Here is a 55,833-nt window from a genome sequence, read left to right on the forward strand (position 1 = left end):
CACGATTTGATTTTCGCCACGCGCTTACACTTTCCCCCGATTTGCGGCAACGCGCCCCGCCACCGGCGGCGGTAGCGTCTGCACGACGCCATGCCCATCGCGGGCTGGCCATCCGGCGTGGTTCCTCGGTACCCGCCGGATCCCGTAGGCCTGTCCTGCCGCCTCTCTCCTGCGGCCAGGCCCGATCGGGTTCCGTGTCTCCGTGCCGCATGTCATCTGCCGATAACGGACCCCAGGCGCGCGCCCGCTTCCAGCAGGCGAGCCGGCGCTCGGGCATAGATGAGACAGGCTGCGGATCCCATGGATTCACTGATGACGCAACCTTCGTGCGCCGGCACCGGTCCCGCCCGGCGCAAGGCCTTGCGCCGGCGCATGCCGGCCGGGCTCGCGGCCGGGCTGGCGGCGGCACTTTGCTGCATGCCGGCCCCCGCGCAGGCTGACGCCGAATACGAAGTCCTGATCCAGCGCGCCCGCGCCGGCGACTACGGCAGTGCGCTGGCAATGCTGCGCGAGCGCGTGGCCAGCGCTCCCTCGGACCGGCGCGCGGCGTTTGACCGGATCATCATCGCCGGCTGGGCCGGCCGTTCCGACGAGGTGCTGGCCGCCTACGGCGAACTGGAGCAGGCGGGCGCCGCGCGCACCGCGCCGCCGCAGGTGCTGGCCGCGGCGGCGGGCGCGCTGCGCGACCAGAAGCGCTGGGACGAGGCGCTGGCACGCTACCGCGAAGGACGCCAGCGCTACCCCGCCGAGCCGGTGTTCGCGCTGGGCGAGGTCGGCGTGCTGGCCGACAGCGGCCAGGCCGCGGAAGCCGTCAGCGCTGGCCAGGCCCTGGTGCGCAAGCAGCCGGATGATGTCGACAGCCGCCTCGCGCTGGCCTATGCGCAGGCCCGCGCCGGCGAACCGTACGAGGCCTTGTTCGAGGCCGACCAGGCCTATACCCGCGCACCCAAACGCGCCGACGCCGTGCGCGCCTATGTGGGCGCGCTGCAGCGCGCCGGGCTGCCCGATGCCGCGCTGCGCGTCGCCGGCGAGCAGCCGACACTGTTCGACACCGCGGCCCGACAGACGCTGGAACTGGACGCCGCCGCCGAACTGGTGCGGCTGGCCGACATGCCCACACGGATGGAAGCCGAGCGCTTTGCCATCGCCGACCGCGCGCTGGCGCGCTATGACGCGCTGCTGCCCGCACTGCAGGGGCAGGGCAACAAGGAAGGACAAAGCGAGGCCCTGTACCGCCGCGCCCGCATCGACCGCCTCGGCGCGCTGCATGCGCGCTTGCGCATGCAGGACGTGGTCGACAGCTACGAGGCGCTGCGCGCCGAGGGTGTCGCCGTGCCCGTCTACGCGCTGGGCGACGTGGCCTCGGCCTACCTCTACCTGCGCCACCCCGAGCACGCCGCCGAACTGTTCCGCCAGGTGCGCAAAGCCTATCCGCCCGGACTCGACCCCGAAACGCGCCTGAAGGCCCAGACCGGCCTGTACTACGCCAACGCCGAAGCCGAAGCTTTCGACCCGGCGGGCGAAGCCGTGAGCGAGGCCCGCGCCGAGCAGCCGCAATGGCGCCGGGTGCGCGGCCAGCCGGCGCGCCAGCCCAACGAACTGTGGCTGTCCGCCGAGCAGACCGCCACGCTCGCGCCCCTGCAGGCCGGCGACACCCCGCAGGCCCAGCAGCGCACGGAAGAGCTGGTGCGCAACGCGCCCGGCCATTCCGGCCTGCGTGCGGGCCTGGCCAATGTCTACCTGGCGCGCGGCTGGCCGCGCGCTGCCGAGCAGGAACTGAAGGCCGCCGAAACGCTGGCGCCGCGCGCGCTCGCGGTGGAAGTGCAGCAGGGCCACGCGGCGCTCGACCTGCAGGAGTGGCGCCAGGCGGAAATGCTGCGCGACGATACCCTGGCGCGCTTCCCCGAAGACCTGGCCGCCCGCCGCCTGGCGCGCGAATGGGCCGTGCACAACAAGGCCGAGCTGCGCATCGAAGGCTATCGCGGCCTGGCCAACGACAGCCCGGTGGTGGGCGACGGCAATTTCGGCATCGAGTCGGTGCTGTACACGCCGCCGATCCACTATGACTGGCGCGCCTTCGGCGGCGTGGGCTATGCCACCGGCCGCTTCGACGAAGGGCGTGTCGACTACCGCTGGGCCCGCGCCGGCGTGCAGCGGCGCGTGCGCGACCTGACCGTCGAGGCCGAGCTGTCCACGCACGGATATGGCTACGGCGCGCGCCAGGGCGGCCGGGTGGCGGTGGACTATGACCTGGACGACCGCTGGCGCATCGGCGCATCGGCCGCGATGCGCTCGACCGCCACGCCCCTGCGGGCGCTGCTCAACGGCATTTACGCCAACAACGTGCAGGTCTACGGCCGCTGGCGCGCCAGCGAGGCCAGCGAGTGGATGCTGACGGTGGCGCCGTCGCACTTCAGCGACGGCAATGACCGGCTCGAAGGCGGCATCTCCGGCGTGCAGCGGATCTACGCCGCGCCGCACCTGAAGGCCGACCTGCTGGTGGACCTGTGGAGCTCGCGCAACAGCCGCACCGACGTGCCGTACTACAGCCCGCGCGCGGACCTGACGGTGTTGCCGTCGGCCCGGCTCACGCACACGCTGTACCGCCGCTACGAGACCGCCTGGGAGCAGCAGTTCCTGGGCGGCGCCGGCACCTACAGCCAGCAAGGCTTCGGCACCGGCGCGATCCTGCTGCTCGGCTACGGCCAGCGCTACCGCACCAACGACGTGTTCGACGTGGGCGCCACCGTCACCGCCAGCAGCCGGCCCTATGACGGCCAGCGCGAGCGCGAACTGCGCATCGTGTTCGACCTGACCTATCGATTCTGACCCGGACCCCCGCCATGACACGATTCCCGCAGCGCGCCTGGCGCCGCCTGCTCTGGCTGCTGCTGGCCGCATGCCTGCTGGCCGGCTGCGCCAAGGACATCCCGGTGTTCACGCCGCCGGCGCAGCGCCCGCTCGCCGCCGCCGAACAGCCCTGGCCGAACAACCACCTGGTGGTGCTGGCCTACCACGACGTCGAAGACAGGGATCCCGACCAGGCCTACCTGAGCGTGCGTACCGACCACCTGATCGGCCAGCTGGCCTGGCTGCGCGAGAACGGCTACCAGGCGGTCTCGGTCGACCAGGTGCTGGCCGCGCGCCGCGGCGGCAAGCCGTTGCCGGCGCGCGCGGTGCTGCTGACCTTCGACGACGGCTACCGCAGCTTCCATGCGCGCGTGCTGCCGATCCTGAAGGCCTACCGCTGGCCCGCGGTGCTGGCGCCGGTCGGCGCGTGGCTCGACACGCCGGCGGGCCAGCCGGTCGATTTCGGCGGCACGCCGACCGCTCGCGACCGCCTGCTGACGTGGCAGCAACTGCGCGAGATTTCCGCCTCCGGGCTGGTAGAGATCGGCGCGCACACCGACGCCTTGCACTACGGCATCAACGCAAACCCGCAAGGCAATACCGAGCCGGCCGCGGCGGTGCGCGCCTTCGATGCCGGCACCGGCCGCTACGAGACCGACGCAACCTACGCGGCGCGCGTGCGTACCGACATGCAGCGCATCACGAAGAAAGTCCATGCCGTCACCGGCAAGCCGGTGCGCGTCTGGGTATGGCCGTACGGCGCCGAAGGAGGCACCGCGCTGCGCATCATCGGCGAGAACGGCTACGAGATGGCGCTGACGCTGGAAGACGGCCTGGCCAGCGTCGACAAGCTGGTGTCCGGCCCGCGCATGCTAGTCACCGGCGATCCCGGCGTGCCCGGCTTCGCGCAGTCGGTGGCGACGATGGAAGAGCCGAGCGCCATGCGCGTCGCGCACGTCGACCTGGACTACGTCTATGATCCGGACCCGGCCCAGCTCGATCGCAACCTCGACCGGCTGGTGCAGCGCATCTACGACCTGAAGATCAACACGGTCTTCCTGCAGGCGTTCTCCGACGAAGATGGCAGCGGCCTGGTCCGGTCGGTGTACTTCCCGAACCGCTGGCTGCCGATGCGCGCGGACTTGTTCAACCGCGTGGCATGGCAGCTCGGCAACCGCGCCAAAGTCAAGGTCTACGCCTGGATGCCGGTGCTGAGCTTCGACATGGACCCGTCGCTGCCGCGCGTGACCCGCTGGGACCCGGCCACCAATCGCGCCGGGGTCGACGCGAAGCAATACCGCCGCCTGTCGCCGTTCGACCCGGTGGCGCGCCAGCGCATCGCCGAGGTCTATGAAGACCTGGCCCGGCACGCCTTCTTCCAGGGCCTGCTGTTCCACGACGACGCCACCCTCAGCGATTTCGAGGACGCCAGCGCGCCGGCACTGGCGGCGTACCGCAAGGCCGGGCTGCCGGACAACATTGCCGCGCTGCGCGCCGACCCGGAAACGATGCAGCGCTGGACGCGCATGAAGAGCCGTGCGCTGGTCGATTTCACGCAGGAACTGACACAGCGTGTGCGCGCCATCCGCGGCCCGGCGATCAAGACCGCGCGCAATATCTTCGCCATGCCCATCCTGCAGCCGGACAGCGAAGCCTGGTTCGCGCAGAACCTCGACGACTTCCTGGCCGCATACGACTGGACCGCGCCGATGGCGATGCCGTACATGGAGCAGGCGCCGCGCGGCCAGGAGCACCAATGGCTCGACCGCATCGTCGACGCGGTGGCGCAGCGCCCCGGCGCGCTGCGGCGCACGGTGTTCGAGCTGCAGGCGCGCGACTGGCGCAAGCCAGAAGGTGGGGTTGCAGGCGCAGTCGACAGCAAGGTGCTGGCCGGCTGGATGCAGCGCCTTCAGCGGCGCGGCGCGCGCAGCTTCGGCTACTACCCCGACGACTTCCTGAACAACCAGCCCCGGCTCGACTTGATCCGCCCGGCGCTGTCTAACGCCTGGTACCCCGCACCATGATCGAAAGACTGTTTGCCCTGGTTATCCTGTGCCTCGCGCTGGCGCTGCCGTTCGCGCTGGCCGCGCTTGCCACCGGCGACCTGCTGCTGGCCTTCGTGTTCTTCTATCCGCTGTTCATGTCCGGCTTGTGGATGGCCGGCGGCGTGTACTTCTGGCTGCATTGGGAGCGCAAGTGGCAGGGGGGCGAGCAGCGCGAGGCGCCGCAGGTGCCCGGCACACCGTTCATCTCGATCCTGGTGCCCTGCTACAACGAAGAGCAGAACGGCGAAGAGACGCTGCTGGCCGCGCTGGGACAGCGCTATCCCGAGTTCGAGGTGATCGCCATCAATGACGGTTCGCGCGACGGCACCGGCGCCGTGCTGGAAGCGCTGGCGCAGCGCCATGAGCGGCTGCGCGTGGTGCACCTGGCGCAGAACCAGGGCAAGGCCATGGCGTTGCGCATGGGCGCGCTGGCAGCGCGCGGCGAATACCTGGTCTGCATCGACGGCGACGCGGCGCTGGATCCCGACGCTGCCGCCTACCTGGTCGCGCCGATGGTGGCCAACCCGCGCGTGGGCGCGGTCACCGGCAACCCGCGCATCCGCACGCGGTCCACGCTGGTGGGGCGCATCCAGGTCGGCGAGTTCTCGTCGATCATCGGGCTGATCAAGCGCACCCAGCGCGTCTATGGCCAGGTCTTTACCGTGTCCGGCGTGGTCGCCGCGTTCCGCCGCCGCGCGCTGGACCGCGTCGGCTACTGGAGCCTGGACATGATCACAGAGGACATCGACATCAGCTGGAAGCTGCAGCGCGACCACTGGTCGATCTTCTACGAGCCGCGCGCACTGTGCTGGATCCTGATGCCCGAGACCGTGCGCGGCCTGTTCAAGCAGCGGCTGCGCTGGGCCCAGGGCGGCGCCGAAGTGTTCATGAAAAACGTGCGCTCGATCTGGATCTGGCGCCACCGCCGGCTGTGGCCGCTGATGGCGGAGTACTGCCTGTCGGCGGGCTGGGCCTTTGCCTTTGCCATGTCGATCGTGCTGTGGGCGCTGGGGCACTTCGTCGAGCTGCCGGAGCATATCCGCATCCAGAAGCTGATGCCGCCGGGCTTTACCGGCATGGTGCTGGCGGCGGTCTGCATATTGCAGTTCATGATCAGCGTGGCAATCGACCGCCGCTACGAGCCGCGCCTGGGGCGCACGCTGTACTGGATCATCTGGTACCCGCTGGCGTACTGGCTGGTCGGCATGTTCACCACGCTGCTGGCCTTTCCCAAGGTCATGCTCAAGACCCGGCGCAAGCGTGCGCGCTGGGACAGTCCCGATCGCGGCATCCAATCGATGAAATCGTCATGAATCCCGACAACATGATCATCCGTACCCGGCGCGCACCGCTGCGCTGGGCGTTCGACGCGGTGCTGACCGCGCTGGCGTGGACCGGGTTCTTCTACCTCTTCGCCAGCGGCATCCGCGACATCCTGGCGGGAGCGTCGTCCGGCCTCGACGTGCCGTTCTGGTCCGCGATGATGCCCACCATGGGCACGCTGTCGGTGTACGTGCTGGTGGGCGTGTTCAACGGCGTGGTGCTGTTGGTGTGGGCCCTGTACAACCAGATCCGCTTCGCCGGCATGGACCGCCGCAAGCCGCTGCCGCCGCTGGGCGGCGACGAGCTGGCGGCCAGCTTCGGCCTGCCGGAACAGCGTGTGCGGTCCCTGCAGCAGGCCAAGGTGGCGGTCATCGACCACGACCACGAGGGCGGCATTGCTGGCGTGCGGCTGGGTTACGAATGGCAACTCGAGCCGGTCAAGCCTGCAGTGGCAGCTTCGGCAGAAGCTTGTCCAGCGTGATCGGATAGTCGCGCATGCACGCGCGGCGCCTGCGCGACAGCGCGCCGGACAACGGGTAATCCACTAGTCTTGCCGCTATTTAATTGCCTGAGATAATCGCCTATAAATACGTGACATGCTGCGGCTGATGTCACGCATCATGACTCCGCCCGCCGGGACGCCTGCGGGCCTTTTTTTATCCTCGATTATTCATGATCGATATTAATCAGGAATTTCATTTTGCCGCTTTCTGATTCTGGCTGGTGAAAACCCTGATTTTCCCCAAAACATTACAAAATCGCAATGTTTCTGGGTTGGTCAGCATTTGACATGCTTTTGACCTGATCGTCAACACTTCCAGAAAAGCCGCGCCGGTATTGGGTTCCCGGGAATGTGACGTGCTTATTCATGCGCCTTTCGCACTGATGCGTAAATAGCCTGAATCCTGATTTCCAGCGATATTCCTCATTAATCAGCGGGCTAGTGAAAACCCTGCTGCTGGTTCGCCTTGTGCTTACTTGATATATCACATACTGTGTATCCCATCGCATCTCGTAGTTTTGAAAACAGGTGAGTGCGGGAGACGTCGATATGGCGTCGCAATAATAGGCAGTAAATGCCAACGACACAGGAGACAGAAAATGCCAGGAGCCACCTGCAAGTTGACGCGCATGGCGTCCCCACCTTCGTCCATCCCCACGGATTTCCCGAAACACACGGTTCAAGGAGTGCGCTATGAGTAACGCAAACGCAGGGGCCCTGCACCCCAATCACGCTCCGGAGTCCACGCGCTGGATCCAGCTGGTCGTCGGCGTGGTCTGCATGATCGCAACCGCGAACATCCAGTACGCCTGGACGCTGTTCGTGCCTGAAATCCAGGAAACCTACGGCTGGTCACGCGCCAGCATCCAGATCGCCTTCACCGTGTTCGTGCTGGTGCAGACCTGGCTGGCGCCGATCGAGGGCTACTTCATCGACAAGTTCGGGCCGCGCATGATGGTGGCCTTCGGCGCGCTCTTTATCGGCACGGCGTGGGTCATCAACTCGCAGGCGACCACGCTGATGGGCTTCTACGTCGGCGCAGCCGTCGGCGGCCTGGGCGTGGGCTCCATCTATGCGACCTGCATCAACAACGCGCTGAAGTGGTTCCCGGACCGCCGCGGCCTCGCGGTCGGCCTGACCGCCGGCGGCTATGGCGCGGGCTCGGCGGCGACCATCCTGCCGATCGCGGCGATGATCGAGTCGCAGGGCTTCCAGCACACCTTCCTGTTCTTCGGCCTGCTGCAAGGATCGCTCGCCTTCGTCGCGGCATGGTTCCTGCGTTCGCCCAAGACCGGCGAGGTGCGTGGTTCGAAGAAGCTGGCCCAGGCCACGCGCGACTACACCCTCAAGGAAGCGCTGTGCACCAAGCTGTTCTGGCTGATGCTGGTGATGTTCGTGCTGGTCGTCACCGGCGGCATGATGGCCGTGGCCCAGCTCGGCGTCATCGCCAAGGACCTTGGCGTGAAGGAATTCAAGGTTGACCTGCACTTCTTCGTGATGGCCGCATTGCCGCTCGCCCTGATGCTCGACCGCATCATGAACGGCATCTCGCGTCCGCTGTTCGGCTGGATCTCGGACAACATCGGCCGCGAGAAGACGATGGTGATCGCCTTCACGCTGGAAGGGCTGGGCATCATCGCGCTGGGTTACTTCGGCAGCGACCCGTACGCCTTCCTGATCCTGTCCGGCGTGGTGTTCCTGGCCTGGGGCGAAGTCTACTCGCTGTTCTCGGCACTGGCGGGCGATGCCTTCGGCACCAAGCACATCGGCAAGATCTACGGCGTGCTGTACACCGCCAAGGGCATCGGCGCACTGTTCGTGCCGATCGGCAACCTGCTGATGGAAGCCACCGGCACCTGGTCGACGGTGCTCTACACGGTGGCGGCAATGGACCTGACCGCTGCGTTCCTTGCCATCATGGTGCTGCGGCCGGTGCTGGCCTCGCACGTTGCGACCTCCAGGCAGCAGTTCGCGAAGGAATCTGCCGCAGCCGGCGCGCAGGTGGCGGCCTAGTCCACGCGCCGCGCTTCAGATAGACGGATCCACTGTAGTTGGCTGGGCGGGCTTCTTCGGAAGCCCGCTTTTTTTGGGCGTCACCGATTAGAATGCGAAGCTCGATCCACCGGCGATCTCGATGCCTCTCGCACGCGCAATCACCATAGGGCTGCTGCTGTCCACGCTCGCAGGCTGCGATTTCCTGCGCGGCTATGCCGATGGCCAATCCTCGGCCATGCGGGAGTTTGCCGGCAGTGGCACGCCGGCGCAGATCGGCGCGGCGCGCTTTGTGTTCGACGACTTCGGCGGCCTGAGCACCGATACGCTGGAATCCAACGCGCTGCCATGGAAGCTGGCCACGACCGCGCTGGTGCTTGCCAACGCCCCGGATGCGGTGCCTGCGCCGCAGACATTGCGGCGCGCGCTGCGGGAGTTCGGGTTTGTCTATCCCGACGGCATCCTGAACTGGCCGCTTGCGCAGCAGCCGCGCTTCGACAAGCCGCTCGGCATCGTCAGCGGCACCGTCGGCCGCGACCTGCCCAGGATCCGGCTGGAAGTCTCTAACCTGGGGTGCGCGGCGTGCCATGCGGGCGTGACCTACGGCAAGGACGGCCAGCCCAGCGGCAAGGTGTGGCTGGGTTTGCCGAATACCTCGCTCAATCTCGATGGCTTCGTCAACGCGGTCTACCTCGCGGTCAAGCGGGTCAAGTCCGACCCCGACAAGCTGCTGGTCGCCATTCCGAAGCTGTATCCCGATACCTCGGCGGACGAACTGGCGACCATCCGCAAGTTCGTCTGGCCGCGGCTGGTCAGGCGCATCGACGAACTCGCGGCCAGCGGCGATGCGCCGCTGCCGTTCAGCAATGGCGCGGCCGGCAGCACCAATGGCGTGGCGGCGCTGAAGTTCCAGTTCCATCTGCTCTCCGCCGGGACGGGCGCGAGCGGCTCGACCTCGATCCCGGAACTGGGCGACCGGCGCCTGCGCTCGTCGCTGCTCTATGACGGGGTCTATGCCAACAAGGGCGCGGCGCGCTTTGCGCCGGTTGCCGCGGATGCGGCCATGGATCCCGGGCGTCTCGCGCATATCGTGGCCTTCTTTACCGTGCCGACCATGGGCATGCCGCCGGATCGCGCCAGCCGCGCCATCCCGCAGGTGGAGGACGTGATGCGGTTTATGGCGGGCTACACGCCGCCGCCGTTTCCCGGACCGGTCGACCGGGGCCGCGCGGCACGCGGCGCCGGCGTTTACGCGGCGCAGTGCGCGCAGTGCCATGGCAGCTACACCCAGGACGCGGCGCGTCCCCGGCTGGTCAGCTATCCCAACCGGCTGGTGGCGCAGGCGGAACTCGGCACCGATGCCACGCGCTGGCAGGCGATCGATGCGAGCCTGCTGCAGGCCATCGGGCGCTCCGCGCTGGGCAGGCATATCGATGCGGCCAACACCGGCGGCTATGTGGCGCCCGTCTTGTCGGGCCTGTGGGCGACGGCGCCTTACCTGCACAACGGCTCGGTGCCCACGCTGTGGCACCTGATGCATCCGGAGGCGCGGCCGCGCCGGTTCTGGGTGGGTGGGCATGCGCTGGACTACGCCAAAGTGGGCATTGCCGGGCGGCCCGATGCGCAGGGCGCGTGGGCCTATCCTCCGGACTACCGGCCGTGGTCAAGCCCGGTGCTCTATGACACCGCGACCACGGGGCGGGACAACCGGGGCCATGAGCGGGAGTTCAGCGCCTTGCCGGAAAGCGACAAGGATGCGCTGCTGGAATTCCTGAAGCTGCTCTAGCGCGGGCCGTCCGCCTGCAGCAATTCCGCCGCCGGCAGCCTGGCGCTGCGCGGAATCGCCGCGCCAGGCGCCGGGCCGAAACGCATCACGTTGACCAGCCGGTGGCCAGCTGGCAGCGCCTGGCGGTCCGTCAGCAATGCGGCGTGGCGCGGCGAATCGGACAGGGCCGACATCGGCACGCCGGCAAAGCCGCGGGCGGCCATGTCCAGCCAGAAGCGGTACCAGCGGCGCCCGGCCTCGAAGTCTGTCACGTCGTGCGCGGCGTGGATCAGCACGATCCGGGCGGCGCTGTTGACCTTGGCGGCGTCCGCGGCGAGCAGGCCGGTCAGCGACAGCGCCGACAGCACGCGCACTACGGCCGGACGCAGGGCCACCGACGCTGCCATCGCCTCCCAGGGCGACAGCGCCATGCACTCGGCCGACAGTCCGTCGCGGGTCCAGCCAGCGGCGCGCGGGGACAGGCGCATCCAGTGGTAAAGCTCGCGCACAAAGGCCGGGTCGTGGAAGGCGGCCGCGGCGGCAGCCTCATGCCAGCTGGCGATCTGCGCCGTGCTGGCGGGCTCCGCCGCCTTGGCAACCGGGGCATGAGTGGCGATGCACTGGTCCATGGCCGCGAGCTGCGCGGCGTCGGCAGGCGCGAACGTGCCGCGCCAGGTGCGGCGTTGCTCACAGGCGGCAGCCAGCGGATCGGCGCAGGCGCCCGGCCGGAGCTCACCTGTGGCCGCGACGCGCGGGCCGGCAGCCGCGGGCGGGTAGGGCAGTGCCGCGACCTCCGGCGGCGAAAGCGCAAAGCCGATGGCCGACAACGCCAGCGCCATGCCCTCCCACGCCATGCCCAGCGCGATCCGGTTATCCCGGCCGGTCGGGTCGCCCACGGACAGCCAGCGCGCGGGATCCTCCAGCAGCAGGATGCGGTCGCCGGCAAAGTGCCAGCGGGCCGGCTGGATATTGTGGGCACTCGGGGCGCGCGCGGCCTGCGCGACCAGGGCCAGTTGCTGGTCTGGTGTCAGCATCGTAGGTTGCCATTCTCCGGCGCCAGCGCCCGGCGGAACAGGTGCAGGCGGTGCAGTTCGGTGGCGCCCAGCTTTTCCATCTGCCGCAGGCTTGCGCCATTGGTATCGGACACCCAGCTGATGCCCAGGTGCGAATAGCCGGCATCGCGCATCGCCGTCAGCAGGCGATGCAGCAGCACGCCGTTGACGCCCTGGCCGTGGAACGCCTGGCGTACCGAGAAAAAGATCACCGCCGCGCGCTTGCGGCTGGCGCGGAACCGCAGCAAGTGCCACAGCGTCGACCATGTCAGCCGGAACCCGGTGGCACGCAGGAACGGGTTGAGGTCCGGCACGCACAGCAGCACGCCGGCCGGCTCGCCGCGGTAATACGCGGTGTACGACAGGCGCTCGTCGATGATCCACATCATGCCGGCGCAGGGGTAGAGGAATTCCGCTTCCGTCAGCGGCACGAACATCGGGTTGCCGGCAAAGCCGTCGTTCAGCACGGCGCACGCTTCGCGCAGGCGCCCTTCAAAGCCGCGGCGGCGGATCGGCGCGAAACGCCAGTCCGGATCGCTGGCCAGCGCACGCTGCCGGTCGCCTAGCAACTGTTCGGGGTCGTAGCCGCGCACGTCCATCTCGAAGGTGCGCATCGGGAAGAAGCGCTCGAAGCCGCAGGCTTCCAGCAGCCGGGCAATGTGCGGCGGCGTGTATTCCTGGTAGGTGTACGGCGCGTGCCCGAAGCCATCGGTAACGATGCCGATCATCTGCGTGATGGTCAGGTTGAAGCTGCCCGCCAGCTCGTCGCAGCCTTGCCGGCTGGCCCATCCGGCAGCCGCATCGAGCAGCGCACGCGCGACGGCGATGTCGTCGATGCAGTCGAACAGGCCGAAATACCCGCGCTTCTGCCCGTACCGCCGGTTAGAGGCATCGTGCACATGGGCCAGGATGCGTCCCACGATCTGCCCGTCGCGGTGCGCGGTGTACCAGGTGCGGCGCGCAAACTGCCGGAACAAGGGGTTTTTTGCCGCATCCAGCGCGCGCGCGAGGTCGCCCTTCATCGGCGAGACGAAATGGGTCTGGTCGCCATAGCAGGCGAACGGCGCAGCGAAGAACGCATCGAAATCGCCTTCGCGCAATTCCACGGTCATGCGGCCTCCTGTCGGCGCAGGTGCCGCGCCAGCCGCAGGATCACGGCGGCGCGCAGCTCGCCGATGGCGGCGTTGGCGCCCTGCGGCAGGTTCAGCAGCACCACCATGGCCGGTTGCCGTGCGATCAGCAGGGCGTGGGTCATCTCGTGGCGCTCCATCAGGTCGACCAGTTGCTCCGCGGCTTCGATGCCGTTGCCGACGCCGCTTGCCTGGGGCTGCCGGGCCCACGCCCTGGCATCACCGATCGACACCGGCTCGCGCCGCTTGCCGGCCAGCGCGAACAACTCGCCCAGCGCATAGCCAGCCAGCTCGGCGTCGCCCAGTACCACATGGTCGGCCGTCTGCGGCAGGCGCCGCAGCGAATGGAGGAAGCCGTCCGGCGTATCGAGCCGGGCATGGAGCAGCCAGCGCAGGAAGGCGTTGCCGTCGCCAGCGAGCGACACCGCGCGGATGCGGACAAAGATGGCGGTCAGCAACACCCAGGCCAGTGCCACCGGCATGCCGCGCACGCCGGCCTGCCAGAATCCCTGGCCCGGCCCGTGCGACGCCAGCGCCATGGCGCCGGCCAGGACCACGGCAAAGACCAGCGCGGCGGCAATATGCGCCAGCAGCCCGCGCACGACCCGCTGCGAATCCGACAGGTTCAGCAGCACGTAGACAAAGGCCAGCGCCCCGAGCGCGCCCAGCCGGACCGGCACATGCCCAAGTTCCTCGCGGAAATCCGTCGCCATTAGCGGCACGGCCAGCGCCACCACCACGACCACCGCGCGCGCCAGCCGCTCTTCATTGCTGGACAGGTCGGCATCGCGCAGCCAGAGCAGGAACCAGCCATTGCTCGCCGTCACCACCGCATAGCAGGCCAGGAAGGCCAGCAGCAGCGGCACATTGGCGGACAGGTCGGCAACCAGGTTGATGGCGAAAAACACCACCGACACACCGAGCGCCAGCAGTTTCAGCCACAGCGGATGATGGCGCCGCAGCAGCTGTTCGGCGAACAGCGTGGTCGCGATCGGCAGCAGCGTGGCCGCGGCGAACACCAGCCGGCCGAGTAGTGGGCTGAGAAGTGGGCCGAGAAGTGGGCCGAGAAGTGGGCCGAGAAGTGGGCCGAAATGCGGTCCGCCGAGCAGCCAGGCAAAGCCCCGCACCGCCAGCAATGCGGTCAGCACGCCGAACAGGAACAGCCCGGTGCCGGTGCCAGCTTCGCGTCGCGTCCACAGGAAATGCAGGTAGAGGCCGCAGCCCAGCGCGCCCAGCCAGGTCACGGTGACATCGCTGGCGAGCGCGTTAATCACGGAGCAGCCTCGCCATGAAGCGGCGCACCGCGGCGCGCACCAGCCACGCCACCAGCGCATTGCGCGGAGTTTCGACGCGCATGGTCCACGGGTTGAAGAAATAGCCGCGCGCATCCGCCAGCCTCGGCCGCTCCAGCACCAGCTTGGCTGCCTCGAAGGCCATCAGGTTGCCGGTGGTGATTACCATCGGCGCGAACGACATGCGCTTGCGCTTGCCCGAAAGCACGTCCTTCGCAATCGAAAGATCGACATGGCGGACCGAGCTGGAATGGACCATGACGTACTCCAGCTCCTTGCCCAGGCAAGCCTGCCGGATCTCCGGCGTCAGCGCCTGCCAGTCCATGCCGGCGGTCGGATAGCCCAGGCGCGTCTCCGGCCGCGGGTCGTGCGGCCGCACCACGGTGACCGAGGGCAGCGGCGCGGTATAGGCATCGATGACGGTGGCGCCATGCTCGCGCGCCTTGCGGTAGAGCGCGATGCCCGCGGCCATGTCGTCCATGCCGTTGACCACGATCGGGTAGCGCGCCAGCAGGTCGTCGAGCCGCCCCGGCCAGTCCTCGCCCAGCGTCTCGATCTGCAGCGCGGGGTTGACCTGGCGCAGCTGCGCGACGGTGGCCTCGACCTTGCCGACGCCGACGGTGGCCAGGCTGGCAAACACCTGCCGGTTCATGTTGGACACTTCGAACACGTCGAAGTCGGCCAGCGCGAAGCCGCCGACGCCCATGCGCGCCAGGGCCTGCAGGCAGGCGCCGCCCATGCCGCCGACGCCGCAGACCAGGATGCGCGCGTCGCGCAGCCGCTGCTGCTCGGCCTCGGTCACGAAGCCGATATTGCGGGTGGTGAATTCTTCGTAAGAAAAGGCAGGCGATGCGGTCATGCGTGGTTCCTTGCGCGCAGGTCTCCCATCGGCTCGCGCGGGTTCAGCCAATGCACCAGCGGCAGGACGATCCGGCCGAGCGCAAGGAACGCCACCTGCGACAAGATCGCCGGCAGCGAGTCGCGCGGGACTTCGCGCAGCAGGTACTTGCGCGCGCTGGCGAGGTCCAGCCGCGCAACCTGCAGGAAGTCGTCGCCGCGCTGGTAGTCGAGCTCGCGCTGGCACAGCGCATTGACGCGCTCGTCGCGGTGCTTGGGCGCCGCGTCGAAGGTCTTCTTGAGGTTGTCCGAGCCGCCGCGATACGCGTCGGTGATGACAAAGCGGGCCTCGTCGAAACCGGCACCCGCGTCGACGCCGAAGACATGGCGGTGCGATTTCATGATCTCGCGCGCCACGCTCAGGTGCTCGAAGCTGCGCCGCGACGGCGCGAACGGATTGGGATACGCCGTGACGAAGACTTCGGCCACCTTGCCGATGATCGCCGGCACCTGGGTCACGTTGCTGATCCAGATCGGGCGCAAGCCGCGGCGGAAGAACAGCAGGATGCAGGTCAGGCCATACAGCACCCAGGAAAGCCCCTGCGTGCGATAGCCGGGGTCGACCATCACCAGCCCGAGGTGGATGGCCTCTACCGGCCGCCCCCTGACCTCGATCGGCATGATCGACAGCGCGTTGAAGGCGATGGCATGGCCGCTGTCCCGGTCGTAGAGCAGCGTGACCACGGCGCGGCGCAGCCGCTCGGGATCGCCGGACAGCACGCCGTAGTCGAGATCCTTGCCGATGCCCCGCCGCACCACGCCGCGCATCTCGGCCAGCATGGCGTCGAGCCGGGTGCTGTCCATCCACAGACCGGGCCGCTCGACCACCCGGATGCGCACGCTGCGGCTGGCGTTCAGGGTCAGGTCAAGGTAGCGCAGCCGCTGGCGGATTCGACGGATGACTTGGAACATGCAGGTCTGCCCGATGCCGTGTTCTTATGTAAGCGGTCCAGGAACTCCGGGAAACGGAGGTGCAGGGCGCAGCATATAACAAGATCGGGGCCAGTACGCAATTCGACGGCGACCAGCCCCAGCCTGACCGCGCCGACCCGCACCCAGGTGCCGTTGACCAGCTTGAAGTCCACGTGGCCGCGCTGGCGTGGCCGAACGTCGCCGCGTGCCGCGCGCTGCATCCCGAGCTGGCCGGGCTGGAAGCGGAGGCGCTGGTGCGCCACCCGCGAGTCGTCGATGCCATCCGCGAGCGGTTGGGCGCCGGCGCCGGCACAGGCGCCAGCCTCAGCGTAAAGCGCGTGCTGCTGATGGCCGAGCCCCCGTCGGTCGACGCCAATGAGATCGCCGAGAAGGGCTACGTCAACCAGGCCGCGACCCGTGCGCGCCGCGCGGGGCTGGTCGAGGCGCTGTTCCAGGTGCAACCTGCGGCGCACGTCGCTTGTGCTGCATAGGCACGGCCAGGCCGGCAGCCGGCCGGCCTGACGCAACCTCGCATGGGCGGCGGCCCGGCCGTCCGGCGAGACTGTACTCCCCGGCCATCCCGCGCTTTGTACGTCTCCGGCGCCACCCCGCCGGCCTACTCTGGTGTCACCGCAACGATCCGGATGCGACCCCTGGTCCAGCCCCCCGGATGCCCCCGTCGTTACAGGACACCACGCCAATGAGCACCCCGACCCCCGAGAAAGGCCACATCGCCCCCTACACCCATCCCGCCGCCGGCTGGGGTGCGCTGAAGTACGTTGCCATCAACCTGATCAAGGAGAAGGTGGCCGGCGGCAAGTACAAGATGCTGTTCAAGCAGAACCAGGCCGACGGCTTCGACTGTCCCGGCTGCGCCTGGCCGGACCGCCAGCACGCCTCGACCTTCGAGTTCTGCGAGAACGGCGTCAAGGCCGTGGCCGCGGAAGCCACCAGCCTGCGCGTCACGCCGGAATTCTTCGCGCAGCACACCGTGACGTCGCTGATGGCGCAGACCGATTACGAGCTGGAGCAGCACGGGCGCCTCACGCATCCCATGGTCTATGACGCGCAGACCGACAAGTACCGCGCGATCGCCTGGGACGAGGCCTTTTCGATGATCGGCCGCCACCTGAATGCGCTGCCGGACCCGAACCAGGCCGCGTTCTACACGTCGGGCCGCGCCAGCAACGAGGCCGCGTTCCTGTACCAGCTGTTCGTGCGCGCCTATGGCACGAACAACTTCCCCGACTGCTCGAACATGTGCCACGAAGCCACCAGCCGCGGCCTGCCGCTGACGGTGGGCGTGGGCAAGGCCACCGTGGTGCTCGATGACTTCGAGCATGCCGACACCATCCTGCTGTTCGGCCACAACGCGGCCACCAACCATCCGCGCATGCTGGGCGATCTGCGTGAATGCGCCCGGCGCGGCGCGACCATCGTGTCGATCAATCCGCTGCGCGAGCGCGGCGTGGAGCGCTTTACCAGCCCGCAGCACCCGGTGGAGATGCTGACCGGCTCCAGCACCAGGATTGCGTCGATGTTCGTGCAGCCAAAGCTGGGCGGCGACTTCGCGCTCATCAAGGGCATGGCCAAGCGCCTGGTCGAGCTCGACGACGAGGCGATCCGGCATGGCCGCGAGCGGCTGGTCGATGTCGACTTCGTGCGCGAGCACACCATCGGCTTCGGCGCCTTCGTCCAAGACCTGCGTGCGGAAAGCTGGGCCGACATCGTCTCGGAGTCGGGCGTTTCGCTGGAAGACATCGATGCGCTGACGCAGGTCTATGCCCGCGGCAAGCGCGTGATCGCCTGCTGGGGCATGGGCCTGACGCAACACAAGCACTCGGTGCCGACGGTGCAGCTGCTGTCCAACCTGATGATGATGCGCGGCAATATCGGCCGTGAGGGAGCCGGGCTGCTGCCGGTGCGCGGGCATTCGAACGTGCAGGGCGACCGCACCGTGGGCATCGAGGAAAAGCCAGAAGCGGCGTTCCTGGACCGCCTGGGCGCCGCCTTCGGCTTCGAGCCGCCGCGCGAGCACGGCTATGACGTGGTCGAGACCATTGCCGCGATGCTGGAGGGCAAGGTCAAGGTCTTTGTCGGACTGGGCGGCAATTTCTCGACCGCCACGCCGGACACGCCGCGCACGCACGAGGCGCTGCGCCAGTGTGCGCTGACGGTGAATATCGCTACCAAGCTCAACCGCAGCCACCTGGTGCATGGCAAGGAGTCGCTGATCCTGCCGACGCTAGGCCGCACCGAAATCGATATGCAGGAAGGCGTGCCGCAGGGAGTGACGGTGGAGGATTCGGTCTGCATGGTGCATATCTCCTTCGGCATGAACGCGCCGGCATCGCCGCACCTGCTGTCGGAGACCGCGATCGTGGCGCGCATGGCCGCCGCCACGCTGGGTACCGGAAAGATCGACTGGCTCTGGTACGCGCAGGACTATGCGCGTATCCGCGATGCCATCGAGCAGGTGATCGAAGGCTTCGACGACTACAACGAGCGCGTCGCCGTGCCGGGCGGCTTCCACCTGACGCCGCCGGCGCGCAACCGGATCTGGCAGACGCCGTCGGGCAAGGCGCAGTTCCTGGTCCACGGCATCGACAAGGACACCCCGATCCACCGTGCGCGGGACCAGTACGGCGACAAGCTGATGGTGATGATGACCACGCGCTCGCACGACCAGTACAACACCACGATCTACGGCCTGGATGACCGCTATCGCGGCGTGTTCGGCCTGCGCCGGGTGGTCTTCATCAATCCGGCCGACCGTGCAAGGCTTGGCCTGGAGGCGGGGCAGCATGTCGATATCACCAGCGTCTGGGACGACGGCCTGCAGCGCCATGTCGAGGACTTCGTGCTGGTCGACTACGACATCCCGCAGGGCTGCCTGGGCGCCTACTATCCCGAGACCAATCCGCTGGTGCCGCTGGAAAGCACCGGCGACGGCTGCGGCACGCCGACTTCGAAATCGGTGCCGGTGCTGCTGACTCCGTCGCGCAGCCAGCCGGCAGTGGCGGCGTGAGCGTGGCCGGCGCTTGCCGTCGCCCCACGCAAACGCTCCCCTCCCGCGCAGTGGGAGAGGGAGCAGACCGGCAGCATTTCACAGGTTCATGAGGTCCCCATGCATTGCATCGAACAGGCCGGACAGATCGACCAGATCCGGCACACAGGCTATGAATCCCGCCCCATCGTCCGCCACAAGGACATCGCGGCGCGGCCGGCGCTCGACAACGTGGCGGAGGAAGTGCCGGTGGCCCTGGTCTACAACGGCATCTCGCACGCCGTGATGATGGCCTCGCCGCTGGACCTGGAAGCGTTCGCCGTGGGCTTCTCGCTGACGGAGGGCATCGTTGCCCACAACGCGCAGATCCACGACGTCGAAGTCCGCGTGCACCGGCACAGCGCCGAAATCCAGCTGCAGATCAGCGAACAGGCCTTTGCCGCGATGAAGGCGCAGCGCCGTGCGCTGGCGGGCCGCACCGGCTGCGGCGTGTGCGGCATCGAGAGCCTGGAACTGCTGGACCTGCAGCCTGCGCGCATCCGCGAGCCGGCACGGCGGCTGGTGCCTTCGCGCGGGTTGCTCGAGCGCGCCGTGTCGGCGCTGCCTTCGCACCAGCGGCTGATGCGCGCCACCGGTGGCGTGCATGCGGCGGCGTGGTGCAACGCCAGCGGCGAGATCCTGCATGCGTTCGAAGATGTCGGCCGGCACAACGGCCTGGACAAGCTGATCGGCCACCTGGCCATGCAGCGCGTGGCGCTGGACGACGGCTTCGTGCTGCTGTCCAGCCGTGCCAGCTATGAACTGGTGCGCAAGGCCGCGCGCATGAACATCCAGATGCTGGCGACGATCTCGGCGCCGACCTCGCTGGCGATCCGCATAGCCGAGCAGGCCGGCCTGCGCCTGCTCAGCTTCTGCCGCGCCGACGGCTATGTCGATTACACCGCCGCCGCGCCGGGCATGACTGGAGAAGTGGGAGGGGCAGCGTGCTGAGCTTCGACGAGGCACAGGCCGTGTTCGCCATGAGCGCGGAGCCGGTCCGCGAAACGGAGACCGTATGGCTGGGACTGGCGACGGGTCGCGTGCTGGCACGCGACCTTTGCGCCGTGATCGACACGCCCGCGGCCGACCGCAGCGCGATGGACGGCTACGCCGTGCGCAGCGAAGACTGCCGCGAGGCCTGCCTGCCGCTGCAGCAGGTGGTCTACGCCGGCACGCGGCCCGAGCCGCTGTTGCCGGGCCATGCCATCCGCATCTACACCGGCGGCGTGATCCCGCCCGGCGCCGACGCGGTCGTCGCACTGGAGGATGCCGAGGAAAGCTACCGCGGCGTGGTGTGCGCGCGCGCCCCCGGTGCGGGCCAGCATATCCGCCGCAAGGGCGAGGACGCCCGCCGCGGCGACCTGCTGCTGCCCGCCGGCGCGCTGCTGCAGGCTGGCCATATCGCCGCGCTGGCGTCGCAGGGCCTGGCCGAAGTGCCGGTCTGCCGCCTGGTGGAAGTGGCGGTCGTGACCTCGGGCGACGAGGTCGCCGCCAACGACGAGCCGCGCGACGTCTACCAGGTGCATGACGTCAATGGCCCCATGCTCGAATCGCTGGTGCAGTCCATGGGCGCGGTAGTCTGCTGCCATCGCCATGTGCGGGACGACGAGCGGGCGCTGCACGACATCCTGCGCGAACTGGCCGCCGATGCGGACCTGGTGCTGGTGGCGGGCGGCGCCTCGATCGGGCAGCGCGACCTGGTGGCCGCGGCGCTGGCCTCGGCCGGCGGGGAACTGCTTTGCCGCGGCGTCGACATGAAGCCCGGCAAGCCGGTCACGGTGGGGCGCCTGCGCGGCAAGCCAGTGGTTTGCCTGCCCGGCAATCCGGCCGCGGCGTATGCCACCTTCGCGCTGCTGGTGACGCCGCTGCTGCGCCGGCTGCAGGGCCGCGCGGTGCTGTTCCCGCCGGTAGGGCGCGTGCGCGCGGCGCTGCCGGGTGCGCGGGCGCAGCGCGGTGATGCCTTCTGGCGTGTCGGCGAGCCCGGCAGCCCGGCCGGCCGGGACAGCCTCGTGCAGGTCACCGCGCAGCAGGGCGCGGCGTCCGTGTCCGCGCTCGGCCACGCCAGCGGCTTTGTGCGCGTCGGGCCGCACAGCGCCGGATCGCTCCATCATGTGCCGCTGCCGTACTATGATCTCCATCGTTGGCTCAGCTAACAAGATCGGCAACACGGCAGGCGGGGAGCGCAGCGTGACACTATATGAAAAACTGGCTGCGGATATCGAGGCGCTGGTGCAGCAGGGCGTGCTGCTGCCGGGCGAGCGCATTCCGTCGGTGCGGCAGGCCAGCCAGCACCACCGCATGAGCATCACTACGGTGATCCGCGCCTATGTGCTGCTGGAGAGCCGCGGCGTGATCGAAAGCCGGCCGCAGTCCGGCTACTTCGTCCGCGCACGCCCGGGCGAGCCGGCGATCGAGCTGCGTACGTCCCGGCCCAGCGCCAAGCCTTCGGCGGTCGACGTCAGCGCGCTGGTGCTTTCCACGCTGCGCTCGATCCGCTCGGACGAGGCCGTGCCGCTGGGCTCGCCTTATCCGGATCCGTCGCTGTTCCCGTGGCAGCGCATCAACCAGTACGCCAACAACATCGCGCGCCGCTATGCCAAGTGGACGCTGCTCGACGACTTGCCTCCGGGCAGCCCCGAGCTGATCCGGCAGATCTCGCGCCGCTACCTTGAGAACGGCCAGGCCATCGACCCCAATGAAGTGATCGTCACCATCGGCGCCACCGAAGCCATCAACCTGTGCCTGCAGGCGGTGGCAAAGCCGGGCGACACCATCGCGGTCGAGTCACCGACCTACTATGCCATGCTGCACGCGATCGAGCGCCTGGGCATGCGCGCCATCGAGGTCGCGACCGATCCCGTGGAAGGCATCGACCAGGAGGCACTGGCCCGGCTGATCGACGAGAAAGGCGTGAAGGCGTGCATGGTGATGCCGAACTTCCAGAACCCGCTCGGCTTCCACATGCCCGACGACAGGAAGCGCAGCCTGGTGGCGATGCTGACCGAGAAGGACATCCCCGTGATCGAGAACGACGTCTACGGCGAGCTCTATTACGGCGAAGCCCATCCCAGCTCGCTCAAGGCCCACGACAAGGCCGGCATTGTGCTGCATTGCGCCTCGTTCTCCAAGACGCTGACCAATGCCTACCGCATCGGCTGGGCGCTGCCGGGCCGCTACCGCGAAGCGGTGGAGCGGCTCAAGTTCCTCAATACGCTGACCACGCCGGCGATCCCGCAGCTGGCGATCGCCGAGTTCCTGAAGAACGACGGCTACGACTTCCACCTGCGGCGCGTGCGCAAGGCCTATGCGCAGCAGGCCAGCATCATGGCGGCGGCGGTACGCCGCTTCTTTCCCGAAGGGACGACCACGTCGCGGCCCGCGGGCGGCTACGTGCTGTGGGTGCAGCTGCCGGAAGGCATCGACGCCATGGAGATGTACCACGCGGCGCTGGAACACCGCATCACGGTCGCGCCGGGCCATATGTTCGCGCCAGGGGCCACCTACGCCAACTGCATCCGGCTGAACTACAGCGCCGAATGGTCGCCCGGCATCGAGTCCGCGGTGCAGACGCTGGGCAAGATCGCGCAGCACCTGCTGGCGCGCAGCCGGCAGCACGAACAGGAGAAGCCGGGCCATGCCGGACCATGACATCGATCCCGCCATCCTCGCCGCGTTGCAGGTGCTGAACCAGGCCCCGCGCGACGCCGCCACGGCGCCCTGGTCGCTCGCGAAGATCGCCAAGCGGGCGCAACTGCCGATGAGCGTGCTGCGGCGCGTGCTGACGCAGCTGCAGTCCGCGGGGCTGGCCGATTTTGCGATCGACGAGGCGGGACACGGCCACGCCAGCCTGACGCAGGCCGGGGCGGAGCTTGCCGCGCAGGCGTTCCCGCAGAATGACTGAACGGCTCAGCCGCCCACCAGCGACATGCGTACGGTGGGGTATTGGCGCTTGCCGCTGGCAAGCCGTTCCGCGCGCAATTCGCCGCGCAGTTCGGAGTAGCGGTCGCCGCGCGCCTGCCACGCCTGGCTGATGGCATCGGCGAGTGCTGCACCCGGGCGAGTGGCCGACAGGTGCGGACGCAGGTCGACGGAACTGGTGGCGAACAGGCACAGGTGCAGGCGGCCATCGACCGAAACGCGTGCGCGGGTGCAATCGCCGCAGAACGGGTGCGATACGCTGGAGATAAAGCCCAGTTTCAGGCTGCCATCGGCCAGCATGTAGTTGCTGGCCGTTTCCGCATCCCGCCGCGCGACCGGCAGCAGCGCATGCGTGCGCTCGACCATGGCGCGGATCTCGGCGGAAGGCATCACGCGCGACTGCGACCAGCCGCGCGGGCCCTCCACGTCCATATATTCGATAAAGCGCAGCGTGACGCCGCTGCCACGGAAGTGCTCGACCAGGGGCAACACCTGCGCGTCGTTGGTGCCGCGCTCGACCACGCAGTTGACCTTGACCGGAGCCAGCCCGGCGGCGCACGCGGCATCGATGCCTTCCAGCACCCGTGCCACCGGGAAACCGACATCGTTCATGGCGCGGAACACGCCGTCGTCCAGGCTGTCCAGGCTGACCGTGACGCGGCCCAGGCCGGCGTCGCGCAGCGCGCGGGCCTTGCGCGCCAGCAGGCTGCCGTTGGTGGTCATGGCCACCTCGACCGGCTTGCCGCCGGGGGTGCGCAACGACGCAATCGCTTCCACCAGCGCTTCGATCCCCTTGCGCAGCAGCGGCTCGCCGCCGGTCAGCCGCACCTTCTCGACACCGAGCCCGACGAAGGCGCGGACGATGCGCAGCAGCTCGGCATCGCTCAACCGTTGCTGCGCCGTCAGGAACGGATAGTCGGGCCCGAAGCGCTCCTTCGGCATGCAATACGTGCAGCGAAAGTTGCACTGGTCGATCACGGAGAGCCGCAAGTCGCGCAAGGGCCGGCCAAGCAGGTCGCGGCAGGCCTGGTCCGGCGCGATGGTGGCCAGGGTGGCGGGGTTGGCTTGGGTAGCGTGCTGGGTCTGCACAGGCGCGGCTTGCATGGCGGCTCTCCCGGGGGCAATGGGGTGGGGCATGCCGTCCATGGTAAGGACGGCTCGCGGCCCGGCAGGCGCACACTTCGGGCCGGCCCGCAGCAGAACAGTTGGCGCCTATTCGTGCGCGTCGCGGATGCGCACCGTGGCGGTCTGGCCGGCGATCAGGCGTACCCCGGGCGGCACCTTGTCCAGCGCGATGCGCACCGGGATGCGCTGTGCCAGCCGCACCCAGTTGAAGGTCGGGTTGACGCTGGGGAGCATGTTCGGCCCGCTGCTGCGGTCCTGGTCTTCGATGCCGGGGGCAATGCTCTGCACCCGGCCGCGCAGCGGCGCGGGCAGGCCCATGATATGTACCTCCGCGGCACTGCCGACCCGGATCGCGGGCAGCTTGGTTTCCTCGAAATACCCTTCGACGAACTGGGTGCCGCTCGCCACCACCGACAGCGCCGGCCGGCCGCGGCTGGCAAAATCCCCAGCGCGCGGCAGGCGGTCGCTGACATAGCCGTCCACGGGGCTGGTTACGCGGCAGCGGGCAAGGTTCAGGCTGGCCACGTCCAGCGCGGCATCGGCCGTGGCGAGGCGCGCCTGCGCGCTGTCCGCCGCGGCGGGATCGCGGCGCGCCAGGGCCAGTGCCGCGCGTGCCGAGGCGGCCTCGGCCTGCGCCACTCGCAACGCCAGGCTGAAGCGCGCCTCGTCCACCACGAACAGCACCTGGCCGCGCCGCACCCAGGCATTGCCATCGACCATCACGGCCGTGACCAGGCCGGAGACATCGGGCGCGACCTGGATCACGTCCGCGCGCACATGGCCGTCGCGCGTCCATGGTGCTTCGGTGTAGTACTGCCACAGATGCCAGGCGGTCAGTGCCGCCGCGACCACGGCTGCCAGGGTCACCGCGTAGGGGCCGAGCAGCGAAAGCTTGCGATTCATGATGGAGCCTGCCAGGCGAGCGCGACGATCGCGCCCAGCATGAGGATATAAAGCGAGAAATTGAACAGGGACCGGTGCCACACGATGCGGTAGAAGCCGATCCGGCCGAGCACGGCGCGCACGCCGGCGGTGATGGCGAACGCCGCCAGCATCCACACCACGGTGGCCGGCACGAAGACGCCGTACAGGTCGAACTCAGTGGCGTGCATGAGGGCGTCCCTGGTCCGGATACAGCGCCAGCCGCAGGGTGGCGAGCGCCGCCAGCGCGGCGCGGGGGCTGGCGTGGAAATTCGTGGCCAGCGCTGCGGCGGCCGCGTCGATCCGTGCGGCCAGCGCCACAGCGGGCGTGCCGGCATGGCCGATGCGCGCGCACTGCCGGTAATGCCGCGCCACCCCTGCCAGCACGTGTTCCACGGCGCGGCGGCGCTCGGCCGGGCCATCGGCACAGGCGCGCCGCAGCGTCAGTACGGCGGCTTCCACCAGGAAGTCGGCGGCGGCAAGGCCGGCCGGCCTGGTGCTGGCGTTGTTGCGGCGCGTCAGCGGCGGCCACTGGCGCAGCAGCCGGTCCAGCATGCGGCCGCGCAGCCGCGCGCTGTTGACCGCCGCGCGCGGGTGCGCGGCCAGCGCGATCTCGTTCCAGTTGGCCCTGGCCAGCCGGTAGGCCACCAGCTGCTGGCCGAAGGGCTGCATCAGCACGGCCCACAACGCGGCGAACACCAGCGCCGCCAGGCTTGCCAGGCTGCTGTTGAAGATGCCGGCGAAGCTGGCTGCATCGAGGTGCTGCGGCCCGGGGAACGACGCCGCCGTGACCGCCAGCAGCACCCCGAACAGCGCATTGCGCGGCTGCGTCGTCATCGCGCCGATGAACAGGTACGGAACGAACAGCAGCGCCACCAGCGAACCGAAGTCATGCGCCAGCACCAGCACCACGAACTGGTAGTACCAGGACAGCAGCGCGCAGGCGATGCCCCACGCGATCACCCGGCCGGCCACCAGGCGCGGCTCCGCGGTGCTGGCGATAAAGCAGCTGGCAAGCGCGGCCAGCCCGGCCGGGACGGCGCCGTCGATCCAGCCCGAGGCCATCCACAGCAATCCCGCCATTAAAGTGGCCGAGCCGGCGGTGGCGGCGCGGAACAGCAGTTGCGCGTGATCGTGGTGGCGCGCCCGTCCGGCGGGCTCGACCCGATAGCGCAGCGTCGCCGGGTCGCTGCCATGCTGGCGCAGGCTTGCCTGCAGCAGGCGGCAGTCTTGCCACAGCTCGGCCAGCTCATCGAGGTAGGTACTGGTAGCCGCGACCAGGCGCGCATGCCAGTCCGCGGATGGTGCCGGTGCAGTGCCCGGGGGTAGCCAGGAAGGCACCGGGCGGCTCGCGCCCCGCTCGCCGGCGATCCATGCCAGGGTGGCGCGCAGCCGTTGCGCCACCGCGTCGGGCATGCCCGCCGGGTGGCGCCGCAAGGCGCCGGCGGCATCGGCAAGTGCCAGCACCAGCGGCAGCAGGGCCGCCATGCGCTGGTGCAGGGCGCGCGCGTGCCGCAGTGCCGGCGCACCGTCGGTCTCATAGCTGAGCTGCGCGAGCTGCGTCTCCATTGCCAGGATATCGGCGGCCAGCAGGCTGAAGCTGTCGTGGCGCTGGCCCGCGCTGGCACCGGTGGCCCCGGTGGCCATGATGTCGCGGATCCAGCGCGAGGCATGGTCCAGCCAGGCGGACGCGCGCGCGGCCAGCGCCGGGGTGGTGCGCACGGGAAAGACCACCGCGCTGACCACGCTGGCGCAGACGATGCCGATCACGATCTCCTCGATGCGGGCAAGGCCCACGCCGAACACGGCTGCCGGATGCGTGACCGTGGGCAGCGCCACGATCGGCAGCGTGTAGGCGGCCAGCAGGCAGATGTAGTTGCGCGGCGCCGGCTCCAGCAGTGACAGGTAGAGCAGGGCGCCGGTCCAGCACGCGATCGCGGCCGTCAGCAGCACGGGCTCGTCGACCAGCAGCGGCACCAGCACCACTGCGGACACCGCGCCCAGCAGCGTGCCGAGGACGCGGTAGGTGCCCTTGGCGTGGGTGGCGCCGGCCAGCGGGCTGGATACCAGGTACACCGTGGCCATGGCCCAGTACGGCCGCGGCAGGCCGAGCGCCAGCGCCACGCCGAGCGCCAGCATGGCAGCGCCGAACACCTTCAGCGAATGCAGCCACGGCGCGTAATCCGGGCATGCTGCCGCGAGCGCGCGGAGCCAGCGGTGCGCCCTGGTGGCATCGGGGGTATCGGGGGCATCCGGTGCATCGTGGCCCGGCAGCGTGGCCCGGGGAAGCGGGTTGGACGAGGCCATGCTTCAGCCCGACAACCCGGCCGCCCGCATCAGCAGCCGCATCAGGCTGGCGCACACGAAGACCGTGCCGACGCCCGCCAGCCACAGGGCCAGCAGCCAGCCCAGCCGCGACGCGAGCCGCGAATGCATGAGCCTGGCCATCAGTGGTACCCCTCCCCGCGCTTGACCTTGCCGCGGAACACATAGTAGGACCAGGACGTGTAGGCCAGGATGATCGGCACGATGAACAGCGTGCCGACCAGCGCAAAGCCCTGGCTTTGCGGGGCCGACGACGCATCGAAGATCGAGATCGACGGCGGGATGATATTGGGCCAGATGCTGATGGCCAGCCCGGTATAGCCCATGAAGATCATCAGCAGCGCGTACAGGAACGGCGCCACGTTCGGTCGCTGGTGCAGCGAGCGGTAGATGCCGGCGGCCGCGACCAGCACCAGCAGCGGCACCGGCAGGAAGAAGAACAGGTTGGGCAGCGCGAACCAGCGCTCGGCAATGCCCGGGTGCGTCAGCGGCGTCCACACGCTCACCGCCGCGATCATGGCCACCATCACGCCCGTCAGCACGTTGGTCACGCGCAGCATGGTCCATTGCAGCCGGCCCTCGGTCTTCATGATCAGCCAGGTGACGCCCAGGAAGGCGTACGTGATCACCACGCCCACGCCCGCGAAGATCGGGAACGGCGCCAGCCAGTCCAGCGCGCCGCCGGCATAGGTGGTGCCATCCATGGCAATGCCATCGATATAGGCGCCCAGCGTCACGCCCTGGAAGAACGCGGCCACCACCGAGCCCCACGTGAAGGCGGCATCCCAGTACGGGCGGCTGCGGTCGCTGGCCTTGAAGCGGAACTCAAAGGCCACGCCACGGAAGATCAGTCCCAGCAGCATGAACATCAGCGGCAGGTAGAACGCGGTCAGCAGCAAAGAGTAGGCCAGCGGGAAGGCGCACAGCAGCGCCGCGCCGCCCAGCACCAGCCAGGTCTCGTTGCCGTCCCAGACCGGCGCCACGGTGTTCATCATCACGTCGCGGTCATGGCGGTCGCCGACGAAGGGGAAGAGGATGCCGATGCCAAGATCGAAGCCGTCCATGACGACGTACATCATCACGCCGAAGAAGATCAGGGCGGCCCAGATAACGGGAAGGTTGATACCCATGTCGATCACCTGTTCAGGGTTCAGGAATCGCGGCGGCCGTGGCGGGCCATCGCGTGGGGTTCGGAAGCCGCGGCGATGGCGGCGGGAACGACGCTGCCGGGGCCGTAGGACGGTGCCTCATGCGGATGTGCGTCAGGGGCGGGGCCGGCGCTGGCCAGCTTGAGCATGTAGCGGATGCCGACGCCGAAGCAGACGAAATAGACCACCACGAACAGCGCCAGCGACAGCGCCACCGGGCCGGCCGCATGCGCCGACACGGCGTCCCGGGTACGCAGCAACCCGTACACCACCCACGGCTGGCGCCCGATCTCCGTGGTCATCCAGCCGGCCAGCAGCGCGATCAGGCCGGTGGGGCCCATCGCCACGGCCAGGCGCAGGAACGCCCTGGACCGGTACAGCGCGCCGTTGCGGCGCAGTATCCATCCCAGCAGGCCGAAGCCGATCATCGCCACGCCCAGGCCCACCATGGTGCGGAAGGTAAAGAACAGCACGGTGGCGTTGGGGCGGTCTTCCTTGGGGAAGTCCTTCAGGCCGCGGATCTGCCCGTCAAGGGTGTGCGTCAGGATCAGGCTGCCCAGGCGCGGAATCTCGATGGCGTAGCGGGTTTCCTCGCGCTCCATGTCGGGGATGCCGAACACGATCAGCGGGAAGCCGTTCTGGTCATCCTTCGCGGCCGTGTTCCAGTGCCCCTCCAGCGCCGCGATCTTGGCGGGCTGGTGCTCCAGCGTGTTCAGGCCGTGGGCGTCGCCCACCATCGCCTGGATCGGCGCGGTGACCAGCACCATCCACATCGCCAGCGACAGCATCTTGCGCGCGGCGGGCACGGCGCGCCCGTGCAGCAGCTGCCAGGCCGACGACGCCGCCACGAACAGCGCCGTGGACAGCAGCGCGGCGATGACCATATGGGCGAGGCGGTAGGGGAACGACGGGTTGAAGATCACCTCCAGCCAGTCGGTCGGCACCACCTTGCCGGCAACGATGACGTAGCCGGCGGGCGTGTGCATCCAGCTGTTGGACGCCAGGATCCAGGTGGAGGAAATCATGGTGCCGAGCGCTACCATCACCGTCGAGAAGAAATGGAGCCCCGGCCCGACGCGGTTCCAGCCGAACAGCATCACGCCAAGGAAGCCCGCCTCCAGGAAAAAGGCGGTCAGCACCTCGTAGGTCAGCAGCGGGCCGGTGACACCCCCGGCAAACTGCGAGAAGCCCGACCAGTTGGTGCCGAACTCATAGGCCATGACCAGGCCGGAGACGACCCCCATGCCGAAGTTCAGCGAGAAGATCTTGATCCAGAACTGGTACAGGGTCCGGTAGACGGTGTCCCGGGTCTGCAGCCAGCGCGCTTCCAGGAATGCCAGGAAGCAGGCCAGCCCGATAGTGATGGCAGGAAATAATATGTGGAAGGAAACCGTGAACCCGAACTGGATTCGGGCAAGGTCCAGGGCTGTGAGTCCGTGCATTGAGGTGCTCTCCGTGGGGGGGCGCCGCCGGCAGATGGGCCGTGCCGCGACATTACGGACAAGGGTACGGGTGACAGCCTGCCCGCCAGGGATACAGTTCTGGGGGAGCCGTTCAAGCTCAGTTGTTCGGGCCGGGGCGGCGCTGGCCAGGCGCGTGGGCGCCACCAGTACAGATGGCGCCGTTGCGCGGGATCACAGGCTGGGATGGATCCCGCGGCATCGACGGGCCCGGAGCCAGGGGCAATCGCATCGGGCGCCGCCGCAAGCACGGAGCGTGCTGCAGCGGACAGCCTGCGCGGTCGCTCAGCTGAACAGCGTCATGGCCTTGCCGAGGGTCGACCAGATGCCCGCGCCCAGCGGGATCAGCACATAGGTCCAGAACGCGAGCAGCAGCAGTGTCTTGCCGAAAGTGCGGCCGTTTTCCATGCTTTGTCTCCTGTGTTTTCTTAATGGCAGGCGTGGTCAGGCCGCGCTGGCCGCTTCGCGCAGGTGGTGCCGCGCATGCACCGGCCGGATCAGCAGGTTGCAGGCGAAGCCCACCACCAGCAGTCCCGCCATGATGTGCAGGGTGTCGACGTAGACCTCTGACCTGGGCACGCCCAGCGCCAGCTTGTACTCGCGGATGTAGTTCACCAGCGCCGGTCCGGCAATGCCGGCGGCGGCCCATGCGGTCAGCAGGCGGCCATGGATGCCGCCCACGTACGCGGTGCCGAACATGTCGGCCAGGTACGCCGGAATGGTGCTGAAGCCGCCGCCGTACATGGTCAGGATCAGGAAATAGCAGGCCACGAACAGCGCCACGTTGCCGGCCGCGCCGATCGCCGGCACGGCCAGGTAGAGCGCGGCCCCGAAGGCGAAGAAGATGGCGTAGGTCAGCTTGCGGCCGAAGTAGTCGCTGGCGGAGCTCCACAGGAAGCGTCCCGTCATGTTGCCGATGCTGAGCAGGCCGACGAAGCCGGCCGCGGCCGCGGCGGTGATGGTGCCCTTGAAGGTTTCCTGGATCATCACCGCTGCCTGGCCCAGCACGCCGATGCCTGCCGTGATGTTCAGGAACAGGATCAGCCATAGCAGGTAGAACTGCGGCGTCTTCAGCGCCTGGTCGATATGCACGTTGGCGTGCGTGACCATCTTGCTCGCCTTGGCCTTGGGCACAAAACCGGCAGGCGCCCAGCCCGGGGCCGGGATGCGGATCGCCAGCGCGCCAAGCGACATCGAGATGAAATAGATCACGCCCATGACCAGGAAGGTCTCGGCCACGCCCGCGCTGGTGGCGCTTTTGAAGTGGTTCATCAGCGCGACCGACAGCGGCGCGCCGATCATCGCGCCGCCGCCGAAGCCCATGATCGCCATCCCGGTGGCCATGCCTCGGCGGTCCGGGAACCAGCGGATCAGCGTAGACACCGGCGACACGTATCCAAGCCCGAGCCCGATCCCGCCCAGCACGCCGTAGCCCAGGTACAGCATCCAGATCTGGTGCAGCCAGATCCCCGCCGCCGACACCAGGAAGCCGCCGCCAAAGCAGCACGCGGCCGTGAACATGGTGCGGCGCGGTCCGACCTTCTCCAGCCACTTGCCCGCGAACGCGGCCGAGATGCCAAGGAAGAATATCGCCAGCGAGAACACCCAGCCCAGCGTGGTCAGCTGCCAGTCGCCCGGCGCCGCGCTCGTGACGCCGATGATCCGTGTCAGCGGTTCGTTGAAGACCGAGAAGGCGTAGGCCTGGCCGATGCACAGGTGCACCGCCAGCGCGGCGGGCGGCACCATCCAGCGGTTGAAGCCTGGCCGGGCGATGATCGCTTCCTTGGAGAAGGGCGATGGCCGCGATGCTGGCCGCGATGGCGATGGTCCTTGCGATGGCCCGGAACGGTGTTGCTCCTGCTCGGCGGGTGTTTGCGCTTGCGCGGAATAGGACATGAAGTTGTCTCCTACCTGGAAGTGGCAGCCTCTTGTTGCGCGGGTGCGCCGGGCTGAGGCGCGTCGTTCAGCAAGAGCTGTGCCGGTGGCCGATACCGTTTGCCATCAATGGGTTGCGGCAAGCGGCCTTCCGGAAGGGCGGGCCATTGGACAAAATGTCCGGGCACGGGCCCGGCGTGCGGGTCAAAATGTCCATCCAAGGCCGCCGCCGCGCACGGTCGGGTCGGTTTAACCCCAATACAGGCGGATCGGGCACAGTCGCTAGACTCTCCGCCTGCACCGCAACAACCAAAGTGATGAGCGAACGACAAAGCAACGCCGCCGAAGCCGATAACTGGCAGCGCCGCACGATCCTGGTGGTGGACGACGAGGCCGGCATGCGTTCGTTCCTGTCGCGGGCGCTGGAAGGCAAGGTGGGCAGCGTACTCACGGCCGACAGCGCCGAAGCGGGCGCCGCGCTGCTGGAGCAGCGCCATGTGGACCTGATCCTGCTGGACGTGGCGCTGCCCGGCGCCAGCGGCATGGAGTGGCTCCAGGCATTGCGCGCAGCCGGCAATCCCGCCGACGTCATCCTGATGACGGCCTTCGCCGACATGGACACGGCCATTGCCGCGCTGCGCTCCGGCGCGGCGGACTTCATCGTCAAGCCGTTCCGCGTCGACCAGGTGCTCAACGCCATCCGGCGCTGCTTCAACCAGGCCCGGCTCGCGCGCGAGAACTACCTGCTGCGCCGCGAGCTGGACAAGTACACCATCCACAAGGACTTCATCGGCGAGTCCGAAGCCATGAAGAAGCTGATGGCGCTGGTCGCGCGGGTCGCACCGATGCCGTCCACGGTGCTGGTGACGGGCGAGTCCGGCACCGGCAAGGAAGTGGTGGCGCGCGAGCTGCACCGGCTCAGCGGCCGCCAGGGCCAGTTCGTGCCGCTGAACTGCGGCGCGATGGCGCCCGAGATCATCGAAAGCGAGCTGTTCGGCCACGCCAAGGGCGCTTTCACCGGCGCGGCCGGCGCGCGCCACGGGCTGTTCCTCTATGCCGATGGCGGCACGCTGTTCCTGGACGAGATCTCGGAACTGCCGCTGGCGATGCAGGCCAAGCTGCTGCGCGTCATCGAGGACCGGCGCATCCGCCCGCTCGGCACCGAGCGCGAGATCGCGGTGGACGTGCGCATCGTTGCCGCCTGCAACCGCAACCTGGCCAACGAAGTCGCCGCGGGGCGCTTCCGCCAGGACCTGTTCTACCGGCTCGACGTGGTCGCCGTGACCATCCCGCCGCTGCGCACGCGGCCGGAAGACGTGGTGCCGCTGGCCGAGCATTTCTCCGAGCAGCTGTCGGCGCAGCTGGGGCTGCCGCCGGTCCCGCTGTCGCCGTCGCTGGTGTGCCTGCTCAAGGCCTATGACTGGCCGGGCAATGCGCGCGAGCTGCGCAACCTGGTGGAGCGGGCGCTGATCCTGGGCGAGTACCCGGTCGAACTGCTGGCGCACGCCGCCGAGCCCGGTGACGCGGGTACGCCGCCGACGCATGACGCAGCCGCCGACGACGCCACCCTGCTCGAAGCCGTCGAGCGCCGGCACATCCTGCAGGTGCTGGCGGCGGAGGGCGGCAATCGCGTGGAAGCCGCGCGCCGGCTCGGCATCTCGCGCCGCACGCTGGACCGCAAATGCCTGCAGTGGGGCCTGCGCGCTTGAAGCCCTCAACGCCCTCAGCGCCCTCAATGCTGCTGCGCCGCTATCGCGCCTCGCTGCGCGCCAAGCTGGTGTCCATCGTGGTCGCGCCCCTGCTGGTGGCGCTGGTGGCGCTGCTGCTGATGATGGCGCTGTGGGGCAATCGCACGTTCCAGGCCTTGCTGGCCTACAAGGTCAACAGCGACCTGCTGGTCGCCCACGAGTACTTCGAGCACATGGTCGGCGGCATGAAAGACCGCGTCCTGCAGGAGGCCAGATCCTATGCCCTGGTGGACGGTCTTGGCCGCGGCAGCGCCATGCCCGCCATCCTGGCCGACGCGCGGCGTACGCACGGCCTCGACTTCCTGCAATTGCTCGATCCCCAAGGGCGGCTGCTTGCCGCTGCGCCGGCGGGTGCGGCGGGTATGGACTACGCCGGCTGGCGCGTGGTGGAAAGCGCCGCGGCCGGCCGCCCGGATGCCGCCACCGACGCCTGGTCCGCCGCGCAGCTGGCTGCCGTCTCCGGCGACCTTGCCAGGCGCGCCCAGGTAACGCTGCGCGCCACCGCCAATGCGGCGCCGACCGACAGGACCATGGAATCCCGTGGCATGGTGGTGCACGCGGCGGCGCCGGTGTTCGATGCGGCGGGCAAGCTGGTGGCGATCCTGCACGGCGGTACGCTGCTGAACCACAACCTCGGCTTTATCGACGCGATCAACGCACTGGTCTACCAGCCGGAATCCCTGCCCCGTGGCAGCCAGGGGACGGCGACCCTGTTCCTGGACGACACGCGCATTGCCACCAACGTGCGGCTGTTCCATGGCGAGCGGGCCCTGGGCACGCGCGTCTCCCGCGAGGTGCGGGACAAGGTGCTCACGCGTGGCGAAAAATGGCTGGACCTGGCCTTCGTGGTCAACGACCGGTACATGAGCGCCTATGAGCCTATCGTGGACAGCCGCGGGCAGCGCATCGGCATGCTCTACGTGGGCTACCTGGCCAGGCCGATCAGCCAGGCCAAGGACCTCGCGCTGGGCGTGCTGGTGGGCCTGTTCCTCCTGCTGGCCGTGGCGGGAGCGCTATTCTCGCTGCTGTGGGCCAGGCGCGTGTTCACGCCGATGACGCAGATGGTCGGCACCATGCGCGCGCTCGAGGCCGGCAACGACAACGCGCGCGTCGGCCCGGTGCGCAGCGAGGATGAACTGGGCCAGCTCGCCGGCCAGTTCGACCGGTTGCTGTCGGACGTGCAGCAGCGCAATGCCGAGCTCAGGGACTGGGCGGACTCGCTAGACCGCAAGGTCGCCGAGCGGACCCGCGAGCTCGAGGATGCGAACGCGGTGCTGCGCGCGACCCGGCAGCAGCTGATTACCTCGGAAAAGCTTGCGCTCGCGGGGCAGCTTACCGCGGGCGTGGCACATGAGATCAACAATCCGATTGCGGTGATCCAGGGCAACCTGGACGTGGCCCGCGATATTCTCGGCCCGGCCGCGGAGCCGGTCCGGCATGAATTGCGGCTGATCGACGAGCAGGTGCGACGCATCTACCTGCTGACCAACCGGCTGCTGCAGTTTGTCCGGCCGGAGGCCTACGCCGGCAATACCGAGCGCCTGGATGTGGGCGAGGTCGCGGCCGGCTGCATGGACCTGGTCCGGCATATGCTGAAGGACGCGGCCATCCGGGTCGAACTGGCCTGCCAGGCCACACGCCGCGTGCGCATCAGCCGCAGCGAACTGCAGCAGGTCATCGTCAACCTGGTGACCAATGCCATCCACGCCATGCCGGAGGGCGGCATCCTTACGCTGGCCACGCGCGACTGGGAAGGGCACGGCGTGACGCTGCACGTGCGCGACACGGGCCGCGGCATCCGCGAGGAAGACCTGCCCAACCTGTTCAATCCGTTTTTCACCACCAAGAAGCAGATGGGGACCGGCCTCGGCCTGTCCATCAGCTATGCGCTGGTGGAGCGCTATGGTGGCCGCATTACGGTGGAAAGCACGGTGGGGCAGGGTGCCGAGTTCATCGTCTGGCTGCGCGAAGACGGGGCTGCGGCGCAGCCCGAGACGGATGGCCGAGCGGGATGACGACTCACGCCACAGGACACAACTCCTAGGAAAGTAGATGCGGGAGAGTGTCTTCGCTCGCAGTGGGTACGGGCCCTGCCCGTCAGCTCTCGGGGTCATACCCAAACTCGCGGAGTTCCTGCGAGCAGCGGCAGGCTTTGGCGATCTTTGCAGCCCACAGGATGGCGGCTTCGCGCGACGGGAGCTGCAGGACACAGAAGCCACCATCGAACTCCTTCGTCTGGGGATAGGTTTCGTTTGTGACCGTGCCGTCTGAGGCGACCATGAGTGGTGCGACATCCTCGTTGATACCACCACCGAACACGTACACGCCTGCAGCCTTCGCCTCGCGTATGACCTCGTGCGCAGCGACCCATAACACGCTAGGCCTCCCAAACAGCACCAACCTCTAGGGCATGGGGTGGATCGCGATAGCCGGACCACCCTATACCGAGGTGGCGTCCGCGCGGCATCGTTCGCGTCAGATTCCGAGTACCTCTTCTGGCTGGGTTGATCCTTTTGAGCATTTTATTGACAAAAAATAGTCTCGAAAATGCTACTCCATCGGCCTAAAGTTGAGGCTCGGAAGCAGTAAAGAAGCCTTACAGGAAACAAGCATGAGCCACGAAAACACCATGACCAACGCTGTCATCGAATGCATTTTGAGCCGCAGCGCGGCCAAGTATTACGACCCGGCCGCCACCTTAAGCGACGACCAGATCCGAGAGCTGGTGCGAATCGGTACCAGCGCACCGACGTCCTTCCACATGCAGAACTGGCGCTTCATCGCCGTGCGCACACCGGAAGCCAAGGCCAGGCTAAGCCCCATTGCCTGGAACCAACCAGCGATCATTGATGCCGCCGTGACCTTCATCATTTGCGGCCTGTTGGCCGACTCCAGCGTCATTCCGGAACGGCTCGCCCCATTGGTGGAAGCTGGCGTCATGCCGGCGTCAATGGTGCCGGAATGGGAGAACCCCGCCCGTGATCTTTACATGGAGTTTCCGCAGCGTCAGCGCGATGAGGCCGTGCGGACCGGTACCTTTGGCGCGGCCGCGATAGTGTATGCGGCTCGCTCGCTGGGCCTGGGCTCGACACCGATGATCGGTTTCGATGCCGATGCGGTGCACGAGCAGTTCGAACTGGCTCCCAACGAAGTGCCGGTCATGCTGCTGTCCGTGGGTGCGGAGCGTCCCGGAAACTGGAGGCAGAAGCCCCGCCGCCCGCTAGACGACGTGTTGGTTTTGGTTTAGGCGCGTCGGCAGTTGCCGCGCGTTGCACAAGGAATCTTCAAGTCAGGAGGACCGCAAGGTACTTCCTGCATCACCACGCTTCGGTCCACGACATGGGCACGAAGTTAACGGGGACGGTCCCACATGGACCGCACCCAATTGGCAAAGCCAGCCACTCACGGAGATTATGATGGCAAGAACTGTAGCGCTCACGCCGGAACAGGTGCCGGCAGAATCGAAACCCACTCTCGATGCGTTCACCAAGAACATGGGATTCACCCCGAACATGATGGCAAGCTTCGCGCAGAGTCCAATTGCGTTTAATGCCTGGGCCACCTTGCTCGGAGGCTTGAGCAAAGCGCTCGACGTGAAGACGCGTGACGGGATCGGGCTTGCCGTCTCAGAAGTGAATGGCTGCAACTACTGCCTGACCGTGCACAGCTTTACGGCCGAGCATATGGCCAAGTTGCCGGTCGAAGAAATCCTCCTCGCTCGGAAGGGTCACGCCAGCGATCCGAAGCGGGACGCGGCGATCCAGTTTGCGCGCAAGGTCATCCTGTCTCGTGGCCAGGTCAGTGATGCCGATCTGGAAGCGGTACGCGATGCCGGCTACACGGATGCAAACATCATGGAAATCGTTGCGCTGGTGGCCATGTACTCGCTGACGAACTACTTCAACAATGTGTTCGATCCCGAGAAGGACTTTCCTGCTGTCACGCCGGCCGGCTCGATCTAACGTGGTCCGATCGCATCGCCTAATATTGCGGTTCTCAAAGGTGTGGGCTGATGCGACCGTAACGCCAAGGCTTGGAGGCACCCGGGAGAATGCTTTCTGGGTGCGTCCGGCCTGTTTGTAAGATTTGACAAGATTCTGAGGAAGATAGTGACCCTCAATCATCCAATTTTTGCGCGCTGGCCTGCGCGGTATCCCGATCGGTTGCAGCTTTTTTCCTTGCCGACACCCAATGGGGTGAAGGTAGCCATCATGCTGGAAGAGGCGGGGCTAGCTTATGAGCCGCATCGTGTCGACATCATGGTCAATGAGCATCATGATCCGGTCTTTCTCGCACTCAACCCTAATGGCAAGATTCCTGCGATCTACGATCCTGACGGGCCGAGGGGGCAGCCCTTGGCGTTGTTCGAATCGGGAGCGATCCTCATCTATCTCGCCGAGAAGACGGGGCAGTTTCTTTCCAGTGATCCTGGCATTCGCTACGAAACGATTCAATGGGTGATATGGCAGGTGGGCGGCGTCGGACCGATGTTCGGCCAGGTCGGATTTTTCAACAAATTCGCTGGCAAGGACTATGAAGACAAGCGCCCCCGCGACCGCTACGTGAGCGAATCAGCGCGGCTGCTCGGTGTTCTCGACAACCGGCTCGTGGGCCGCGACTGGGTGATGGGCGCGGACTATAGCATCGCCGATATTTCGCTGCTTGGCTGGGTCCGTAACCTGATCGGCTTTTACGAAGCGGGCGAGATCGTCGGCTTCGAGCGTTTTGCTCGTGTGCAGGGGTGGCTCGACCGCTGCCTCGCGCGTCCAGCGGTACAACGTGGGCTTGAAGTGACGACGGCCTAGTCCGCTGCGTCAGTCGATAAGCACCCCCGTTCGACTGACGCAGTGGACTAGTGACGGCAGGCAGTGACGGCCACCTGGGCCGGAACGCACTCATCTATCGCAGGGAGATCCTATGCAATCTGTCGAGATCAGGGCGGTCGATACTCAAGATTTTCATCTTTGGCTGCCCCTCTGGGAGGGCTATCAGCGGTTCTATAGGGTCGATATTCCCGAGTCCGTGACGCTCAATACGTGGAGACGCTTCCTTGATGTAGGTGAACCGATGTATGCGGCACTTGCTATGGTGGGCGAACAGGCATGGGGGTTAGTGCATTCGATCTACCATCGTTCTGCCTGGACAACCGGCGACTATTGCTATCTTCAGGACCTCTTCGTTGCTGATCATGCGCGGGGCGGCGGCATCGGGCGCTTGCTGATCCAGCATGTCTATGCGGAAGCAAGCCGACGTGGGGCGTCCCGTGTGCACTGGCTGACTCACGAATCCAACCATGGTGGCATGCAACTCTACGACCGCATGGCGGAACGCTCAGGCTTCATCCAGTATCGCAAGCTACTAGCCTGACCCGCTGATGCGGATGCCGTTCCCAGGTTGGTCGGTGAAGGACCGGGCGAGTGGGCGAAGTATCAAATCGTGGGCACCTGGTCCATATGGTGCGTTACAACGTGCGCAAGAATAGATTGCTCTAGCGTTTGGAGTTTTCGAGGTCCTATGTCCCAAGTCGATTGGTTGAGCCAACTCTTGCAAATGATCAACGTGACGGGTCGGCTCGAGGTTCGTTGCAACTATGGCGCGCCATGGCGCGTGGCATGGGATCAGTCCGCACCGCACGAAATCCCTTACCACGTCATTCTCAAGGGCCGTGCCATTCTGGAGGATCCGCAGTCGGGCACGTTCAGGGAACTCGTGAGCGGCGACATCCTACTATTGCCTCACGGGTCGGCACACGTGTTACACGATGGCAGCGGACATGTACCCGGTCTGACCCACAATCGCCAAGGCTCCTCAGGATGGATGCTTAGTGAGAACGATAGCAAGGGTGAACGTCTTGACATGCTTTGCGGGCGATTCTCTATCGGGTCGCCCCATGATCGGATCATCCGCGATTACCTGCCAGCATCACTGGTGGTGCGGTCCATGGACGGGGAAGAGGGCGCCATGTCCGCCTCGAAAGACCTCGCGAATCTGGTGGGGTTGATGCGCATGGAGTCAACGGGCGACAAGCCGGGAGGTAACGCCATGCTCAACGCCCTGAGCTTCGCGCTGTTTACACTGGTACTCCGCGCGGCGAGCGAATCGGAGCAGTCTCCGGCGGGCTTATTGGCGCTTGCCGGCCATCCACGACTGGCTCCAGCCATTTCAGCCATGTTTGCCGATCCGGCCCGGCCTTGGAACCTGTCCGAGTTGGCCGACTTGTGCAGCATGTCCCGCGCCACCTTTATGCGGCATTTTCGGTCTAGTCTGGGGCGCTCGGCCAACGACCTGCTGACCGATATCCGGATAAGCCTGGCCGCCAACGAGTTGAAGAAGCTGACGATGACTACCGAGGCCGTGGCCGACTCGGTCGGCTATCGATCCGTTGCGGCGTTCCGGCGCGTATTCACGGACAAGATGAAGATGACACCGGGCGAATGGCGCCGGCAGGCGCGAGAACCCGCGTGAAAGCGAGTAAAGCGCTTCGATTTTCGTGATGCGCCGCCTCGCGCCTCGATTTTGATCCTTGCTGGCATTTTACTGCGCATATAGAGCCTCGAAACCGCTATCACGTAACGCTAAAGTGGAAGCTCCTGGCCACCCGAACAATTCACCTTCTTCTGTAGCACGCCTGGCGTAGCGGAAGCGACGGCGGGCGGGTTTCCGGCGATTTCAGCGATGCCAGGCCAGTTCCTTCTGAAGGATCTTGTTCTGCTGGCAGCGTCGATTTCTCTCCTTCTGGCGTCTCTCCAAGACTCCTGGTCAAATGCTCGGAAGACTGGTGTTTGACGACGGCAAGGAGGTTTAACGTACCGCCCTAGCAGTATCGGTCAATGATCTCTTGCGTTGCTGTGGATAGCACGCTTCAGGCGACCGCACCTGGCGGCGCATGGCGTGCCAGGAATCGGTCCAATTGGCCGGCGAACGCCTTGCTATCCTGTGGGGCGTACGGTGCCGGACCGCCGGTATCGACGCCCGAGCCGCGGAGCTGGTCCATCACCTCGCGCATCGTCAGGCGCTCCTGGATATTCTCTCGGCTAAACCAGATTCCTCGTGGGTCGAGCACGAAAGCGCCCTTGCCGAGGGCAGCGGCGGCAAGGGGTATGTCCGCCGTAATCACGAGGTCACCGTTGCTGACCAATTCGACGATACGGTCATCGGCGGCGTCGAAGCCCGCCGGCACTTGCAGTGCCTTGATAAAGCGGGAAGGCGGCGTGCGCATATACTTGTTCGCCACCAGCGTGACGCACACTCCGACACGCTGCGCGGCCCGATACAACATTTCCTTGACGACAACCGGGCAGGCGTCTGCGTCAACCAGTACTTGCATCGCGGTATTTCCAATTGAAGGGCGGAATGCTCATATTACTGCTAACGGACCCTGCCATTTTCGAAGAGTACAAGCGAGAAGTACCTGCCACTGAGTTCCGCTACGGCGGAAAATATTTGGGCCGTGGTGGTCTGACCAAAGTTCTCGAAGGCGACTGGGAGCCACATCGTCTCGTCATCGTCGAGTTCCCGAGCATTGACTCCTTGATGGCCTGGTATGAGTCACCAGAGTACGCTCGTCTTAAGGCGATCCGTCAAAAATGTGCGACGACAAGGATTGTCGCGCTAGAAGGGATTGCCCCGTAACCTCGTAATTTCAGGATGGCCGGTCAACCCTCATGATCGCGCTGGCCGTGTCGACCACGGCCGCCAGGACAAGCATGGCGATGATCACCGTGCAAGCCTGGGGCATATGGAACAGGGACAGCTCGAAATACAGCATCTGCCCAAGCCCGCCGGCGCCGACAAAGCCAAGGATCGCCGCCGCGCGGATATTGGTTTCCCAGCGGTACAGGGTGTAGGACAGGAACTGGGGCCATACGCAGGGCAGCGTCCCATACATGAAGACCAGTGCGGCGGGGGCGCCTTTATCCGCCAGCGCGCGGGCGGGTGTGCGCGGCGCATTCTCCAGCGCCTCGGCGAAGAGGCGGCCGAGCACGCCCGCCGTGTGCAGTGCCAGGGCGAGGGTGCCGGCAAACGGTCCAAGGCCGACCGCGAGCACGGTCAGCGCAGCCCATACCAGCTCGGGAATCGAGCGCAGCAGGTTCAGCAGCAAGCGTGACAAGGTGCGCAGCGCATCGCCGTAGAGCCCGGAAGCCGGTAGTGCCAGGCCAAAACCCAGCACCGCCGCACACAGCGTGCCCACGGCGGAAATCGCGAGCGTTTCGAGCATGCTGACACCGGTTCTGGCAAGAAACGCCGGCGACAGCTCCGGCGGGAAGAACGTCAGCAGGAAGCGCAGCATCCCGGCTGCAGCGTCCCGGGAAATGAGCTGGCCCAGGTCAAGCGAGAGCCAGGCGAAACTTGCCGCAACCGCTATGGCCACGGCGAGCAGCGTAAGCAGGCACTTCAGGCAGAGTTGGGCGGCCGTGGGCGTGTTCGTCGCCATGGTTTATTCCAGCATCTTGCGCAGCCGGGCGCTGAGCGCGTCGGCCAGCAGGACCAGCAGCAGGAATACAAGCAGGATGGTCGCGGCTTCGCCGCCATTGAGCAGCTTCATGGCCTGGTCCATCAGCTGGCCAAGCCCGCCGGCGCCGACGAAACCCATCACCACCGATGCCCGGATGGCGCATTCCCAGCGATACACCGTGTACGAGACCAGCTCCTGCGCGGCATTCGGCAGCAATCCGTAGGACAGCGCCGCCAGGCGCCCGCTGCCGCCGGTGAGCAGGGCCTGCGCCGCGCGCTGGTCGCTCGATTCGAGGATTTCCGCATAGACCTTCGCCAGCATGCCGCCATAGGTGACGGCCAGCGCCAGCACGCCCGCCGCCGCGCCAAGGCCCAGGGCGCGCACGAAGACCAGCGCCCAGACCAGCTCCGGTACGCCACGCAGCAGCAGCACCAGCGCCCGCACGGCGGTGCGCAACGCTGCCCGCACCCGCTTTCCCGGGCCCGGGCCGATACGCGAGATGGAAAGGCTCCTGGACATTGCCACGGCCAGCGGCGCAGCAATGACAAAGGCCAGCGCGACGCCTGCGGTCGCGATAGCCAGCGTTTCCAGCGTTGCCTTGGCCACGTAGCCAAGAAATTCGACCGAGACCTCGGGGGGCAGGAAGTTGCGCAGGAAGCCGCCCATCACCTTGAGGTTTGCCGCGTCGAACAGCGCCGACGGGCTGAACCGGGACAGCCGCAGCAGGGGCCAGAGCAGCAGCAGCGCCAGCAGCAGGCCGCTGGCCCGCCGCAGCGCCTGCGGGTCGCGTGGATGCGTGGTCATCGGCATGCCGCCCTGCGTGGGTCAACGCTGCCGGCAGTGGCGGCGATGGCCACGGACCGGCTGCCCTGCACGGGTGGCGATTCGCTCTCGGAGGCGTAGAGTTCGCGCAGCAGGGCGTCAGTGACGTGCCCGGCCGGCAGGTCGAAGGCGATCTCGCCCGACTTCAGGCCGATGATGCGGGGAAACCAGCGCAGCGCCAGATCTACCGCGTGCAGGCTGGCGACCAGCGTCACCGCACGCGTATCGGCTTCCTTGCGCAACTCGCCCAGGGTCAGGTTGGCAAGCACGGGATCCATCGCCGAGACCGGCTCGTCGGCCAGGATTAGTTCCGGGCGCTGGTAGAGCACGCGGGCCACCCCGACGCGCTGCAACTGGCCGCCCGACAACTGGTCGCAGCGATCGAACAGGCGGTCGGCCAGCTCCAGTCGCGCCAGCTGTTCGCTGGCACCGGCAATATCCGCCGGATAGACCAGCGAGAGCATGGATTTCCAGCCGGGCCAGATACCGAGGCGGCCGGCAAGGATGGCGGTGATCACGCGCTGGCGCGGAGGCATGGGCGGGGCCTGGTGCACCATGCCGATGCGGCAGCGCAGGCGCCGCAGGCGTGCGGCGCTCAGTGCCCAGGGAATTTGCCCCAGGATCTCGACGCGGCCTTCGCCGGGCCGCAGCGACGTTGCCAGCAGGCGCAGCAGCGAGGTCTTGCCGGCGCCCGAGGGACCGATGACGGCGATGCGCTCGCCGCTGCCCGCCGACAAGGCGATCCGGCTCAGCGCGCGCTGCCCGTTGGGGTAGGTGACGCTGGCTGCGTCGAGACTGAAACTCACTTGACCAGGCCCGCGGCGCGGGCCGCGGCCTCGATGCCGCCGTAGTTCTCCGGCCGGGTGGGGATGTACTTGACGGTCCTTTGCAGTGCCATGATTTCCCTGTGCTCGGGATTGGCCGGGTCAAGGCGCAGGAACGCTTCGGTCAGCTTCTTGACCAAGGCCGGGTCGAGCCCGCCGCGCACGGTCCAGTTGTAGTCGAAGTAGGGCGGCGTGACGGCAAACACCCGGACCTTGCCGGGGTCCACCTTGTGCTGCTCCACCAGCTTGTCCCAGACCGAGGCGTTGAGCACGCCGGCGTCGGCCTTGCCGGCCTGGACGAAGGCGACCGTTGCATCATGGGCGCCCGAGTAGGCGACGGTCTTGAAGTCCCGGTCCGGATCGATGCCGGCCTGCTGCAGGAAACTGCGCGGCATCAGGTGTCCGGAAGTCGAGGACGGCGAGCCGAAGGCGAAGGTCTTGCCCTTGAGGTCGGCCAGGGTCTTGATATTGCTGTCGGCAGTGATGAACTTGCTGGTAAACGCGGCATCTTCCTGTCGCTGGACGATGGGGATGGTGGCGCCCTGCGTCCGGATCTTGCTTTGCACGTAGGTGAAACCGCCCAGCCATGCCATGTCGATCTTGCCCGTCGCCAGGGACTCGACCACGGCGGCGTAATCCGTCACTGGGACGAACTCCACCTTCATGCCGGTTTCCTTCTCCAGGTATTTGCCGAGCGGCGCGAACTTGCGCTGCAGTTCGGTCGGTGCCTCGTCGGGGATGGCCGACACCTTCAGCACGGTCTGTGCCGCCTGGGCACCGGACAGGCCGGCAAGGCCAAACAGGGCAAGCGCGGCAAGGCGTTTCGCGATACGCGGGAATATGGTCGGGATCATGATCGGGCGTGGTCGAAGAACGGCGGTGATGGTGATGGACTATCCAAAGGGGCGCCTATGCTACCGCAATCCGGGCGAGGCCTCTCCTGGTCAATCCGGCTAGGTTAATCCGGCTTCAGGGCTTCGGCGACAAGCCCAATGACTTCGGCGCGTTCGCGCTCCGGTGCGAACAGCGGCGCCCGCTGTGCGCATTGCTGCCGCAGGCGCGCCAGGAAGGCGGCGTCGCGGCTGGCGCGTTCCAGCAGCTCCGCCAGCTGCGCGGCATTGCCCGGCGGGAAATAGCCCTCGTAGTCGCGGCCCAGCATGCCGATGTTGCCGGGGATGCGGCTGGCGAGCACCGGTACGCCACTGGTAACGGCTTCGATGATCACGTTGGCGCCGCCTTCTATCACGCTCGATATGAGCAGCGCCTGCGCCTGGCCGATGCGCAGCCGCGTCTCGGTGTGAGGCAGGTTTGCCAGCCAGACATAGCGCTGGAGCCCTGGCCAGCGCTGCGCTTGCAGCGCCTCGGCTGACTCCCGGTAGCTCTCGTCCAGGGCGGCGCCGATATGGGTCAGGCGCACGCGCGAATCCTCAGCAAGCAGCATCACGGCCAGCATGGGCGTCGCCGGGTCTTTTTCCGCCCGCATATGACCCACCAGGACGACGTCAAACGCATCGTGGCTGGTCGCTGCCGGCACGATTGCCGGGGCGGACTGGTAGATGACCCGGCACTTGGCACGATGCCCGGGGGCCAGTTCGGCGGGCCCTTCGTCCTGCAGCACCACCAGGTGGGTGGCAAGCTCCAGGGAGCGCCGGGCGGATGCGTCGCTGCGGATATCGCGGTACAGGTCCGTCCCGGTCAGCACCACCACCAGTGGACGGCCGGGGCAGGCTTCGGCAAACCTGGCGATGGAATCTGCCGAGCGCCGGGCGTGCAGCGCGATCAGGCACGCCGGGACCGCACCGCCTGAGTGGCCCGGCGGCCACTCCGCGGCCACGGTCACACCGTAATCTGCCTGCAGGAAGTGCGACCAGCGATGTGCGGTCTGCCAGTTGCCGTTATTGGCTTTGCGGAGCGCCGGGCTGATAATCGCGACAGTGGCCTTGGGAGGACGCATGACGATCGGCTCTGAAGGGGGTGCAGCCAGAAGGATAAACAAGTTCGGGCTCGATGCGGCTTTTACCGATGCGCATCGGCGCACCTGGGCCATCCTGCAGGATCTGTCGCCGTCCCAGTGGCAGGTTCGCTACGACCCGGGGATCAATCCACCCTTGTGGGAATACGCGCATGTCGCGTGGTTCACCGAGCACTGGGTGCTGCGGGATCCGCGTCCGGGCGCGGGCGGCCGCCTGGTCGCGAGCCTGCCGTCGATGCTCGATAATGCCGACCGCTTCTTCGATTCCTCGCTCGTTCCTCACACGGATCGCTGGAAGCTCGCCTTGCCCCCGCTGCGGGAAGTACGCGGCTACGTGGCGGCGGTGCTGGAGCGTGTCCGGGCCAGCCTCGCCGTGGCGGATGATACCGACCAGGCGCTCTATTTTTTCCGGCTCGCCTTGTTCCACGAAGACATGCACGCGGAGGCGCTGACCTATATGCGCCAGACGCTCGATTATCCGCTGCATGCCCCGCTTGGCATGCCTTCCATTGCGCCAGGCGCCGGCTCGGCAGCCGCAGGCGGCGGCACGTTCCTGATGGGGGCGCCCGCAGGGGGCGACGGCTTTGTCTTCGACAACGAGAAGTGGGCCCACCCGGTCCACCTCGCCCCTTTCCGCATCGATCGCACTTGTGTCAGCAATGCCGAATTTGCGGACTTCGTGGCCGCCGGCGGCTACCGCGATCCGCAGTGGTGGTCCGGCGACGGACGCGCATGGCTGCAGCAGAGCGGGCTGGCGCATCCGGGTCGCTGGCGCCGGCCAGCCGGCGGCCCCCCCGGGCAATGGGCGTTGCGCTGGTTCGGGCAATGGGTGCCGCTGCCGCCCGAACAGCCCGTGTGTCATATCAATGCCTACGAGGCGGAAGCCTATTGCCGCTGGGCCGGCAAGCGCTTGCCCACGGAAGCGGAATGGGAGTATGCGGCAACGCATGACCTGATCCGCTGGGGGAGGGCCGTGTGGGAATGGACGGCTGATCCGTTCGTACCCTATGCAGGGTTCTCGCCCGACCCGTACCAGGAATATTCCGCTCCCTGGTTTCACACGCATCGCTCGGTTCGCGGCGGATCGTTCGCTACCCATGCACGCATGAAGCATCCCCGCTACCGCAACTTCTACCTGCCGCACCGCAGCGACCTCTTCGTCGGATTCCGCTGCTGCGGTTGAGGAGGTGCCATAGGCCGTGCCGGGTTTGCCTAGGGTTCGCGATAGGTGATGCCATGCACGATTAGCGCACGGTGCATGATGAGTTCCTTGAGACCTTCACGCATGTTGGCCAGCATTGCCTGCGCACTGGCGCTATCGATACCATCCCGGTTCAACTGAGCGATCCGTAGCTCCTGCGCAGCGATACGTTTCTCGGCCCGCAGGATGGCCAGATCCGTGTCGTCCAGGTCTTGCAGATCCTGCTCTATGCACCGCACCTCTAATCCGGGTTGCATGATGATCTCCATGCGGAAGCCTGTGCTCATGCCTTTGTGATAGATCAGCGGTAATCGCGTAGCTATCGGGCGGCGTCCTACACCTGGTGAAGATGGCGTCACACGCCGGATTATCCGCAGCGCAGCGCCGTCAGAAAGCCTTCACTCCTTGTCGCCGCCTGAATCGGCTGCGAGAGCGGTCAGCAGGCGGACGGTTCCATCCTGGCGGTGGATGTGAAGCTCGGCGTTATCATGCTTCGCCCGGTGCCATCCCGCGGTTATCGCAGCTTCAAGAGAGGTATAAAGCAGGGGCTTTTCCGCAAGACCTTCAATTTCAAGGGCCCAGCCTTGAACTGCCGGAACAACGCGAATGATTCGCGTAGGCATCTGGTTGACCCCGCCGTAGTTGTGACAAGAAAAACAAGCGCACCCTGCCCGAGCGGGCTGGCGCACAATCACTGTCTTATATTGTCTTGTATTGTCTTATGTGCCCGCCCGAGGGATATACACCACTTAAGTGGGGCGTGGCGCGAATACATCATGCCTTGATATTTGGTGGCCCGCGCGGTCCCTGATTATTAGCGCTCTTTCCCGGATGTTGCATGTATGAAACGCCATACGCACGCACGCCTTGTGCACGGCGTGCATGGCGTGAGGCAGCGGCAGGCGGCGGCGCTCGCGCGAGCAGCAGCTGCGGCAGAGCCATCGCCTGGTGGCGCAGGAGCTGGCGACGCTGCAGGTGGCACCGCCGGGCGAGGCGCTGATGCAGGCCGGGATACGCAGCCGCCCACGTTAGCCGGCGCCATGTCAAACGCTTCCCATGCTCGCCCGGGCGTCAATGCCGCGTCGCGTCATATCGCATATCGTGGGAAAGACTTCCCTATGCCAGCAAGGGCCAGAGAAAAGGTCATAATGGCCGCAGCGCGGCACCGTAACGAGCCGCTTGCCGCGCAGGGCAATGCCTTGGCACAGATCATGAGCCGCATGGGTCTGTCCCCGGCCAGAGATTTCGTCGCACTCGTCTTCAATGGTGAGTAATGCGGTCGTACGGATGTCTTGTGGTCGCACCGCATGTCCTTGCACCTGCCATGTTCCGCGCGGCAGCCGGAAGTCCTGAAACACTGTGCTGATGGTATCCAGGTAGAACTCTGCCGCCATGTCGAGCACGGCGTTATAGGCGTCCAAGGCTTGCCCATGCCTCTGCGCAAGATCGGCGTCGCCGCGCGCAAGACTGAGGCAGAAGTTCCAATACAGGGTCGTCAATGAAGATGACTCCGCCGCGGCCAGGCCGGCGACTTGCACGAAGCTTGGGCAAACCTGGCGTCCGACGCCCATGTACGGCTCAGGCACCGCGTGAATCAGATTGCGTTGAAACCACTGCAGGGAATGACGAGCGGCGAGATCCCCGATCGCGGTCGGGCTGCGACGCGCATCGATCGGACCGCCAATCAGAGTCAAGGTTTGCGGTGTTGGCTCATCCTCGCTCGCCAGCAGCGCAACGGCGGCCAACGTCGGCACAGTGGCCTGGCAGATGGCGAGGACATGGAGCGATTCCGCTTCGATCTGACGAATAAGGCGTTTGATGAAAAGCACATAGTCGTCCAGATGGAAGGGGCCATCACTCACAGGCACGTTGCGCGCATTGCTCCAATCTGTGACATAGACGATATGTTCGTGCAGCAACGACTCCACGACCTCGCGGAGCATGACGGCATGGTGACCCGCCAACGGTGCGCACAGAAGTATTGATGAAGACGGTTGTCCAGCCTCATGTTTGGCGGAGCCAGTCGTGAAGCGCAGCAGGCGGCAAAACGGGTTTTCTAAAAGGACAGTCTCCTCCACCGGGACAACGCAGCCACGAAGCTGAACCGCTGTAATGCTGAACGAGGGCTCATCGCAGGGCGAGCCGACGCGACTGAGCATTTCCCAGCAAGCGGCAAAGTCGCTTGCGCCAGGCACATAAGAAAACGGACTCATGGGGTGGATAAACGCGCGGCTCGCTTGTATCGCCAAGGCCGCCATTGTTGCCCTCTGATACTCCACAATCTGATAGAGCATACCGATCTCACGTCGAAGTAGGTCTGCCAGATAATCACGCGCCACCAGCACCGAACATGGCACGACCCGCAATGCCGAGCGAGGCAAAGTCGGACCGTACCAATCGCTATGGGCTCGTTCTGCTGCCGCTGCCGATAAAGCGGACTGCCGGCAATGCCTCAGCCCGGAACCACTCCAGCATAGTCCAGGCGGGTTCGGCTGGTGACTCGACTGTAAGCAGGGTACGCGGAGGGGGCTCCATCCTCGCGGAACACGTTATGCCGCGTTTTGGTGTGCCCTATGGGGCACCAATCCGACACAGTGGCATGTAATGCAAAGTCGTTGGCATCCTTTGCATGGCGGGCGGCCCGCTGGCGCCGTTAGGCTATGCCATGTAGGTCATGACCGAAATCAACGCGTGTCCAGCCTGGGCGCGTTGCCGGCATGTCTCGTGTCGCGATGTTCTTGGAAGGATGTAACCAGCATGACTTATTCGCTCTCGCGCGCCGAAGTGGACAGCATTACCGATGGCGACGTGCAGTGCAGCACCATGAAACTGCTGCCGGAGTGGGACGACATCCCGGCGGACTTCCGCAACGGCAATCTGTACACCCGTCTGGCAGAGGCGCGCTTGCTCGACTACCAGCTACCCGGTATCTCGATTGCATTCCTGCCAGAGTTCGATGACGCTGAGGCTTGCCAGGCCATCGACCGTTGCATCACCGCGCACCTGAACGCCTTCGCGCCCCGCCACCAGCACCGGATCGCCGGTGTGGGATACATGATCTCCAAGGTTTGCACCGTGACGCGCGTCGGGGTCGACGAGGCGAATGCCGAGCACGCGTACGGGCACCCGCTTCAAGCACCGACGGACGACGAACAACCGGATTGATTATCTGGCGACAGCCGTTCATGCGGGTGCGACAGCCCATCCACTGAATCCTGCGCCTGTCGGCTTCCGCCGATCACCTGCAAATCCCGGCGTCCCCTTGTTTCATCACGCCACGCGCCGCCCAGGCAGCAGCCCCGCATATTCCTTCCCCAGGAACTCCGCAGTGTGCTCAAGCAGATAGCCCCGGCAGCTCTCGCTGGCCGGAGACAGGCGCTTGCTTGCCATATGCGCCACATGCCAGACGCGCTCGATCGGCGTACCCGTCACATCCAGCAACGCGATTTCTCCCGTACGCAGTTCCAGTGACAGCGTATGCAGCGACAGCAGGCTGATCCCCATGCCCGCCATCACCGCCTGCTTGATGGTTTCATTGCTGCCCAGCGTGATCACCTTGGCCGGTGTGAACAGGTGGTCGCGGAACATGAACTCCGCCACGGTGCGGGTACCGGATCCGGGCTCGCGCAGCAGGATCGTCTCGTGACGCAGTTCCTGCAGGTCGAAGCGCTTCTCGCCGCGCAGCGGATGCCGCGGCGAGGCCACCACCACGTACGGATGCGCGGCGATCGGTTCTGACACCGCGTCCAGCTCGCGTGGCGGACGGCCCATCAGGGCCAGGTCGATGGCATTGTCCTGCAGCAGCTGCAGCAGCGTTTCGCGGTTGCCCTCGGCAATGCGCAGGTCGATGCCGGGATGCTGCGCCGTAAACCCCGCCAGCAGCTTGGGCGCGAAGTACTTGGCCGTACTGATCAGCCCGATCGTGATCGAGCCCTGCTCGACATCCTTGACCGCCTGCAGGCCTTCCTCCGCATCCTTGATCTCGCCAAGGATGCGCGAGGCATGGTGCAGCAGCCGGTCGCCGGGCTCGGTCAGCGTGAGCTGGCCCCGGATCCGCTCGAACAGGGCCAGCCCCACCACGGATTCCAGCTGCTTGACCTGCATCGAGACGGCCGGCTGCGTCAGGTGCAGCTCCTCGGCCGCGCGCACGAAGCTGGCGTGGCGGGCCACCGTGACAAAGATCTGGAGCTGGCGAAGCGTGAGGGCGCGCAGGAAGGAGGACATGGGCAGCGGGGGCGGCTTGGGGTTTGTCCTTTGATCTGAGGCCCGGGTGTGCGGCCCGCGCCTCACTTAAAGGATGGCTTATACAGGGGCTAAGAATATCTGAATTTACCTTATGTTGGTGGCCGGATATCTTTCTTTCCAACGAGCAGTCACGCCGCCAAACCACGGAAGGGAGACCAGCATGAACGCACCTGAAACGATCCAAAGCAAGCCGCGCAAGCGCTATGACGCCGGCGTGATGAAGTACAAGGAAATGGGGTACTGGGACGGCGACTACGTGCCCAAGGACACCGATGTCCTGGCGCTGTTCCGCATCACGCCGCAGGACGGCGTCGATCCGGTCGAGGCCGCCGCCGCGGTGGCCGGCGAATCGTCGACGGCCACCTGGACGGTGGTGTGGACCGACCGCCTGACCGCGTGCGACATGTATCGCGCCAAGGCCTACCGGGTCGATCCGGTACCCAACAACCCCGAGCAGTTCTTCTGCTACGTGGCCTATGACCTGTCGCTGTTCGAGGAAGGCTCGATCGCCAACCTGACCGCCTCGATCATCGGCAACGTGTTCAGCTTCAAGCCGATCAAGGCGGCGCGCCTGGAAGACATGCGCTTCCCGGTGGCCTACGTGAAGACCTTCGCCGGCCCGTCGACCGGCATCATCGTCGAGCGTGAGCGCCTGGACAAGTTCGGCCGCCCGCTGCTGGGCGCCACCACCAAGCCCAAGCTGGGCCTGTCGGGCCGCAACTACGGCCGCGTGGTGTACGAGGGCCTGAAGGGCGGGCTGGACTTCATGAAGGACGACGAGAACATCAACTCGCAGCCCTTCATGCACTGGCGCGACCGCTTTCTCTTCGTGATGGACGCGGTCAACAAGGCCTCGGCCGCCACCGGCGAGGTCAAGGGCAGCTACCTGAACGTGACCGCCGGCACCATGGAAGAGATGTACCGGCGCGCGGAGTTCGCCAAGTCGCTGGGCTCGGTCATCATCATGGTTGACCTGATCGTGGGCTGGACTTGCATCCAGTCGATGAGCAACTGGTGCCGCCAGAACGATATGGTCCTGCACCTGCACCGCGCGGGCCACGGCACCTACACCCGCCAGAAGAACCATGGCGTGTCGTTCCGCGTGATCGCCAAATGGCTGCGCCTGGCCGGCGTCGACCACATGCACACCGGCACCGCGGTGGGCAAGCTGGAAGGCGATCCGCTCACCGTGCAGGGCTACTACAACGTCTGCCGCGATGCCTATACCCAGACCGACCTGACGCGCGGGCTGTTCTTCGACCAGGACTGGGCCTCGCTGCGCAAGGTGATGCCGGTGGCCTCGGGCGGCATCCACGCGGGCCAGATGCACCAGCTGATCCACCTCTTCGGCGACGACGTGGTGCTGCAGTTCGGCGGCGGCACGATCGGCCACCCGCAGGGGATCCAGGCCGGTGCCACGGCCAACCGCGTGGCGCTGGAAGCGATGGTGCTGGCGCGCAACGAAGGACGCGACATCCTCAACGAAGGGCCGGAGATCCTGCGCGACGCGGCGCGCTGGTGCGCACCGCTGCGGGCGGCGCTCGATACCTGGGGCGACATCACCTTCAACTACACGCCGACCGATACCTCGGACTTCGTGCCCACCGCGTCGGTGGCCTGAGCCCCCGAGCCCCTGAACACCACAGAACGAGAGGACATCATGCGCATCACTCAAGGCACTTTCTCCTTCCTGCCCGACCTCACCGACGAGCAGATCACCAGGCAGCTCGAATACTGCCTGAACAGGGGCTGGGCGGTCGGCATCGAATACACCGACGACCCGCACCCGCGCAATACGTACTGGGAGATGTTCGGGCTGCCGATGTTCGACCTGCGCGATGCCGCCGGCATCCTGATGGAAATCAACAACGCGCGGAACACCTTCCCGAACCACTACATCCGCGTCACGGCCTTCGATTCGACGCATACGGTGGAGTCGGTGGTGATGTCGTTCATCGTCAACCGGCCGGCCGACGAACCCGGCTTCCGCCTGGTGCGGCAGGAAGAGCCCGGCCGCACGCTGCGCTACTCGATCGAGAGCTACGCCGTGCAGGCGCGGCCCGAAGGCTGCCGCTACTGAACGGCAGCGGCCGCACCGGCGCGTAGCGCAGCCACGCACTGCCCGCCGGCGATTCCCTCACTGTGCAGTCCCACGGGCGCGCCGCCGTCAGGCAGCGCGCGGGAGGGAAGCTGCGCCCCGGATTCGATGAAACCTACGGAGCCTGCCATGTCCGCACCTGAAACGACCGCACCACTGCAGCACCCCGCTGCCTTGCCTGGTTCGCTGGCCGAGTCGCTGGCCAGCTCCGGCATCACCGAGCTGCTGGCCCAGCTCGACCGCGAGCTGATCGGGCTGAAGCCGGTGAAAGCGCGCATCCGCGACATTGCCGCCTTGCTGCTGGTGGACAAGCTGCGCGCCGCGCGCGGCTTCAGCGCGGGGGCGCCCAGCCTGCATATGTGCTTCACCGGCAATCCCGGCACGGGCAAGACCACGGTGGCCCTGCGCATGGCGCAAATCCTGCACCAGCTCGGCTACGTGCGCCGCGGCCACCTGGTGGCCGTGACCCGCGACGACCTGGTCGGCCAGTACATCGGCCATACCGCGCCCAAGACCAAGGAGATCCTGAAGAAGGCCATGGGCGGCGTGCTCTTCATCGACGAGGCTTATTACCTCTACCGCCCGGAGAACGAGCGCGACTATGGCCAGGAGGCCATCGAGATCCTGCTGCAGGTGATGGAGAACAACCGCGAAGACCTGGTGGTGATCCTGGCCGGCTACAAGGACCGCATGGACCGGTTCTTCGAATCGAACCCGGGCATGTCGTCGCGCGTTGCCCACCATATCGACTTCCCCGACTACCAGCTCGAGGAACTGCGCCAGATCGCCGACCTGATGCTGGCGGAGATGCAATACCACTTCGACGACGAGAGCCGCGCCGTATTTGCCGATTACCTGGCCCGGCGCATGGCGCAGCCGCATTTCGCCAATGCCCGCAGCGTGCGCAACGCGCTGGACCGCGCGCGCCTGCGCCATGCGTCGCGGCTGCTCGACGATCCCGGCACGGTGGTCGATGACCGTGCCCTGACCACCATCACGGCCGGGGACCTGCGCGCCAGCCGCGTGTTCTCGCAGCCTTCGGCCGCGGAGTAAGCCATGAAAGCCCTGATCTTCGATGTCGACGGCACGCTTGCCGATACCGAGACCGCCCACCTGCAGGCCTTCAACGCCGCCTTTGCCGAGGTCGGCCTCGACTGGTGCTGGGATGAGGCGCTCTACACGCGCCTGCTCAAGGTGGCCGGCGGCAAGGAGCGGCTGCTGCACTACTGGCGGATGGTCGATCCGGAAGAGGCCCGCGGCTGCAAGGTCAGGGAGACCATCGACGCCGTGCATGCCATCAAGACACGCCACTACGCCGAGCGCGTCGGCAGCGGCCAGCTGCCGCTGCGCCCGGGCATTGCCCGGCTGATCGACGAGGCCGGCAGTGCCGGCGTGCCCATCGCCATCGCCACCACCACCACGCCGGCCAATCTCGATGCGCTGCTGCAGGTGCCGCTGGGCCAGCGCTGGCGCGAGCGCTTCGCCGCCATCGGCGACGCCGGCACCACCGCCATCAAGAAGCCGGCCCCGGATGTGTACCTGGCCGTGCTGGAACGCCTCGGCCTGGAAGCCGGGGATTGCCTGGCGATCGAGGATTCGGAGAACGGGCTGCGCGCCGCGCAGGCGGCCGGCATTGCCACCCTGGTCACGCCCAGCGCCTACACCGCGCACGAACGCTTCGACGGCGCGCTGCTGGTGCTGCCGCACCTGGGCGATCCGGGGCAGCCGCTGCCGCAGCAGCTGCCCGGCGCGGCGCAGCGCTGGGCTGACCTGGGCGCACTGCGCAACTGGCATCGCGGCACCCTGTTCGAGGCAGCCTGACATGCATGCCAACGATCAACATGCCGTCCGCCTCGCGCCGTCCATCCTGTCGGCGGATTTTGCTCGGCTGGGCGAAGAGGTGCGCGCGATCGAGGCAGCGGGCGCGGACCTGGTGCACTTCGACGTGATGGACAACCACTACGTGCCGAACCTGACCATCGGGCCGCTGGTGTGCGAGGCGATCCGGCCGCATGTGTCCATCCCTATCGATGTGCACCTGATGGTGGAGCCGGTCGACGCGCTGATCCCCATGTTCGCCAAGGCGGGCGCAAGCATCATCAGCTTCCATCCCGAGGCAAGCCGCCATGTGGATCGCACCATCGCGCTGATCCGCGAGCACGGCTGCAAGGCCGGCCTGGTGCTGAACCCGGCCACGCCGCCGGGCTGGCTCGACCACACGCTCGGCCAGCTCGACCTGGTGCTGCTGATGAGCGTGAATCCCGGCTTCGGCGGCCAGGCGTTCATCCCCGGCGTGCTGGACAAGCTGCGCCAGGTGCGCGCGCGCATCGACCGGCAGGTGGAGGCCGGCGGGCGAGCGGTCTGGCTGGAAATCGATGGCGGCGTCAAGGCCGACAACATTGCGGAGATCGCCCGCGCGGGCGCCGACACCTTCGTTGCAGGCAGCGCCGTGTTTGGCGCGCCGGACGCCGGCGGCGGCTACCGCGGCATCCTGCGCCGACTGCGCGAGGCCGCGACGCTCACCTAGCCCGCGCCGGCGCCAGACAAGAACACATAGCAAATGAAGAGGAGACCTGTCATGCCCGAAGTCCAGAGGATGACCCTGACGCAGTTCCTGATCGAGGAGCGCCGCCGCTACCCGGATGCCGGCGGCGGCTTCAACGGCCTGATCCTTAACGTGGCCATGGCCTGCAAGGAGATCGCGCGCGCGGTGGCCTTCGGCGCGCTGGGCGGCCTGCACGGCCGCGCCGGTAGTGCGGAAGGTAACGAGTCGGCCATCAACGTGCAGGGCGAGATCCAGCAGAAGCTGGATGTGCTGAGCAACGAGGCCTTCCTGCGCGTCAACGAGTGGGGCGGCTACCTGGCCGGCATGGCCTCGGAGGAAATGGAG

General features: G+C 66.9%; 52 protein-coding genes and 2 pseudogenes (1 of these 54 cut by a window edge). 29 read left to right on the forward strand and 25 right to left on the reverse strand.

What is annotated here, in order from left to right; all coding sequences use genetic code 11:
- Positions 1-312: 312 nt before the first annotated feature.
- The 6 genes from pgaA to E1J61_RS13535 all read left to right on the forward strand — a co-directional run bounded on the left by pgaA (position 313) and on the right by E1J61_RS13535 (position 10,498).
- Positions 313-2,829 (forward strand): poly-beta-1,6 N-acetyl-D-glucosamine export porin PgaA, encoded by a 2,517-nt coding sequence (gene pgaA / locus E1J61_RS13510; protein ID WP_243736851.1) that lies wholly within the window; start codon positions 313-315, stop codon positions 2,827-2,829.
- Between the two features lie 14 nt (positions 2,830-2,843).
- Positions 2,844-4,874 carry a poly-beta-1,6-N-acetyl-D-glucosamine N-deacetylase PgaB gene (gene pgaB / locus E1J61_RS13515; protein WP_133094554.1) on the forward strand — a complete coding sequence of 677 codons (2,031 nt, stop codon included), beginning with the start codon at positions 2,844-2,846 and terminating at the stop codon, positions 4,872-4,874.
- Positions 4,871-6,208, forward strand: a complete 1,338-nt coding sequence (gene pgaC / locus E1J61_RS13520) for a poly-beta-1,6-N-acetyl-D-glucosamine synthase (protein WP_133094555.1) — start codon at positions 4,871-4,873, stop codon at positions 6,206-6,208. The genes pgaB and pgaC overlap by 4 nt, the downstream gene beginning before the upstream one ends.
- Positions 6,205-6,699 carry a poly-beta-1,6-N-acetyl-D-glucosamine biosynthesis protein PgaD gene (pgaD, locus tag E1J61_RS13525; protein ID WP_133094556.1) on the forward strand — a complete coding sequence of 165 codons (495 nt, stop codon included), beginning with the start codon at positions 6,205-6,207 and terminating at the stop codon, positions 6,697-6,699. The genes pgaC and pgaD overlap by 4 nt, the downstream gene beginning before the upstream one ends.
- 714 nt (positions 6,700-7,413) lie before the next feature.
- Positions 7,414-8,733 (forward strand): oxalate/formate MFS antiporter, encoded by a 1,320-nt coding sequence (gene oxlT / locus E1J61_RS13530; RefSeq protein ID WP_133094557.1) that lies wholly within the window; start codon positions 7,414-7,416, stop codon positions 8,731-8,733.
- A gap of 121 nt (positions 8,734-8,854) precedes the next feature.
- Positions 8,855-10,498, forward strand: coding sequence for a c-type cytochrome (locus E1J61_RS13535; protein WP_133094558.1), 1,644 nt, complete (start codon positions 8,855-8,857; stop codon positions 10,496-10,498).
- On the opposite strand, the gene E1J61_RS37405 is transcribed toward E1J61_RS13535, so the two are convergent.
- Genes E1J61_RS37405 through E1J61_RS13560 form a run of 5 tightly spaced genes read right to left on the reverse strand, consistent with a single transcriptional unit; the run spans position 10,495 to position 15,760 of the window.
- Positions 10,495-11,511: a hypothetical protein gene (locus E1J61_RS37405; protein ID WP_165971471.1), complete on the reverse strand. Its 1,017-nt coding sequence runs from the start codon at positions 11,509-11,511 to the stop codon at positions 10,495-10,497. The two genes, E1J61_RS13535 and E1J61_RS37405, sit on opposite strands and share 4 nt — an antisense overlap.
- The gene (locus E1J61_RS13545; RefSeq protein WP_133094559.1) at positions 11,505-12,641 is read right to left on the reverse strand and encodes a GNAT family N-acetyltransferase; all 1,137 of its coding nucleotides are present in this window, start codon (positions 12,639-12,641) and stop codon (positions 11,505-11,507) included. The genes E1J61_RS37405 and E1J61_RS13545 overlap by 7 nt, the downstream gene beginning before the upstream one ends.
- On the reverse strand, positions 12,638-13,933 hold the full coding sequence (locus tag E1J61_RS13550; RefSeq protein WP_133094560.1) for a hypothetical protein: 1,296 nt from the start codon (positions 13,931-13,933) through the stop codon (positions 12,638-12,640). The genes E1J61_RS13545 and E1J61_RS13550 overlap by 4 nt, the downstream gene beginning before the upstream one ends.
- Positions 13,926-14,810: a ThiF family adenylyltransferase gene (locus E1J61_RS13555; protein ID WP_133094561.1), complete on the reverse strand. Its 885-nt coding sequence runs from the start codon at positions 14,808-14,810 to the stop codon at positions 13,926-13,928. Before E1J61_RS13555 ends, E1J61_RS13550 begins: the two co-directional genes overlap by 8 nt.
- Complete coding sequence (locus E1J61_RS13560; protein WP_133094562.1) at positions 14,807-15,760, reverse strand: hypothetical protein; 954 nt, start codon at positions 15,758-15,760, stop codon at positions 14,807-14,809. Before E1J61_RS13560 ends, E1J61_RS13555 begins: the two co-directional genes overlap by 4 nt.
- Before the next feature lie 170 nt (positions 15,761-15,930).
- On the opposite strand from E1J61_RS13560, the pseudogene E1J61_RS13565 reads away from it, so the two are divergent.
- The 6 genes and pseudogenes from E1J61_RS13565 to E1J61_RS13590 all read left to right on the forward strand — a co-directional run.
- A pseudogene (locus E1J61_RS13565) lies at positions 15,931-16,251 on the forward strand (feruloyl-CoA synthase); the annotation flags it as partial.
- Between the two features lie 209 nt (positions 16,252-16,460).
- A complete protein-coding gene (locus E1J61_RS13570) occupies positions 16,461-18,788 on the forward strand; it encodes an FdhF/YdeP family oxidoreductase (RefSeq protein ID WP_133094563.1) in 2,328 nt (775 codons plus the stop codon).
- Positions 18,789-18,887: 99 nt separating this feature from the next.
- Entirely contained in the window at positions 18,888-19,757 is an 870-nt protein-coding gene (gene fdhD / locus E1J61_RS13575; protein ID WP_133094564.1) for a formate dehydrogenase accessory sulfurtransferase FdhD, read from the forward strand.
- Entirely contained in the window at positions 19,751-20,959 is a 1,209-nt protein-coding gene (locus tag E1J61_RS13580) for a molybdopterin molybdotransferase MoeA (protein WP_133094565.1), read from the forward strand. The genes fdhD and E1J61_RS13580 overlap by 7 nt, the downstream gene beginning before the upstream one ends.
- Before the next feature lie 34 nt (positions 20,960-20,993).
- On the forward strand, positions 20,994-22,454 hold the full coding sequence (locus E1J61_RS13585; protein WP_133094566.1) for a PLP-dependent aminotransferase family protein: 1,461 nt from the start codon (positions 20,994-20,996) through the stop codon (positions 22,452-22,454).
- On the forward strand, positions 22,441-22,707 hold the full coding sequence (locus tag E1J61_RS13590) for an Rrf2 family transcriptional regulator (protein WP_133094567.1): 267 nt from the start codon (positions 22,441-22,443) through the stop codon (positions 22,705-22,707). Before E1J61_RS13585 ends, E1J61_RS13590 begins: the two co-directional genes overlap by 14 nt.
- Positions 22,708-22,712: 5 nt before the next feature.
- On the opposite strand, the gene moaA is transcribed toward E1J61_RS13590, so the two are convergent.
- The 9 genes from moaA to E1J61_RS13630 form a co-directional block, all read right to left on the reverse strand.
- Complete coding sequence (moaA, locus tag E1J61_RS13595) at positions 22,713-23,828, reverse strand: GTP 3',8-cyclase MoaA (RefSeq protein ID WP_133094568.1); 1,116 nt, start codon at positions 23,826-23,828, stop codon at positions 22,713-22,715.
- Between the two features lie 108 nt (positions 23,829-23,936).
- Positions 23,937-24,752 (reverse strand): HlyD family secretion protein, encoded by an 816-nt coding sequence (locus E1J61_RS13600; RefSeq protein ID WP_133094569.1) that lies wholly within the window; start codon positions 24,750-24,752, stop codon positions 23,937-23,939.
- Complete coding sequence (locus tag E1J61_RS13605) at positions 24,749-24,961, reverse strand: DUF1656 domain-containing protein (protein WP_133094570.1); 213 nt, start codon at positions 24,959-24,961, stop codon at positions 24,749-24,751. The genes E1J61_RS13600 and E1J61_RS13605 overlap by 4 nt, the downstream gene beginning before the upstream one ends.
- Positions 24,948-27,077 (reverse strand): FUSC family protein, encoded by a 2,130-nt coding sequence (locus E1J61_RS13610; RefSeq protein ID WP_133094571.1) that lies wholly within the window; start codon positions 27,075-27,077, stop codon positions 24,948-24,950. Before E1J61_RS13610 ends, E1J61_RS13605 begins: the two co-directional genes overlap by 14 nt.
- A 3-nt stretch (positions 27,078-27,080) precedes the next feature.
- Positions 27,081-27,206 (reverse strand): DUF2474 family protein, encoded by a 126-nt coding sequence (locus E1J61_RS13615; protein WP_371703962.1) that lies wholly within the window; start codon positions 27,204-27,206, stop codon positions 27,081-27,083.
- Between the two features lie 11 nt (positions 27,207-27,217).
- Positions 27,218-28,225: a cytochrome d ubiquinol oxidase subunit II gene (cydB, locus tag E1J61_RS13620; RefSeq protein WP_133094573.1), complete on the reverse strand. Its 1,008-nt coding sequence runs from the start codon at positions 28,223-28,225 to the stop codon at positions 27,218-27,220.
- A 20-nt stretch (positions 28,226-28,245) separates the two neighbouring features.
- Positions 28,246-29,685 (reverse strand): cytochrome ubiquinol oxidase subunit I, encoded by a 1,440-nt coding sequence (locus E1J61_RS13625; RefSeq protein WP_133094574.1) that lies wholly within the window; start codon positions 29,683-29,685, stop codon positions 28,246-28,248.
- 303 nt (positions 29,686-29,988) lie between these two features.
- Entirely contained in the window at positions 29,989-30,111 is a 123-nt protein-coding gene (locus E1J61_RS37800; RefSeq protein ID WP_198065771.1) for an oxalate:formate antiporter, read from the reverse strand.
- Positions 30,112-30,147: 36 nt separating this feature from the next.
- On the reverse strand, positions 30,148-31,599 hold the full coding sequence (locus E1J61_RS13630; RefSeq protein ID WP_133094575.1) for an OFA family MFS transporter: 1,452 nt from the start codon (positions 31,597-31,599) through the stop codon (positions 30,148-30,150).
- Between the two features lie 296 nt (positions 31,600-31,895).
- On the opposite strand from E1J61_RS13630, the gene E1J61_RS13635 reads away from it, so the two are divergent.
- On the forward strand, positions 31,896-33,287 hold the full coding sequence (locus E1J61_RS13635; protein WP_133094576.1) for a sigma-54 dependent transcriptional regulator: 1,392 nt from the start codon (positions 31,896-31,898) through the stop codon (positions 33,285-33,287).
- A 26-nt stretch (positions 33,288-33,313) separates the two neighbouring features.
- A complete protein-coding gene (locus E1J61_RS13640) occupies positions 33,314-35,341 on the forward strand; it encodes a cache domain-containing protein (protein ID WP_243736852.1) in 2,028 nt (675 codons plus the stop codon).
- A gap of 82 nt (positions 35,342-35,423) precedes the next feature.
- On the opposite strand, the gene E1J61_RS13645 is transcribed toward E1J61_RS13640, so the two are convergent.
- Positions 35,424-35,702, reverse strand: a complete 279-nt coding sequence (locus E1J61_RS13645) for a YciI family protein (protein WP_243736853.1) — start codon at positions 35,700-35,702, stop codon at positions 35,424-35,426.
- Positions 35,703-35,955: 253 nt separating this feature from the next.
- Here E1J61_RS13645 and E1J61_RS13650 point away from each other — a divergent pair, with 253 nt between their 5' ends.
- The 6 genes and pseudogenes from E1J61_RS13650 to E1J61_RS13675 all read left to right on the forward strand — a co-directional run.
- The gene (locus E1J61_RS13650) at positions 35,956-36,573 is read left to right on the forward strand and encodes a nitroreductase family protein (RefSeq protein ID WP_133094742.1); all 618 of its coding nucleotides are present in this window, start codon (positions 35,956-35,958) and stop codon (positions 36,571-36,573) included.
- Between the two features lie 169 nt (positions 36,574-36,742).
- A complete protein-coding gene (locus E1J61_RS13655; protein WP_133094743.1) occupies positions 36,743-37,288 on the forward strand; it encodes a carboxymuconolactone decarboxylase family protein in 546 nt (181 codons plus the stop codon).
- 147 nt (positions 37,289-37,435) lie between these two features.
- Positions 37,436-38,131: a glutathione S-transferase N-terminal domain-containing protein gene (locus tag E1J61_RS13660; RefSeq protein WP_133094579.1), complete on the forward strand. Its 696-nt coding sequence runs from the start codon at positions 37,436-37,438 to the stop codon at positions 38,129-38,131.
- 112 nt (positions 38,132-38,243) lie between these two features.
- Positions 38,244-38,693, forward strand: coding sequence for a GNAT family N-acetyltransferase (locus E1J61_RS13665; RefSeq protein ID WP_133094580.1), 450 nt, complete (start codon positions 38,244-38,246; stop codon positions 38,691-38,693).
- Positions 38,694-38,840: 147 nt separating this feature from the next.
- Positions 38,841-39,791: an AraC family transcriptional regulator gene (locus tag E1J61_RS13670; protein ID WP_133094581.1), complete on the forward strand. Its 951-nt coding sequence runs from the start codon at positions 38,841-38,843 to the stop codon at positions 39,789-39,791.
- A gap of 144 nt (positions 39,792-39,935) precedes the next feature.
- Positions 39,936-40,112: pseudogene (locus E1J61_RS13675) on the forward strand (DUF417 family protein); the annotation flags it as partial.
- Between the two features lie 76 nt (positions 40,113-40,188).
- Here the strand turns inward: E1J61_RS13675 and E1J61_RS13680 are convergent.
- Positions 40,189-40,653 carry a YaiI/YqxD family protein gene (locus E1J61_RS13680; protein WP_133094582.1) on the reverse strand — a complete coding sequence of 155 codons (465 nt, stop codon included), beginning with the start codon at positions 40,651-40,653 and terminating at the stop codon, positions 40,189-40,191.
- 26 nt (positions 40,654-40,679) lie between these two features.
- On the opposite strand from E1J61_RS13680, the gene E1J61_RS13685 reads away from it, so the two are divergent.
- Positions 40,680-40,958 (forward strand): DUF1330 domain-containing protein, encoded by a 279-nt coding sequence (locus E1J61_RS13685; protein ID WP_133094583.1) that lies wholly within the window; start codon positions 40,680-40,682, stop codon positions 40,956-40,958.
- A 10-nt stretch (positions 40,959-40,968) separates the two neighbouring features.
- Here E1J61_RS13685 and phnE read toward each other — a convergent pair whose 3' ends face one another.
- From phnE to senB, 5 genes are all read right to left on the reverse strand, one after another.
- Positions 40,969-41,760 carry a phosphonate ABC transporter, permease protein PhnE gene (phnE, locus tag E1J61_RS38215; protein WP_243736854.1) on the reverse strand — a complete coding sequence of 264 codons (792 nt, stop codon included), beginning with the start codon at positions 41,758-41,760 and terminating at the stop codon, positions 40,969-40,971.
- A 3-nt stretch (positions 41,761-41,763) separates the two neighbouring features.
- Positions 41,764-42,585 (reverse strand): ABC transporter permease, encoded by an 822-nt coding sequence (locus E1J61_RS38220; protein ID WP_135702764.1) that lies wholly within the window; start codon positions 42,583-42,585, stop codon positions 41,764-41,766.
- On the reverse strand, positions 42,582-43,409 hold the full coding sequence (locus E1J61_RS13695) for a phosphonate ABC transporter ATP-binding protein (protein ID WP_133094584.1): 828 nt from the start codon (positions 43,407-43,409) through the stop codon (positions 42,582-42,584). The genes E1J61_RS38220 and E1J61_RS13695 overlap by 4 nt, the downstream gene beginning before the upstream one ends.
- Complete coding sequence (locus tag E1J61_RS13700; RefSeq protein WP_133094585.1) at positions 43,406-44,281, reverse strand: putative selenate ABC transporter substrate-binding protein; 876 nt, start codon at positions 44,279-44,281, stop codon at positions 43,406-43,408. The genes E1J61_RS13695 and E1J61_RS13700 overlap by 4 nt, the downstream gene beginning before the upstream one ends.
- Positions 44,282-44,385: 104 nt before the next feature.
- Positions 44,386-45,381, reverse strand: a complete 996-nt coding sequence (gene senB / locus E1J61_RS13705; RefSeq protein ID WP_133094586.1) for a selenoneine biosynthesis selenosugar synthase SenB — start codon at positions 45,379-45,381, stop codon at positions 44,386-44,388.
- On the opposite strand from senB, the gene senA reads away from it, so the two are divergent.
- Positions 45,380-46,582: a selenoneine synthase SenA gene (senA, locus tag E1J61_RS13710; protein WP_133094587.1), complete on the forward strand. Its 1,203-nt coding sequence runs from the start codon at positions 45,380-45,382 to the stop codon at positions 46,580-46,582. The genes senB and senA overlap by 2 nt on opposite strands.
- Before the next feature lie 29 nt (positions 46,583-46,611).
- Here senA and E1J61_RS13715 read toward each other — a convergent pair whose 3' ends face one another.
- The 3 genes from E1J61_RS13715 to phaZ form a co-directional block, all read right to left on the reverse strand.
- Positions 46,612-46,869: a hypothetical protein gene (locus E1J61_RS13715; RefSeq protein WP_243736855.1), complete on the reverse strand. Its 258-nt coding sequence runs from the start codon at positions 46,867-46,869 to the stop codon at positions 46,612-46,614.
- 129 nt (positions 46,870-46,998) lie between these two features.
- Positions 46,999-47,223: a DUF2188 domain-containing protein gene (locus tag E1J61_RS13720; RefSeq protein ID WP_133094588.1), complete on the reverse strand. Its 225-nt coding sequence runs from the start codon at positions 47,221-47,223 to the stop codon at positions 46,999-47,001.
- Positions 47,224-47,643: 420 nt separating this feature from the next.
- The gene (gene phaZ / locus E1J61_RS13725) at positions 47,644-48,894 is read right to left on the reverse strand and encodes a polyhydroxyalkanoate depolymerase (RefSeq protein WP_133094589.1); all 1,251 of its coding nucleotides are present in this window, start codon (positions 48,892-48,894) and stop codon (positions 47,644-47,646) included.
- A gap of 463 nt (positions 48,895-49,357) precedes the next feature.
- Here phaZ and E1J61_RS13730 point away from each other — a divergent pair, with 463 nt between their 5' ends.
- Positions 49,358-49,765, forward strand: a complete 408-nt coding sequence (locus E1J61_RS13730; RefSeq protein ID WP_207951208.1) for a hypothetical protein — start codon at positions 49,358-49,360, stop codon at positions 49,763-49,765.
- A 105-nt stretch (positions 49,766-49,870) separates the two neighbouring features.
- Here E1J61_RS13730 and E1J61_RS13735 read toward each other — a convergent pair whose 3' ends face one another.
- Positions 49,871-50,824: a LysR family transcriptional regulator gene (locus tag E1J61_RS13735; RefSeq protein WP_133094590.1), complete on the reverse strand. Its 954-nt coding sequence runs from the start codon at positions 50,822-50,824 to the stop codon at positions 49,871-49,873.
- 181 nt (positions 50,825-51,005) lie between these two features.
- On the opposite strand from E1J61_RS13735, the gene E1J61_RS13740 reads away from it, so the two are divergent.
- The 6 genes from E1J61_RS13740 to E1J61_RS13765 all read left to right on the forward strand — a co-directional run.
- Entirely contained in the window at positions 51,006-52,466 is a 1,461-nt protein-coding gene (locus E1J61_RS13740) for a form I ribulose bisphosphate carboxylase large subunit (protein ID WP_133094591.1), read from the forward strand.
- 39 nt (positions 52,467-52,505) lie between these two features.
- Positions 52,506-52,925 carry a ribulose bisphosphate carboxylase small subunit gene (locus E1J61_RS13745; RefSeq protein WP_133094592.1) on the forward strand — a complete coding sequence of 140 codons (420 nt, stop codon included), beginning with the start codon at positions 52,506-52,508 and terminating at the stop codon, positions 52,923-52,925.
- A gap of 147 nt (positions 52,926-53,072) precedes the next feature.
- Complete coding sequence (cbbX, locus tag E1J61_RS13750) at positions 53,073-53,996, forward strand: CbbX protein (protein WP_133094593.1); 924 nt, start codon at positions 53,073-53,075, stop codon at positions 53,994-53,996.
- Positions 53,997-53,999: 3 nt separating this feature from the next.
- On the forward strand, positions 54,000-54,764 hold the full coding sequence (locus E1J61_RS13755; RefSeq protein WP_133094594.1) for an HAD family hydrolase: 765 nt from the start codon (positions 54,000-54,002) through the stop codon (positions 54,762-54,764).
- Position 54,765: 1 nt separating this feature from the next.
- A complete protein-coding gene (gene rpe / locus E1J61_RS13760; RefSeq protein WP_133094595.1) occupies positions 54,766-55,470 on the forward strand; it encodes a ribulose-phosphate 3-epimerase in 705 nt (234 codons plus the stop codon).
- A gap of 51 nt (positions 55,471-55,521) precedes the next feature.
- On the forward strand, positions 55,522-55,833 hold the 5' end (the start) of the coding sequence (locus E1J61_RS13765) for a class 1 fructose-bisphosphatase (RefSeq protein WP_133094596.1). The gene runs 783 nt beyond the window's last position; only the first 312 of its 1,095 coding nucleotides appear in the window; its start codon is at positions 55,522-55,524; its stop codon lies off the right edge, out of view.

Source organism: Cupriavidus sp. L7L, assembly GCF_004353535.1.
GTDB lineage: Bacteria > Pseudomonadota > Gammaproteobacteria > Burkholderiales > Burkholderiaceae > Cupriavidus > Cupriavidus oxalaticus_A.

What these genes read in the sequence shown, in the direction of transcription:
- pgaA (WP_243736851.1), top strand. Translation starts at nt 313, where the DNA reads ATGACGCAACCTTCGTGCGCCGGCACCGGTCCCGCCCGGCGCAAGGCC.
- pgaB (WP_133094554.1), top strand. Translation starts at nt 2,844, where the DNA reads ATGACACGATTCCCGCAGCGCGCCTGGCGCCGCCTGCTCTGGCTGCTG.
- pgaC (WP_133094555.1), top strand. Translation starts at nt 4,871, where the DNA reads ATGATCGAAAGACTGTTTGCCCTGGTTATCCTGTGCCTCGCGCTGGCG.
- pgaD (WP_133094556.1), top strand. Translation starts at nt 6,205, where the DNA reads ATGAATCCCGACAACATGATCATCCGTACCCGGCGCGCACCGCTGCGC.
- oxlT (WP_133094557.1), top strand. Translation starts at nt 7,414, where the DNA reads ATGAGTAACGCAAACGCAGGGGCCCTGCACCCCAATCACGCTCCGGAG.
- E1J61_RS13535 (WP_133094558.1), top strand. Translation starts at nt 8,855, where the DNA reads ATGCCTCTCGCACGCGCAATCACCATAGGGCTGCTGCTGTCCACGCTC.
- E1J61_RS37405 (WP_165971471.1), bottom strand. Translation starts at nt 11,511, where the DNA reads ATGCTGACACCAGACCAGCAACTGGCCCTGGTCGCGCAGGCCGCGCGC.
- E1J61_RS13545 (WP_133094559.1), bottom strand. Translation starts at nt 12,641, where the DNA reads ATGACCGTGGAATTGCGCGAAGGCGATTTCGATGCGTTCTTCGCTGCG.
- E1J61_RS13555 (WP_133094561.1), bottom strand. Translation starts at nt 14,810, where the DNA reads ATGACCGCATCGCCTGCCTTTTCTTACGAAGAATTCACCACCCGCAAT.
- E1J61_RS13560 (WP_133094562.1), bottom strand. Translation starts at nt 15,760, where the DNA reads ATGTTCCAAGTCATCCGTCGAATCCGCCAGCGGCTGCGCTACCTTGAC.
- E1J61_RS13570 (WP_133094563.1), top strand. Translation starts at nt 16,461, where the DNA reads ATGAGCACCCCGACCCCCGAGAAAGGCCACATCGCCCCCTACACCCAT.
- fdhD (WP_133094564.1), top strand. Translation starts at nt 18,888, where the DNA reads ATGCATTGCATCGAACAGGCCGGACAGATCGACCAGATCCGGCACACA.
- E1J61_RS13590 (WP_133094567.1), top strand. Translation starts at nt 22,441, where the DNA reads ATGCCGGACCATGACATCGATCCCGCCATCCTCGCCGCGTTGCAGGTG.
- moaA (WP_133094568.1), bottom strand. Translation starts at nt 23,828, where the DNA reads ATGCAAGCCGCGCCTGTGCAGACCCAGCACGCTACCCAAGCCAACCCC.
- E1J61_RS13600 (WP_133094569.1), bottom strand. Translation starts at nt 24,752, where the DNA reads ATGAATCGCAAGCTTTCGCTGCTCGGCCCCTACGCGGTGACCCTGGCA.
- E1J61_RS13605 (WP_133094570.1), bottom strand. Translation starts at nt 24,961, where the DNA reads ATGCACGCCACTGAGTTCGACCTGTACGGCGTCTTCGTGCCGGCCACC.
- E1J61_RS13610 (WP_133094571.1), bottom strand. Translation starts at nt 27,077, where the DNA reads ATGGCCTCGTCCAACCCGCTTCCCCGGGCCACGCTGCCGGGCCACGAT.
- E1J61_RS13615 (WP_371703962.1), bottom strand. Translation starts at nt 27,206, where the DNA reads ATGCATTCGCGGCTCGCGTCGCGGCTGGGCTGGCTGCTGGCCCTGTGG.
- cydB (WP_133094573.1), bottom strand. Translation starts at nt 28,225, where the DNA reads ATGGGTATCAACCTTCCCGTTATCTGGGCCGCCCTGATCTTCTTCGGC.
- E1J61_RS13625 (WP_133094574.1), bottom strand. Translation starts at nt 29,685, where the DNA reads ATGCACGGACTCACAGCCCTGGACCTTGCCCGAATCCAGTTCGGGTTC.
- E1J61_RS37800 (WP_198065771.1), bottom strand. Translation starts at nt 30,111, where the DNA reads ATGGAAAACGGCCGCACTTTCGGCAAGACACTGCTGCTGCTCGCGTTC.
- E1J61_RS13630 (WP_133094575.1), bottom strand. Translation starts at nt 31,599, where the DNA reads ATGTCCTATTCCGCGCAAGCGCAAACACCCGCCGAGCAGGAGCAACAC.
- E1J61_RS13635 (WP_133094576.1), top strand. Translation starts at nt 31,896, where the DNA reads ATGAGCGAACGACAAAGCAACGCCGCCGAAGCCGATAACTGGCAGCGC.
- E1J61_RS13640 (WP_243736852.1), top strand. Translation starts at nt 33,314, where the DNA reads ATGCTGCTGCGCCGCTATCGCGCCTCGCTGCGCGCCAAGCTGGTGTCC.
- E1J61_RS13650 (WP_133094742.1), top strand. Translation starts at nt 35,956, where the DNA reads ATGACCAACGCTGTCATCGAATGCATTTTGAGCCGCAGCGCGGCCAAG.
- E1J61_RS13655 (WP_133094743.1), top strand. Translation starts at nt 36,743, where the DNA reads ATGGCAAGAACTGTAGCGCTCACGCCGGAACAGGTGCCGGCAGAATCG.
- E1J61_RS13665 (WP_133094580.1), top strand. Translation starts at nt 38,244, where the DNA reads ATGCAATCTGTCGAGATCAGGGCGGTCGATACTCAAGATTTTCATCTT.
- E1J61_RS13670 (WP_133094581.1), top strand. Translation starts at nt 38,841, where the DNA reads ATGTCCCAAGTCGATTGGTTGAGCCAACTCTTGCAAATGATCAACGTG.
- E1J61_RS13680 (WP_133094582.1), bottom strand. Translation starts at nt 40,653, where the DNA reads ATGCAAGTACTGGTTGACGCAGACGCCTGCCCGGTTGTCGTCAAGGAA.
- E1J61_RS13685 (WP_133094583.1), top strand. Translation starts at nt 40,680, where the DNA reads ATGCTCATATTACTGCTAACGGACCCTGCCATTTTCGAAGAGTACAAG.
- phnE (WP_243736854.1), bottom strand. Translation starts at nt 41,760, where the DNA reads ATGGCGACGAACACGCCCACGGCCGCCCAACTCTGCCTGAAGTGCCTG.
- E1J61_RS38220 (WP_135702764.1), bottom strand. Translation starts at nt 42,585, where the DNA reads ATGACCACGCATCCACGCGACCCGCAGGCGCTGCGGCGGGCCAGCGGC.
- E1J61_RS13700 (WP_133094585.1), bottom strand. Translation starts at nt 44,281, where the DNA reads ATGATCCCGACCATATTCCCGCGTATCGCGAAACGCCTTGCCGCGCTT.
- senA (WP_133094587.1), top strand. Translation starts at nt 45,380, where the DNA reads ATGACGATCGGCTCTGAAGGGGGTGCAGCCAGAAGGATAAACAAGTTC.
- senB (WP_133094586.1), bottom strand. Translation starts at nt 45,381, where the DNA reads ATGCGTCCTCCCAAGGCCACTGTCGCGATTATCAGCCCGGCGCTCCGC.
- E1J61_RS13715 (WP_243736855.1), bottom strand. Translation starts at nt 46,869, where the DNA reads ATGGAGATCATCATGCAACCCGGATTAGAGGTGCGGTGCATAGAGCAG.
- E1J61_RS13720 (WP_133094588.1), bottom strand. Translation starts at nt 47,223, where the DNA reads ATGCCTACGCGAATCATTCGCGTTGTTCCGGCAGTTCAAGGCTGGGCC.
- phaZ (WP_133094589.1), bottom strand. Translation starts at nt 48,894, where the DNA reads ATGCTCTATCAGATTGTGGAGTATCAGAGGGCAACAATGGCGGCCTTG.
- E1J61_RS13730 (WP_207951208.1), top strand. Translation starts at nt 49,358, where the DNA reads ATGACTTATTCGCTCTCGCGCGCCGAAGTGGACAGCATTACCGATGGC.
- E1J61_RS13735 (WP_133094590.1), bottom strand. Translation starts at nt 50,824, where the DNA reads ATGTCCTCCTTCCTGCGCGCCCTCACGCTTCGCCAGCTCCAGATCTTT.
- E1J61_RS13740 (WP_133094591.1), top strand. Translation starts at nt 51,006, where the DNA reads ATGAACGCACCTGAAACGATCCAAAGCAAGCCGCGCAAGCGCTATGAC.
- E1J61_RS13745 (WP_133094592.1), top strand. Translation starts at nt 52,506, where the DNA reads ATGCGCATCACTCAAGGCACTTTCTCCTTCCTGCCCGACCTCACCGAC.
- cbbX (WP_133094593.1), top strand. Translation starts at nt 53,073, where the DNA reads ATGTCCGCACCTGAAACGACCGCACCACTGCAGCACCCCGCTGCCTTG.
- E1J61_RS13755 (WP_133094594.1), top strand. Translation starts at nt 54,000, where the DNA reads ATGAAAGCCCTGATCTTCGATGTCGACGGCACGCTTGCCGATACCGAG.
- rpe (WP_133094595.1), top strand. Translation starts at nt 54,766, where the DNA reads ATGCATGCCAACGATCAACATGCCGTCCGCCTCGCGCCGTCCATCCTG.